General features: G+C 50.4%; 58 protein-coding genes, 1 other RNA gene and 3 pseudogenes (1 of these 62 only partly in view). 22 read left to right on the top strand and 40 right to left on the bottom strand.

Features of this window, described 5'->3' with window-relative positions; genetic code table 11:
• The 5 genes from bapA to ssrA form a co-directional block, all read left to right on the top strand.
• Positions 1-8,108: the 3' portion of a biofilm-associated protein BapA gene (bapA, locus tag ACLJTG_RS09395; RefSeq protein WP_369557193.1), read on the top strand. 3,367 nt of this gene lie to the left of the window's left edge; the window shows 8,108 of its 11,475 coding nt (coding positions 3,368-11,475); the start codon falls outside the window, past its left edge; the stop codon is at positions 8,106-8,108.
• Between the two features lie 64 nt (positions 8,109-8,172).
• A complete protein-coding gene (locus ACLJTG_RS09390; RefSeq protein WP_000533856.1) occupies positions 8,173-9,582 on the top strand; it encodes a TolC family outer membrane protein in 1,410 nt (469 codons plus the stop codon).
• Positions 9,579-11,759: a type I secretion system permease/ATPase gene (locus tag ACLJTG_RS09385; protein WP_021000665.1), complete on the top strand. Its 2,181-nt coding sequence runs from the start codon at positions 9,579-9,581 to the stop codon at positions 11,757-11,759. Before ACLJTG_RS09390 ends, ACLJTG_RS09385 begins: the two co-directional genes overlap by 4 nt.
• Positions 11,760-11,766: 7 nt before the next feature.
• Entirely contained in the window at positions 11,767-12,930 is a 1,164-nt protein-coding gene (locus ACLJTG_RS09380; protein WP_072095627.1) for an HlyD family type I secretion periplasmic adaptor subunit, read from the top strand.
• A 71-nt stretch (positions 12,931-13,001) separates the two neighbouring features.
• Positions 13,002-13,364: a transfer-messenger RNA gene (ssrA, locus tag ACLJTG_RS09375) on the top strand.
• A 117-nt stretch (positions 13,365-13,481) separates the two neighbouring features.
• Here ssrA and ACLJTG_RS09370 read toward each other — a convergent pair.
• The 9 genes and pseudogenes from ACLJTG_RS09370 to fin all read right to left on the bottom strand — a co-directional run.
• The gene (locus ACLJTG_RS09370; protein ID WP_000980500.1) at positions 13,482-13,700 is read right to left on the bottom strand and encodes an ogr/Delta-like zinc finger family protein; all 219 of its coding nucleotides are present in this window, start codon (positions 13,698-13,700) and stop codon (positions 13,482-13,484) included.
• A 68-nt stretch (positions 13,701-13,768) separates the two neighbouring features.
• Positions 13,769-14,869, bottom strand: a complete 1,101-nt coding sequence (locus ACLJTG_RS09365; RefSeq protein ID WP_001102269.1) for a phage late control D family protein — start codon at positions 14,867-14,869, stop codon at positions 13,769-13,771.
• Complete coding sequence (locus ACLJTG_RS09360) at positions 14,866-15,351, bottom strand: phage tail protein (protein WP_060629054.1); 486 nt, start codon at positions 15,349-15,351, stop codon at positions 14,866-14,868. Before ACLJTG_RS09360 ends, ACLJTG_RS09365 begins: the two co-directional genes overlap by 4 nt.
• A complete protein-coding gene (locus tag ACLJTG_RS09355; protein ID WP_369557191.1) occupies positions 15,348-18,155 on the bottom strand; it encodes a phage tail tape measure protein in 2,808 nt (935 codons plus the stop codon). Before ACLJTG_RS09355 ends, ACLJTG_RS09360 begins: the two co-directional genes overlap by 4 nt.
• On the bottom strand, positions 18,148-18,267 hold the full coding sequence (locus ACLJTG_RS09350) for a GpE family phage tail protein (protein ID WP_000763316.1): 120 nt from the start codon (positions 18,265-18,267) through the stop codon (positions 18,148-18,150). The genes ACLJTG_RS09355 and ACLJTG_RS09350 overlap by 8 nt, the downstream gene beginning before the upstream one ends.
• Positions 18,268-18,281: 14 nt before the next feature.
• Positions 18,282-18,584, bottom strand: coding sequence for a phage tail assembly protein (locus ACLJTG_RS09345; RefSeq protein WP_001280963.1), 303 nt, complete (start codon positions 18,582-18,584; stop codon positions 18,282-18,284).
• Positions 18,585-18,638: 54 nt separating this feature from the next.
• Positions 18,639-19,154 (bottom strand): phage major tail tube protein, encoded by a 516-nt coding sequence (locus ACLJTG_RS09340; protein WP_369557190.1) that lies wholly within the window; start codon positions 19,152-19,154, stop codon positions 18,639-18,641.
• 9 nt (positions 19,155-19,163) lie between these two features.
• Positions 19,164-20,336 carry a phage tail sheath protein gene (locus tag ACLJTG_RS09335; RefSeq protein WP_000046108.1) on the bottom strand — a complete coding sequence of 391 codons (1,173 nt, stop codon included), beginning with the start codon at positions 20,334-20,336 and terminating at the stop codon, positions 19,164-19,166.
• Between the two features lie 102 nt (positions 20,337-20,438).
• Positions 20,439-20,627: pseudogene (gene fin, locus ACLJTG_RS09330) on the bottom strand (serine-type DNA invertase Fin); the annotation flags it as partial.
• Between fin and ACLJTG_RS09325 the strand changes: the two are divergent.
• A pseudogene (locus ACLJTG_RS09325) lies at positions 20,619-20,945 on the top strand (tail fiber assembly protein); the annotation flags it as partial. The pseudogenes fin and ACLJTG_RS09325 sit on opposite strands and share 9 nt — an antisense overlap.
• Positions 20,946-20,961: 16 nt before the next feature.
• Here ACLJTG_RS09325 and ACLJTG_RS09320 read toward each other — a convergent pair.
• The 7 genes and pseudogenes from ACLJTG_RS09320 to ACLJTG_RS09290 all read right to left on the bottom strand — a co-directional run.
• Positions 20,962-21,138, bottom strand: a pseudogene (locus tag ACLJTG_RS09320) (hypothetical protein); the annotation flags it as partial.
• Positions 21,139-21,538: 400 nt separating this feature from the next.
• The gene (locus tag ACLJTG_RS09315) at positions 21,539-22,114 is read right to left on the bottom strand and encodes a tail fiber assembly protein (protein WP_000143187.1); all 576 of its coding nucleotides are present in this window, start codon (positions 22,112-22,114) and stop codon (positions 21,539-21,541) included.
• The gene (locus ACLJTG_RS09310) at positions 22,114-23,967 is read right to left on the bottom strand and encodes a phage tail protein (RefSeq protein ID WP_410958948.1); all 1,854 of its coding nucleotides are present in this window, start codon (positions 23,965-23,967) and stop codon (positions 22,114-22,116) included. The genes ACLJTG_RS09315 and ACLJTG_RS09310 overlap by 1 nt, the downstream gene beginning before the upstream one ends.
• Positions 23,964-24,569, bottom strand: a complete 606-nt coding sequence (locus ACLJTG_RS09305; RefSeq protein WP_369557188.1) for a phage tail protein I — start codon at positions 24,567-24,569, stop codon at positions 23,964-23,966. Before ACLJTG_RS09305 ends, ACLJTG_RS09310 begins: the two co-directional genes overlap by 4 nt.
• Positions 24,562-25,470: a baseplate assembly protein gene (locus tag ACLJTG_RS09300; RefSeq protein WP_369557187.1), complete on the bottom strand. Its 909-nt coding sequence runs from the start codon at positions 25,468-25,470 to the stop codon at positions 24,562-24,564. Before ACLJTG_RS09300 ends, ACLJTG_RS09305 begins: the two co-directional genes overlap by 8 nt.
• Positions 25,457-25,816 (bottom strand): GPW/gp25 family protein, encoded by a 360-nt coding sequence (locus tag ACLJTG_RS09295; RefSeq protein ID WP_023225974.1) that lies wholly within the window; start codon positions 25,814-25,816, stop codon positions 25,457-25,459. Before ACLJTG_RS09295 ends, ACLJTG_RS09300 begins: the two co-directional genes overlap by 14 nt.
• Complete coding sequence (locus ACLJTG_RS09290) at positions 25,813-26,391, bottom strand: phage baseplate assembly protein V (RefSeq protein WP_000993749.1); 579 nt, start codon at positions 26,389-26,391, stop codon at positions 25,813-25,815. Before ACLJTG_RS09290 ends, ACLJTG_RS09295 begins: the two co-directional genes overlap by 4 nt.
• Positions 26,392-26,468: 77 nt before the next feature.
• Here ACLJTG_RS09290 and ACLJTG_RS09285 point away from each other — a divergent pair, with 77 nt between their 5' ends.
• On the top strand, positions 26,469-27,320 hold the full coding sequence (locus tag ACLJTG_RS09285; RefSeq protein WP_079952564.1) for a hypothetical protein: 852 nt from the start codon (positions 26,469-26,471) through the stop codon (positions 27,318-27,320).
• A 1-nt stretch (position 27,321) separates the two neighbouring features.
• Here the strand turns inward: ACLJTG_RS09285 and ACLJTG_RS09280 are convergent, their stop codons facing one another.
• The 12 genes from ACLJTG_RS09280 to ACLJTG_RS09225 form a co-directional block, all read right to left on the bottom strand.
• Positions 27,322-27,768, bottom strand: coding sequence for a phage virion morphogenesis protein (locus ACLJTG_RS09280; RefSeq protein ID WP_369557186.1), 447 nt, complete (start codon positions 27,766-27,768; stop codon positions 27,322-27,324).
• The gene (locus ACLJTG_RS09275) at positions 27,761-28,192 is read right to left on the bottom strand and encodes a phage tail protein (protein WP_369557185.1); all 432 of its coding nucleotides are present in this window, start codon (positions 28,190-28,192) and stop codon (positions 27,761-27,763) included. The genes ACLJTG_RS09280 and ACLJTG_RS09275 overlap by 8 nt, the downstream gene beginning before the upstream one ends.
• The gene (gene lysC / locus ACLJTG_RS09270) at positions 28,155-28,403 is read right to left on the bottom strand and encodes an Rz1-like lysis system protein LysC (RefSeq protein WP_223151184.1); all 249 of its coding nucleotides are present in this window, start codon (positions 28,401-28,403) and stop codon (positions 28,155-28,157) included. The genes ACLJTG_RS09275 and lysC overlap by 38 nt, the downstream gene beginning before the upstream one ends.
• Positions 28,288-28,716: an Rz-like lysis system protein LysB gene (lysB, locus tag ACLJTG_RS09265; protein ID WP_024139155.1), complete on the bottom strand. Its 429-nt coding sequence runs from the start codon at positions 28,714-28,716 to the stop codon at positions 28,288-28,290. Before lysB ends, lysC begins: the two co-directional genes overlap by 116 nt.
• Positions 28,713-29,090 carry a DNZ54_00345 family protein gene (locus ACLJTG_RS09260; RefSeq protein WP_369557184.1) on the bottom strand — a complete coding sequence of 126 codons (378 nt, stop codon included), beginning with the start codon at positions 29,088-29,090 and terminating at the stop codon, positions 28,713-28,715. Before ACLJTG_RS09260 ends, lysB begins: the two co-directional genes overlap by 4 nt.
• Positions 29,091-29,094: 4 nt before the next feature.
• On the bottom strand, positions 29,095-29,604 hold the full coding sequence (locus tag ACLJTG_RS09255) for a lysozyme (protein WP_001069919.1): 510 nt from the start codon (positions 29,602-29,604) through the stop codon (positions 29,095-29,097).
• Positions 29,585-29,800: an HP1 family phage holin gene (locus ACLJTG_RS09250; protein WP_000171565.1), complete on the bottom strand. Its 216-nt coding sequence runs from the start codon at positions 29,798-29,800 to the stop codon at positions 29,585-29,587. The genes ACLJTG_RS09255 and ACLJTG_RS09250 overlap by 20 nt, the downstream gene beginning before the upstream one ends.
• A gap of 3 nt (positions 29,801-29,803) precedes the next feature.
• Positions 29,804-30,007: a tail protein X gene (locus tag ACLJTG_RS09245; RefSeq protein ID WP_023232915.1), complete on the bottom strand. Its 204-nt coding sequence runs from the start codon at positions 30,005-30,007 to the stop codon at positions 29,804-29,806.
• The gene (locus ACLJTG_RS09240; protein ID WP_079970107.1) at positions 30,007-30,471 is read right to left on the bottom strand and encodes a head completion/stabilization protein; all 465 of its coding nucleotides are present in this window, start codon (positions 30,469-30,471) and stop codon (positions 30,007-30,009) included. Before ACLJTG_RS09240 ends, ACLJTG_RS09245 begins: the two co-directional genes overlap by 1 nt.
• 93 nt (positions 30,472-30,564) lie before the next feature.
• The gene (locus ACLJTG_RS09235) at positions 30,565-31,218 is read right to left on the bottom strand and encodes a terminase endonuclease subunit (RefSeq protein WP_023184685.1); all 654 of its coding nucleotides are present in this window, start codon (positions 31,216-31,218) and stop codon (positions 30,565-30,567) included.
• A gap of 3 nt (positions 31,219-31,221) precedes the next feature.
• Complete coding sequence (locus tag ACLJTG_RS09230) at positions 31,222-32,304, bottom strand: phage major capsid protein, P2 family (protein WP_000730755.1); 1,083 nt, start codon at positions 32,302-32,304, stop codon at positions 31,222-31,224.
• A 16-nt stretch (positions 32,305-32,320) separates the two neighbouring features.
• The gene (locus ACLJTG_RS09225) at positions 32,321-33,154 is read right to left on the bottom strand and encodes a GPO family capsid scaffolding protein (RefSeq protein WP_023184686.1); all 834 of its coding nucleotides are present in this window, start codon (positions 33,152-33,154) and stop codon (positions 32,321-32,323) included.
• Between the two features lie 142 nt (positions 33,155-33,296).
• Here ACLJTG_RS09225 and ACLJTG_RS09220 point away from each other — a divergent pair, with 142 nt between their 5' ends.
• Both ACLJTG_RS09220 and ACLJTG_RS09215 read left to right on the top strand, forming a co-directional pair.
• Positions 33,297-35,063, top strand: coding sequence for a terminase ATPase subunit family protein (locus ACLJTG_RS09220; protein ID WP_023232914.1), 1,767 nt, complete (start codon positions 33,297-33,299; stop codon positions 35,061-35,063).
• On the top strand, positions 35,063-36,076 hold the full coding sequence (locus ACLJTG_RS09215; protein WP_000517631.1) for a phage portal protein: 1,014 nt from the start codon (positions 35,063-35,065) through the stop codon (positions 36,074-36,076). The genes ACLJTG_RS09220 and ACLJTG_RS09215 overlap by 1 nt, the downstream gene beginning before the upstream one ends.
• A 41-nt stretch (positions 36,077-36,117) precedes the next feature.
• Here the strand turns inward: ACLJTG_RS09215 and ACLJTG_RS09210 are convergent, their stop codons facing one another.
• Together ACLJTG_RS09210 and ACLJTG_RS09205 are read right to left on the bottom strand one after the other, a co-directional pair.
• Entirely contained in the window at positions 36,118-37,899 is a 1,782-nt protein-coding gene (locus ACLJTG_RS09210) for a DUF262 domain-containing protein (protein ID WP_000818975.1), read from the bottom strand.
• A gap of 364 nt (positions 37,900-38,263) precedes the next feature.
• The gene (locus ACLJTG_RS09205) at positions 38,264-38,452 is read right to left on the bottom strand and encodes a hypothetical protein (RefSeq protein ID WP_001749760.1); all 189 of its coding nucleotides are present in this window, start codon (positions 38,450-38,452) and stop codon (positions 38,264-38,266) included.
• A 137-nt stretch (positions 38,453-38,589) separates the two neighbouring features.
• On the opposite strand from ACLJTG_RS09205, the gene ACLJTG_RS09200 reads away from it, so the two are divergent.
• Positions 38,590-38,817 carry a hypothetical protein gene (locus ACLJTG_RS09200; protein ID WP_001749759.1) on the top strand — a complete coding sequence of 76 codons (228 nt, stop codon included), beginning with the start codon at positions 38,590-38,592 and terminating at the stop codon, positions 38,815-38,817.
• Positions 38,818-38,836: 19 nt separating this feature from the next.
• Here ACLJTG_RS09200 and ACLJTG_RS09195 read toward each other — a convergent pair whose 3' ends face one another.
• The 8 genes from ACLJTG_RS09195 to ACLJTG_RS09160 all read right to left on the bottom strand — a co-directional run bounded on the left by ACLJTG_RS09195 (position 38,837) and on the right by ACLJTG_RS09160 (position 43,918).
• A complete protein-coding gene (locus ACLJTG_RS09195; protein WP_410958947.1) occupies positions 38,837-41,245 on the bottom strand; it encodes a replication endonuclease in 2,409 nt (802 codons plus the stop codon).
• Positions 41,236-42,096 (bottom strand): DNA adenine methylase, encoded by an 861-nt coding sequence (locus ACLJTG_RS09190; protein ID WP_000104124.1) that lies wholly within the window; start codon positions 42,094-42,096, stop codon positions 41,236-41,238. Before ACLJTG_RS09190 ends, ACLJTG_RS09195 begins: the two co-directional genes overlap by 10 nt.
• Entirely contained in the window at positions 42,093-42,320 is a 228-nt protein-coding gene (locus ACLJTG_RS09185; RefSeq protein WP_000132370.1) for a TraR/DksA family transcriptional regulator, read from the bottom strand. Before ACLJTG_RS09185 ends, ACLJTG_RS09190 begins: the two co-directional genes overlap by 4 nt.
• On the bottom strand, positions 42,320-42,553 hold the full coding sequence (locus ACLJTG_RS09180; RefSeq protein WP_001244237.1) for a DUF2732 family protein: 234 nt from the start codon (positions 42,551-42,553) through the stop codon (positions 42,320-42,322). Before ACLJTG_RS09180 ends, ACLJTG_RS09185 begins: the two co-directional genes overlap by 1 nt.
• A 67-nt stretch (positions 42,554-42,620) precedes the next feature.
• Positions 42,621-42,962, bottom strand: a complete 342-nt coding sequence (locus ACLJTG_RS09175; protein ID WP_000963477.1) for a DUF5347 domain-containing protein — start codon at positions 42,960-42,962, stop codon at positions 42,621-42,623.
• Positions 42,926-43,126 carry a phage filamentation protein Fil family protein gene (locus ACLJTG_RS09170; RefSeq protein WP_000956170.1) on the bottom strand — a complete coding sequence of 67 codons (201 nt, stop codon included), beginning with the start codon at positions 43,124-43,126 and terminating at the stop codon, positions 42,926-42,928. Before ACLJTG_RS09170 ends, ACLJTG_RS09175 begins: the two co-directional genes overlap by 37 nt.
• Before the next feature lie 7 nt (positions 43,127-43,133).
• Complete coding sequence (locus ACLJTG_RS09165) at positions 43,134-43,643, bottom strand: phage regulatory CII family protein (protein ID WP_053444890.1); 510 nt, start codon at positions 43,641-43,643, stop codon at positions 43,134-43,136.
• 32 nt (positions 43,644-43,675) lie between these two features.
• Positions 43,676-43,918: a Rha family transcriptional regulator gene (locus ACLJTG_RS09160; RefSeq protein WP_000102102.1), complete on the bottom strand. Its 243-nt coding sequence runs from the start codon at positions 43,916-43,918 to the stop codon at positions 43,676-43,678.
• Positions 43,919-44,037: 119 nt separating this feature from the next.
• On the opposite strand from ACLJTG_RS09160, the gene ACLJTG_RS09155 reads away from it, so the two are divergent.
• From ACLJTG_RS09155 to ACLJTG_RS09125, 7 genes are all read left to right on the top strand, one after another.
• Positions 44,038-44,670 (top strand): phage repressor protein CI, encoded by a 633-nt coding sequence (locus ACLJTG_RS09155; RefSeq protein ID WP_000616879.1) that lies wholly within the window; start codon positions 44,038-44,040, stop codon positions 44,668-44,670.
• Positions 44,671-44,673: 3 nt separating this feature from the next.
• The gene (locus ACLJTG_RS09150; protein ID WP_001536726.1) at positions 44,674-45,699 is read left to right on the top strand and encodes a site-specific integrase; all 1,026 of its coding nucleotides are present in this window, start codon (positions 44,674-44,676) and stop codon (positions 45,697-45,699) included.
• 327 nt (positions 45,700-46,026) lie between these two features.
• Positions 46,027-47,256 (top strand): integrase domain-containing protein, encoded by a 1,230-nt coding sequence (locus ACLJTG_RS09145; RefSeq protein ID WP_410958946.1) that lies wholly within the window; start codon positions 46,027-46,029, stop codon positions 47,254-47,256.
• A 206-nt stretch (positions 47,257-47,462) separates the two neighbouring features.
• Positions 47,463-47,726 (top strand): type II toxin-antitoxin system HigB family toxin, encoded by a 264-nt coding sequence (locus ACLJTG_RS09140; RefSeq protein WP_023339286.1) that lies wholly within the window; start codon positions 47,463-47,465, stop codon positions 47,724-47,726.
• Positions 47,723-48,952, top strand: coding sequence for an ImmA/IrrE family metallo-endopeptidase (locus tag ACLJTG_RS09135; protein WP_410958944.1), 1,230 nt, complete (start codon positions 47,723-47,725; stop codon positions 48,950-48,952). Before ACLJTG_RS09140 ends, ACLJTG_RS09135 begins: the two co-directional genes overlap by 4 nt.
• 13 nt (positions 48,953-48,965) lie before the next feature.
• Positions 48,966-50,111, top strand: a complete 1,146-nt coding sequence (locus ACLJTG_RS09130) for a beta family protein (protein ID WP_071054542.1) — start codon at positions 48,966-48,968, stop codon at positions 50,109-50,111.
• A 273-nt stretch (positions 50,112-50,384) separates the two neighbouring features.
• Positions 50,385-50,675: a DUF3223 domain-containing protein gene (locus ACLJTG_RS09125; protein ID WP_023339289.1), complete on the top strand. Its 291-nt coding sequence runs from the start codon at positions 50,385-50,387 to the stop codon at positions 50,673-50,675.
• Positions 50,676-50,723: 48 nt separating this feature from the next.
• On the opposite strand, the gene ACLJTG_RS09120 is transcribed toward ACLJTG_RS09125, so the two are convergent.
• On the bottom strand, positions 50,724-51,488 hold the full coding sequence (locus ACLJTG_RS09120; protein WP_148661782.1) for a hypothetical protein: 765 nt from the start codon (positions 51,486-51,488) through the stop codon (positions 50,724-50,726).
• Positions 51,489-51,698: 210 nt separating this feature from the next.
• On the opposite strand from ACLJTG_RS09120, the gene ACLJTG_RS09115 reads away from it, so the two are divergent.
• From ACLJTG_RS09115 to ACLJTG_RS09105, 3 genes are all read left to right on the top strand, one after another.
• Complete coding sequence (locus tag ACLJTG_RS09115; protein ID WP_023339291.1) at positions 51,699-53,195, top strand: SIR2 family protein; 1,497 nt, start codon at positions 51,699-51,701, stop codon at positions 53,193-53,195.
• 29 nt (positions 53,196-53,224) lie between these two features.
• A complete protein-coding gene (locus ACLJTG_RS09110; RefSeq protein ID WP_126327581.1) occupies positions 53,225-54,451 on the top strand; it encodes a hypothetical protein in 1,227 nt (408 codons plus the stop codon).
• Positions 54,452-54,549: 98 nt separating this feature from the next.
• Positions 54,550-54,723, top strand: coding sequence for a hypothetical protein (locus tag ACLJTG_RS09105; RefSeq protein ID WP_023339293.1), 174 nt, complete (start codon positions 54,550-54,552; stop codon positions 54,721-54,723).
• 74 nt (positions 54,724-54,797) lie between these two features.
• Here ACLJTG_RS09105 and ACLJTG_RS09100 read toward each other — a convergent pair whose 3' ends face one another.
• On the bottom strand, positions 54,798-56,162 hold the full coding sequence (locus tag ACLJTG_RS09100; RefSeq protein WP_410958943.1) for a hypothetical protein: 1,365 nt from the start codon (positions 56,160-56,162) through the stop codon (positions 54,798-54,800).
• Between the two features lie 191 nt (positions 56,163-56,353).
• Between ACLJTG_RS09100 and ACLJTG_RS09095 the strand changes: the two genes are divergently transcribed.
• Together ACLJTG_RS09095 and ACLJTG_RS09090 are read left to right on the top strand one after the other, a co-directional pair.
• Entirely contained in the window at positions 56,354-56,794 is a 441-nt protein-coding gene (locus ACLJTG_RS09095) for a hypothetical protein (RefSeq protein ID WP_077958395.1), read from the top strand.
• On the top strand, positions 56,763-57,671 hold a 909-nt coding region (locus ACLJTG_RS09090), incomplete at its 3' end, for a relaxase/mobilization nuclease domain-containing protein (protein ID WP_410958942.1). The genes ACLJTG_RS09095 and ACLJTG_RS09090, both read left to right, overlap by 32 nt.

Genomic DNA, 57,671 nt, shown 5'->3' with positions numbered 1-57,671 from the left:
CTTTTTCGACCGATTTTACGATTACCATTGATACCCAGGCCCCTGCCGCTCCCGGCGTTATCGGCGTAGCTGACGGCGACGGAAATACGATTGATACCAATCAGATTACCCAGGAATCCCAGCCCCGGTTGAGCGGTAGCGGCACCGCAGGCGATACAATCATCCTTTACGATAACGGCAATGCCATAGGTCAGGCGCTGGTCGGCACGGACGGGCGCTGGCAGTTTACGCCGCCTGCCGCGCTGGGCGACGGCGACCACCTTCTGACCGCTCGCGCCAACGATCCGGCGGGGAACGAAAGTCCCGAATCCATCAGCTTTACCCTACGCATCGATACCCAGGCGCCGGATGCGCCGCAGATCGTGTCAGCCGCCATCACCGGCGGAGAAGGCGAGGTGCTACTGGCAAACGGCAGTATTACCAATCAGCGTATGCCGACCCTCAGCGGCACCGGCGAACCCGGCACCATCATCACCCTGTACAATAACGGCGTAGAACTGGCTACCGTCCAGGTCAATCCACAGGGTAGCTGGACCTATCCGCTAACCCGTAATCTGAGCGAAGGGTTAAACATCCTGACGGCCACCGCCACGGATGCCGCAGGCAATAGTAGCCCGACCTCCGGCGTTTTCTCCGTTACCCTTGATACCCAGCCTCCAGCGCAGCCTGACGCGCCGCTAATCAGCGATAACGTCGCGCCGGTTATTGGCAACATCGGCAATAATGGCGCAACGAACGATACCACGCCGACCTTCAGCGGCACGGGAGAGATCGGCAGCACGATAATTCTCTACAATAATGACAGTGAAATTGGTCGCACAACGGTAGGCGATAACGGTAGCTGGAACTTTACGCCTGCGGCACTGACGCCAGAAACCTATACCATTACCGTCACGGAAACCGATATAGCGGGCAATATCAGTCCACCTTCCGCCTCAGTCACTTTTACGCTAGACACCTCTGCGCCCGCCAATCCGGTTATCACTTTTGCCGAAGATAACGTCGGCGAAGTCCAGGATACTATTGTCAGCGGCGCAACCACTGACGACAATACACCAGTCATTCACGGCACTGGCGACATCGGCAGCATTATTACGCTCTATAACGGCAGCAGCGTTTTAGGCGTAGTCACCGTCGATGAGACCGGCACCTGGACGCTAGCGGTGACCAGCGCGTTGCCGGATGGCGTCTACACCCTGACCGCCATTGCCGCCGATGCAGCCGGAAACAGCAGCGGCGTATCGAACAGCTTTACCTTCACCGTCGACACCGTTCCGTTGCAGCCGCCCGTCGTCAATGAGATCCTTGACGATGTTGCACCAGTGACCGGGCCATTAACCGATGGCGCCTTTACTAACGATCGGACGCTGACTATTAACGGCAGCGGCGAAAACGGCAGCACCGTCACGATTTACGACAATGGCGTGGCAATCGGGACGGCGCTCGTTACCGACGGGGTCTGGACATTCAATACGCCAGAATTGTCAGAAGTCAGCCATGCGCTAACCTTCAGCGCGACTGACGACGCTGGAAATACCACGGCGCAAACCCAACCGATCATCATTACCGTGGATATCACCGCCCCGCCCGCGCCAACAGTCCAGACGGTGGACGACGATGGCACGCGCGTCGCCGGACTTGCCGATCCTTACGCTACCGTTGAAATTCACCATGCCGATGGCACCCTGGTCGGCAGCGCTGTCGCTAATGGCACCGGTGAATTCGTCGTTACGCTCAGTCCGGCGCAAACCGATGGCGGTACGCTGACGGCAATTGCTATCGATCGCGCGGGGAATAACGGCCCGGCTACGAATTTTCCCGCTTCCGACAGCGGTCTGCCCGCCGTCCCGGCCATCACGGCGATTGAAGATGATGTCGGGAGCGTACAGGGGAATATTGCGGCGGGCGGCGCCACGGACGACACCATGCCGACGCTGCGCGGCACCACGGATATCGGCTCTACCGTTGAAGTTTTCATTGATGGCGATTCGGCAGGCTTTGCCACCGTTGACGCCAGAGGGAACTGGATCTTTGAGATCGCGACGCCATTAAGCGAAAGCACACATTACTTCACCGTCCAGGCAACCAATGCGAATGGCCCGGGCGGCCTGTCCGCACCGGTCGGGATCACTGTCGATCTTAGCGCGCCGGCGCAACCGGTTATTACCAGCGCAACGGATGATGTCCCCGGCATGACCGGTACGCTGGATAACGGCGCGCTCACCAATGATTCACGCCCGACGCTCAACGGAACGGGAGAAGCAGGCGCCACCATCCGCATTCTGGATAACGGCGTAGAAATCGGTTCCGCCACGGTAGATCAAAGCGGCAACTGGCGCTTCACCCCGAACGCGCCGCTGGAGAGCAACGCGCACATCTTTACCGCCGTAGCGACCGATCCCGCCGGCAATAGCGGCCAGCCTTCGGACGGCTTTACGCTGAACATTGACGCGCAGGCGCCAGATGTGCCGGTTATCACGTCCGTGATTGACGATAACAATCAACCGACCGTTCCGGTGTTACCGGGGCAATCCACCGACGATCGGCAGCCAATAATGAACGGAACTGGCGAACCTGGCGCGACAATCACCATTTTTGATAACGGTACGCCGCTTGGCACGGCTCAGGTAGGCGAAAACGGTAGCTGGACCTTCCCGGTGCCCCGCAATTTGTCAGAGGGAAGCCATAATCTGACGGTTAGCGCTACCGATCCGGCGGGCAATACCAGCGCGGTCTCCGCGCCGTGGACGATCGTGGTCGATATTACGCCTCCGGCGATCCCGGTTCTCACCTCCGTTGTGGATGACCAGCCCGGTATTACCGGCAACCTGGTTAGCGGGCAGCTAACGAACGATGCGACGCCCACCCTGAACGGGCGCGGAGAGGCAGGCGCGACGATTAATGTCTATCTTGACGGTAATCCCGCGTCCATCGGTACCACGACGGTGAATAGCGACGGCACGTGGAGTTTCACGCCGCAGACGCCGCTTGCAAACGGTAGCCACACGTTCACCCTTAGCGCCACCGATCCGGCGGGTAATAGCAGCGCGGTGTCCAGCGGATTTGTGCTGACGATTGACGCCACACCGCCCGCCGCGCCGGTTATCGCCAGCGTGGCAGATAATACGGCGCCAGTAACGGGCATCGTCCCCAACGGCGGCTCGACGAACGAAACCCGACCAACACTCTCGGGTACCGGTGAGGCGGGTGCAACCATCTCGATTTATAATGGCAGCGCGCTGGTCGGCACGGCGCAAGTTCAGGCCAACGGTAGCTGGAGCTTTACACCGTCTACCTCGCTGGGCGCGGGCATCTGGAACCTGACGGCGACAGCAACCGATGCGGCAGGCAACACCAGCGCCGCGTCCGAAATACGCTCGTTTACTATTGATACCACGGCTCCCGCCGCGCCTGTTATTGATACGGTCTACGACGGTACGGGCCCCATTACCGGCAATCTGAGTTCAGGACAGATCACAGACGAGGCGCGCCCTGTCATTAGCGGCACCCGTGAAGCCAACACAACTATTCGTCTCTACGATAACGGCACGCTGCTGGCTGAAATTCCCGCCGACAATAGCAGTAGCTGGCGCTACACGCCCGATGCCTCTCTGGCGACGGGCAACCATGTAATTACCGTCATTGCCGTTGATGCCGCAGGCAACGCCAGTCCCGTTTCGGACAGCGTTAATTTCGTCGTCGATACCACGCCGCCGCTGACGCCGGTAATCACATCAGTCAGTGACGATCAGGCGCCAGGCCTCGGCACGATCGCGAACGGCCAAAATACCAACGATCCTACGCCAACCTTCAGCGGCACCGCAGAAGCCGGCGCCACGATTACGCTCTATGAAAATGGTACGGTCATTGGCACGACAACGGTTCAGCCTGACGGCGCGTGGAGCGTCGCCACCTCAACGCTGGCAAGCGGAACGCACGTCATCACCGCCGTCGCCACCGATGCCGCAGGAAACAGCAGCCCGAACAGTACAGCTTTCACCCTGACGGTCGATACCACCGCGCCGCAAACGCCAATCCTGACGTCCGTGGTGGATGACGTCGCGGGCGGGGTCACAGGAAATCTCGCTAATGGTCAGATAACCAATGATAACCGCCCCACGCTGAACGGCACTGCCGAAGCGGGCAGCGTGGTCAGTATCTATGATGGCAACACTCTGCTTGGCGTCACCTCGGCTAACGCGGGCGGCGCGTGGAGCTTCACGCCGACGACAGGGTTAAACGACGGCACGCGCATATTAACAGTGACCGCCACCGACCCGGCAGGCAACGTTAGCCCGGCCACCAGCGGTTTTACTATCGTGGTCGATACCCTTGCGCCAACAGTTCCGCTTATAACCAGCATCGTTGATGATGTCCCGAACAACACCGGCGCCATTGGCAATGGACAATCGACCAACGACACACAGCCGACGCTCAACGGTACCGCGGAAGCCAACAGCGCGGTAAGCATCTTCGATAATGGCGCGCTGGTCGCGACCGTGAACGCCAATGCCAGCGGCAACTGGAGCTGGACGCCAACCGCCGCGCTCGGCCAGGGAAGTCACGCCTATAGCGTTAGCGCCGCCGATGCGGCTGGTAACGTTAGCGCCGCTTCGCCATCGATAACGATTATCGTGGATACCATTGCGCCCGGCGCGCCCGGCAACCTGGTCATCAATGCTACCGGTAATCGGGTGACGGGCACCGCGGAAGCAGGCAGTACAGTGACGATTACCTCTGATACTGGTGTGGTACTGGGAACCGCCACCGCCGACGGTACAGGCAGCTTCACCGCCACACTCACGCCCGCGCAGACCAATGGTCAGCCGCTACTGGCATTTGCCCAGGATAAAGCAGGCAACACTGGCATTGCCGCCGGATTTACCGCGCCCGATACGCGCGTGCCGGAAGCGCCGATCATCACCAACGTAGTGGATGATGTGGGTATTTATACCGGCGCTATCGCCAACGGTCAGGTCACTAATGACGCCCAACCCACATTGAATGGTACCGCTCAGGCGGGCGCCACGGTGAGCATTTATAACAACGGGGCGCTGCTCGGCACCACCACGGCGAACGCCAGCGGAAACTGGAGCTTTACCCCGACAGGCAATTTGACCGAAGGCAGCCACGCCTTCACCGCCACCGCGACTAACGCCAACGGAACAGGCAGTGTATCCACCGCCGCGACGGTGATTGTCGATACGCTGGCGCCCGGTACGCCGTCAGGTACGCTCAGCGCCGATGGCGGTTCACTTTCCGGGCAGGCAGAGGCAAACAGCACCGTAACCGTCACGCTGGCGGGCGGTGTGACGCTCACCACCACCGCCGGCAGCAACGGCGCATGGTCTCTCACCTTGCCGACAAAACAAATTGAAGGTCAGCTCATTAACGTGACGGCTACTGACGCTGCGGGTAATGCCTCCGGCGCGTTAGGCATTACCGCGCCGGTTCTGCCGCTGGCGGCAAGGGATAACATCACCAGTCTTGATCTGACCTCGACCGCCGTCACCAGCACGCAAAACTATTCGGATTACGGCCTGCTGCTGGTTGGCGCGCTTGGCGATGTCGCCTCGGTTTTGGGTAACGATACCGCTCAGGTTGAGTTCACCATTGCTGAAGGTGGTACGGGCGACGTCACCATCGATGCCGCCGCAACGGGAATCGTGCTTTCGCTGCTCAGTACTCAGGAGATTGTGGTACAGCGCTACGACACCAGCCTCGGCGCCTGGACGACGATCGTCAACACCGCCGTTGGCGACTTCGCGAATTTGCTTACCCTGACCGGGAGCGGCGTTACCCTGAACCTGAGCGGCCTGGGCGAAGGCCAGTACCGGGTACTCACTTATAACACCAGTCTGCTCGCCACCGGGTCATATACCAGCCTGGATGTCGATGTACACCAGACCAGCGCAGGTATTATTAGCGGGCCAACCATCAGTACCGGCAACGTCATGACTGATGATACCGCGCCGACGGGCACCACGGTCACCGCCATCACCAACGCCAACGGCGTCAGTACGCCGGTCGGCGCGGGTGGCGTGGATATCCAGGGACAATACGGCACGCTGCACATTAATCAGGATGGCAGTTACACCTACACGCTGACTAAGCCCACGGCGGGATACGGACATAAAGAGAGCTTCACCTACACCATCACCCAGAATGGCGTCGGTAGCAGCGCCGCGCAACTGGTTATTAATTTGGGTCCCGCGCCTGTACCGGGCAGTGTGATAGCGACAGACAATAACGCCTCTCTGGTCTTTGATACTCACGTTAGCTACGTCAACAACGGTCCCTCGACACAAAGCGGCGTCACGGTATTAAGCGTCGGACTTGGTAATGTACTGAACGCGAATCTGCTTGATGATATGACTAATCCGATCATCTTTAACGTTGAAGAAGGCGCTACGCGAACCATGACGTTACAGGGAACCGTCGGCGGCGTCTCACTGGTTTCCACGTTCGATCTGTACGTTTATCGCTTCAACGATGCCATTCAGCAATATGAGCAGTTCCGGGTGGAAAAGGGCTGGATTAACACCCTGCTGTTAGCCGGACAGTCCCAGCCGCTGACCCTGACGTTGCCTGGCGGCGAATACTTGTTCGTGCTGAATACCGCCAGCGGCATTAGCGTCCTCACAGGCTATACGTTGGCGATTTCCCAGGACCACACCTATGCCGTTGACAGTATCACCGCCAACACCACCGGCAACGTACTGACCAATGATGTCGCCCCTACGGACGCCCTCCTCACTGAAGTAAACGGCGTGGCGATTGCGGCGACCGGCACGACGGAGGTAAACGGGCTGTATGGCACGCTCACCATTGACGCAAGAGGCAACTATACCTACACGCTGAAGAACGGCGTCGGCGCCGACAGCATTAAAACGCCGGACAGCTTTATCTATACGGTCAAAGCGCCAAACGGCGATACCGATACGGCCTCGCTCAATATCACGCCAACCGCCAGGGCGCTGGATGCGATTAATGATGTCAGCGATACCCTTAGCGTCGCCACGCTTCAGGATACCGCTGCCTGGCTGGACTCCAGCGTCGGCAGCGCCAGTTGGGGGCTACTCGGCAAATCGGGCAGCGGGAGCGGCACCTTTGACGTTGCAACGGGCACCATACTTAAAGGCGCGTCACTGGTCTTTGATGTCTCCACGCTCATTACGCTGGGTAATCTGAATATTAGCTGGGCCATTCAGGAGAACGGGACCGTCATACGCAACGGAACCGTTCCGGTGGCGAATATCACGCTGGGCAGCGCGACGGTGACCGTCAACCTGAGCGGCCTGGAGCTGGATGCCGGAACGTACACGCTTAACTTTACCGGCACCAATACCCTGACCGGGGCGGCGACGATCACGCCACGCGTCATCGGCACCACCGTCGATCTGGATAATTTTGAAACGTCCGGAACGCATACCGTTCTCGGCAATATTTTTGACGGCAGCGACGCGGCGGGGGCGATGGATCAGCTTAATACGGTGAATACCCGCCTGAGCATTAGCGGGTATAACGGCAGCGCCGCCACGCTGGACGCCGCGGCGAATACCACCAGCGCCACGATTCAGGGACATTACGGCACATTGCAAATTAACCTTGATGGCGCCTACACCTACACCCTGAATAATGGCGTCGCGATGTCGTCCATCACCAGTAAAGAGGTCTTTACCTATCAACTGGATGACAAGATGGGTCATACGGATAGCGCCACATTGACCATTGATATGGCGCCGCAAATCGTCAGTACCAACCAAAACGATGTTCTCATCGGCTCCGCCTATGGCGATACGCTGATTTACCACCTGTTAAACGGCGCGGACGCGACCGGCGGCAACGGCGTCGATCGCTGGCAAAACTTCTCTACCGCGCAGGGCGACAAGATCGATATCCACGAACTGCTGACGGGATGGGATCACCAGGCGGCGACGCTGGGTAACTTTGTTCAGGTTCATACCAGCGGCGCCAATACGGTGATATCCGTCGATCGCGACGGCGCCGGCAGCGCGTTTAAATCAACCGACCTTGTCACTCTGGAGAATGTGCAGCTCACGCTAAATGATCTGTTGCAGAACAACCACCTGATAACCGGCGGTTGATAAAAAAGCCCCGAACGCCACGACGTTCGGGGCAACAAGCGGTGATATTTAAAAGGGATAAACTATGGGAAGAGTCGCGCCTGTCGCCATCGTACTGGCATTTGCTTTGTTTCATCACCAGCCCCGGGGCGCAGAAGCGCCGCCAATGATTACATCCGAAGGATTAGCAACGGACCAGATGCTTCCTTCGCTGGATGGCTCCGCCGCTGAGTTGCCGCTCAGCGCCGCCGCGCCGGGCAACCTGACGCTCAATGACGCGGTCAATCGCGCCGTTAACTGGCATCCTTCTATTCGCGAAGCCATCGGCAAACTGCTCGCACAGAATGAACAAATAGAGGTCGCCAAATCGAAATATTATCCGCAAGTCAGCGCTGGCGTGAACAATGGGTACAGCAATACCTACACCGATCACGGGTATAGCCCCTCGCTGGTGCTGTCGGTATCGCAAATGCTTTATGACTTCGGCAAAGTGGCAAGCCAGGTTCGCGCCGAAACCGCAGGCGCAGCGCAGCAACAGGCCAATGTGTTGCTCAGTATTGATACCGTCGCGCACGAAACCGCCAACGCCATTGTACAAACGCAGAGCTGGCAGCAAATGGTAGAAGCGGCGGAAGAACAGCTCGTCGCGCTGGACGGCATCGGTAAACTTATCCGGCAGCGCAGCGATGAAGGCGCTACGTCGCTATCTGACGTGGTGCAAACCGAAGCCAGAATCGAATCCGCCCGCTCGCAACTGGCGCAGTATCAGGCCAATCTCGATAGTGCGAAAGCCTCACTGATGAGCTGGCTGGGCTGGAATTCGCTTAACGGCATCAATAATGACTTCCCGGCGAAACTTGCTCGCAGCTGTGAGACGGCGACTCCCGACGATCGACTGGTGCCCGCGGTACTGGCCGCCTGGGCGCAGGCCAACGTTGCGCGGGCGAATCTGGACTATGCCAGCGCGCAAATGACGCCGACGATTTCGCTCGAACCTTCTGTACAACATTATCTTAATGATAAATATCCCAGTCATGAAGTGCTGGATAAAACCCAGTATTCCACTTGGGTAAAAGTTGAGATGCCGCTTTATCAGGGCGGAGGGCTGACTGCCCGACGCAACGCCGCCAGCCATGCGGTAGACGCGGCTCAGTCGACCATTCAGCGCACCCGGCTTGATGTCCGCCAGAAACTGATGGAGGCGCGCAGCCAGGCAATGAGTCTTGCCAGCGCGTTACAAATCCTTCGTCGGCAACAGCAGCTTAGCGAACGTACGCGCGAACTGTATCAGCAGCAATACCTTGACCTCGGTTCCCGACCGCTGCTCGACGTACTTAATGCGGAGCAGGAAGTTTACCAGGCGCGTTTTGCCGAACTGCAAACGGAAAGCCAGTTGCATCAGTTGCAACTGAACTGTCTGTATAACACCGGCGCGCTTCGTCAGGCGTTCGCGTTAAATCATCGCAGCATTCAATCCGTGGAGATCCAGCCATGACCCGCGCCGCCCCCGATGTAGAAAAGGTACTCAGTGAGCGCGCGCTAAGCCAATGGGCGCAGGCCATCAGCCATGTCGCCGGTCATTATCGCGTTGCCTGTTCTCCCGGTTCAATTCAGGCCAACGCCCCGTGGTTTAGGGGTAAAAGCAGAACGACCGCCTTAACGCAGCTCGCGCGGCAGGCGGGTTTATCCTTTCATGCGCCGGACATAGACAAAACGGCATTTAGTCAGTGGCGATTGCCGTTGGTTGTCGAGCTCCGGGACGGGCAGTTATTGGTCATCGAACATGTTAATGACGAAGATGCGGTAGATGTTTTTGTGATTGAAGAAGAGAGTCAGCGTAACCGCCTGACGCTCAGCGAGTTATTGCCGGAGATCCTCTATGTTGCCGCGCTACGCCCGCTATCGGCGCTCAAGGATAGCCGCGTCGACCGCTATATCTCCCGCTTTAAACCCGACTGGATGCGCGAGCTGGTTCTGCAGGATATTCGCCCTTATTTACCGGTAATGGTCGCCGCCTTTCTGATTAACGTGCTGTCGCTGGCCGGGATTGTGTTCTCTATGCAGGTTTACGATCGGGTGATCCCCGCTCAGTCATATCCTACCCTGTACGTGCTCTCCTTCGGCGTGCTGGTAGCGGTGCTGTTCGGTTTTCTGCTGCGTGAAGCGCGTACGCACATTATGGACGTGCTCGGTAAACGCGCCGATATGCGCATTTCCGATCGGGTATTCGGTCATGCGTTAAGGCTGCGCAACAGCGCTATCCCCCGTTCCACCGGCAGTTTTATCTCGCAGTTACGCGAACTGGAGCAGATCCGCGAGATGATTACCTCTTCAACGCTGGCGACCATTGTCGATCTGCCTTTCTTTTTCCTGTTTATGATAGTCCTGGCGATTATTGCCCCACCGCTGGCATGGATAGCGCCCGTGGCGGCTCTGCTGATGATCCTGCCGGGCGTCGCACTGCAAAAAAAACTGGCTGTCCTCGCCAACCAGGCCGCCCACGAAGCGACGCTACGCAATGCAGTCTTAGTCGAAAGCGTTCAGGGGCTGGAGGATATTAAACTGATGCAGGCGGAGAACCGCTTTCTTCAGCAGTGGAATAGCTATATCCGTATTACCGGCGAGTCGGGTCTACGCACCCGCAAACTCACGCAAGGGCTTATCAGTTGGGGGATGTCGGTACAAAGTCTGGTGTATGCCGCAGTGATTATGTTCGGCGCGCCGATGGTCATTGAAGGCAGTATGACTACCGGCGCTGTGGTCGCCGCGTCGATGCTCGGCTCGCGGATGATCGCGCCAATGGCTAACCTGTGCGGCGTGCTGGCGCGCTGGCAGCAGGTGAAAGCGGCGAAGATGGGTCTCGACAACATTATGCAACTGCCCACCGAGACACAGCATGACGATAGCCTGATACACCGCGACATCCTCCACGGGCATTACCTCTTTGAAAACGCTCAGTTTCGTTACCATAACGACGATCAACGCATACCGTTGCGCCTCGTGCGTCTGGAGATCATGCCAGGCGAGCGGATTGCGATACTGGGGCGTAACGGCGCGGGTAAATCCACACTTTTACAGGCGATGGCGGGTGGCCTGGAGATGATTCAGGGAGATGCCCGGCTTGATAATCTCAGCTTGTCGCACATCGATATGGCGGATTTACGCCGCAACATCGGCTTTCTTAGCCAGAACGCGCGGCTTTTCTTCGGCACCCTACGAGAGAACCTGACGCTCGGCGCGCCGCACGCCAACGATGAACAGATTTTTGACGCGCTCGAAGTCAGCGGCGGCGCCGTCTTCGTCAGGCGGCTGGCAAAAGGGTTGGATCATCCCATTATGGAGGGTGGTAACGGCCTGTCCGGCGGGCAGCGTCAGTCCCTGTTGCTGGCGAGAATGCTGCTGCGCTCCCCCAATATTGTGCTACTTGACGAACCCAGCGCCTCGCTGGACGAGCATACGGAACGAGAGTTTATTCAGCGGTTACATCAGTGGCTTGGCAATCGAACCCTGGTCGTCGCGACGCACCGGGTACCAATACTGGAGCTGGTTGAGCGTGTCGTTGTCCTGAAAGAAGGACAACTGGTGATGGATGCGCCAAAAGCGCAGGCGCTTAACGCGGATCGGATGCAAAGTCACCGTCGGGAGTGGAAAAATGAAAATCAATCAGCATGATGCCGCGATGGACGATCCCGATATTCAGCGTGAACGGGCGTTTTCCGGCGCGGGTCGTATTGTTCTGATCTGCTCACTGTTATTTCTCATTTTCGGCATCTGGGCGTGGTTTGGCCGACTGGATGAGGTTTCCACCGGCAACGGGAAAGTGATCCCCAGTTCACGCGAACAGGTTCTGCAGTCGCTGGATGGCGGCATTCTGGCGCAGTTGACGGTGCGGGAAGGCGACAGAGTTCAGGCTAACCAGATTGTCGCCCGGCTTGATCCGACGCGTCTGGCGTCCAATGTGGGTGAAAGTGCGGCAAAATATCGCGCTTCACTCGCCTCCAGCGCACGGTTAACCGCGGAAGTCAACGACTTACCTCTCGCCTTCCCCGCTGAGCTGAACGGCTGGCCGGACCTGATTGCCGCAGAGACGCGTCTCTATAAAAGCCGCCGCGCGCAACTGGCCGATACCGAAGCCGAGCTACGGGATGCGCTGGCGTCGGTTAATAAAGAGCTGACCATTACCCAGCGGCTGGAGAAAAGCGGCGCGGCCAGTCATGTTGAAGTGCTGCGCCTGCAACGACAAAAAAGCGATTTAGGCTTAAAAATTACCGATCTGCGCTCACAATATTATGTGCAGGCACGCGAAGCGTTATCAAAAGCGAACGCTGAGGTCGATATGCTCTCCGCCATTTTAAAAGGACGCGAGGATTCCGTCACCCGCCTCACCGTGCGTTCGCCGGTACGCGGCATTGTTAAAAATATCCAGGTCACGACGATTGGCGGCGTGATCCCGCCTAACGGCGAGATGATGGAGATAGTGCCGGTAGACGATCGTCTGCTGATTGAAACCCGCCTTTCGCCGCGTGATATCGCCTTTATTCATCCCGGCCAACGCGCATTGGTTAAAATTACTGCTTACGATTACGCCATTTACGGCGGGCTTGACGGCGTGGTGGAGACCATTTCACCGGACACCATTCAGGATAAAGTGAAACCGGAAATTTTCTACTATCGCGTGTTTATCCGCACCCACCAGGACTATCTACAAAATAAATCAGGACGCCGTTTTTCGATTGTTCCAGGCATGATCGCCACGGTGGATATCAAAACCGGTGAAAAAACCATTGTCGACTATTTAATCAAACCGTTTAATCGCGCGAAAGAAGCGCTGCGCGAGCGGTAAATCGTTGAAGATAAGAAGATACGGGGGCTGGTCACGCGTGTCACAAGTCTGTTATACTTACCTTACACATTGGGGCTGATTCTGGATTCGACGGGATTTGCGAAACCCAAGGTGCATGCCGAGGGGCGGTTGGCCTCGTAAAAAGCCGCAAAAAAATAGTCGCAAACGACGAAACCTACGCTTTAGCAGCTTAATAACCTGCTTAGAGCCCTCTCTCCCTAGCCTCCGCTCTTAGGACGGGGATCAAGAGAGGTCAAACCCAAAAGAGATCGCGCGGATGCCCTGCCTGGGGTTGAAGCGTTAAAACGAATCAGGCTAGTCTGGTAGTGGCGTGTCCGTCCGCAGGTGCCAGGCGAATGTAAAGACTGACTAAGCATGTAGTACCGAGGATGTAGGAATTTCGGACGCGGGTTCAACTCCCGCCAGCTCCACCAAATAAAACAAGGGGTTACGTGAAAACGTAGCCCCTTTTTCTTTGGTAGTGGCGGCAAAATGGCGACAGCGTGTCGGACTGGCGGCAACAAAAAACCCGCCATTAAAGCGGGTTCTGTTCAGAAACTCATGTGGCCTTGACCACCTTTTCCCGGATGTGGTGGCGCAGAAGAAATTAGATTCGGTTTTATAATGTGCCGTACAAACGTTTCATGAGTAACGAACGTACAGCCACAATTTATATTTTGGCACTGGTTGTAACGTTCTTTTGTCGTAGCTGATACCTGAAAGCTGCTTCTGGTATGTGCTGAATGACCGCACTCTGGACAGTTCATCATTGCTGTTATCCCACCACTTTTGCCGTAATCGCAATAATGATACATCATCATTCAATATTGAGAACTAATTATTCAATTTCAAGATCATCAATCTTTACTTCAAGCTCCATGCTGGTCGTAAATCCATTATCTGGGCTGACCGAATGCATCAAGGTGGTAATGGTCCATTCGGCATCGTCTATGGGCTGCTTAAACCCCGTCACCTTCACCGGCATTTCGGTATAGAGATCGGCCCGCCCTTCAGCGAGCTGCAGGGAAAATGAAGCTACCCCGCGCTGCAGACGTTCCCACTGCATTTTTGCTGCGCGCTCTGCATTGCTGCGGTTAGCGTAGGTACGATTAAGAACCAGCACATTTTCATCCGTTCCCACCAGATAATCCCCCTGTTTTGCTTCCGGCTCTTTAGGTTTGGTGGTTTTCTTTCGGCGACGCTTAACTTTGGTTGTCTCTTTTTTCCTGGGTTCACGGGTATGCAGCCAGCTGGCGATAACGCCGGTATAGGCGCCACGATCAGCCAGGGTAAAACGATGACCGTCACCGGCTTTACGCTCAATAGTGATAACCGGCAACGGCTTACCGCTCGCCGTTCTTCCCTGCCCCTGGCGGATAAACAGCAGGTTTCCATCCTTAACGGAAGCAATCGCCCCATACTGTCTCGCCAGTTTCATCAGAAAACTTGCATCACTTTCATTGGTCTGGTCCATATGATCCAGCGCCTTATCCGTCAGGTCTTTACCCAGCGCCACTTTGAGGTTATGCCGGGCGGCGATGTCCTTGACCACATCCCCCACCGTTGTCTGATGCCATGATTTTTCGCGCCGTGTATTGAGGGTTTCACGGAAATCTGCGCTACGCGCCCTGATGGTCAGCCGGTCAGGGGCACCGCTGTGTTCAATTTCATCTACGGTAAAAGCCCCTTTAGGGAAAAGCGGCTGGCCTTTCCAGCCCAGCGCCAGCTGAATCACAGCCCCACGTCGCGGCAGGGCGATCAGCCCGTCGGCGTCGTCCAGCTCCAGATCAAGCTGGTCCGCTTCAAAGCCCCGGTTATCCGTCAGTGTCAGACTCATCAGGCGGGTATCCAGCACGGTCGTCACGTCCTTACCTTCAATGACGATACTGAAAGCCGGGCTTTTGCTGTTCAGATTCAGGAGATCAGAATTAACGTTCACTGCAGCAATCCTCCAACCGTGTTTTTAATCTCCCCAATAGCAGAAGCTGCAGAGTCCTGCAGGTTGCTGAGCTGGTCACTCAGGCTCCCGAACATGTCAGAGAGCGACTCATCAACCCGTTTGAGGGTGATCGTAAACTCAATGCGCCTGGGCATTCCGCTGGCAAAAAACTCCGTCTTTGTCTGGCTCAGACTCTCAATAACAAACATGCCGTAAATGGTTCCACTGCCTTCAATCAAAGGCCATGCCTTGCCCAGTTCAGCCATTTGTTCAAGCGCCAGTAATGACAGTCTGCCGCCGGTCACTTCCGGCAGCAGAACCCCGGATAGTGTCAGTGAGTCGTTATCCGGGCCAAGAAACTGCGTTGACGGACGGCGGTTCACCCGGCTGTTGGCGGCGTGTCGCCAGCTGCGCTGATACTGCAGTTCCTGATAAGGGACAGTGCGCAGCATAAATACATATAAACCCAGTACCATCATCATGATTCATACCCCCCCTGATCGCTGAAATTGCTGCGCGCTTTTGCCCTGGCCCGGCGCTCCCGTTCGTCAAGCTGGCGTGCCACTTCACGGGCAATATCCTGCGCGTTCTGCCCAGGCTGAGCGACAATATGAATGGGCGCATTTATCTCATAACGAATAACCGGCGGCGGGCTATCTGCCTTAGCAAGCGGGGGCTGGTATGCCCTCGCAGGCAAACTGAACGGATGAAGCGGAGCCGCTTCTGCAGGTGTCGCAGCTACCCCCATCACGCCAGCAACGACAGAGGCCAGCGCAGCAGTACGCCGCCTGCTGGTAACATTTGCCGGTCCGTTCACAATTTCAGGACCATTTTCTCCGACAATGCCAAACTGCCCGCGTGGAATGATCCCGCCCGTGTCGTACATCCCCGCGTAAGCCGGGAACCCGCCTGGCGGAAGCACCACTTTGCCGTCACTGTTCACTGTGGCGGACTGCTGCTGCGTAACCTGCGCAGGTAGTTTCGCCTTTGCCGCCTCCTTACTAACAATACCGAGCTTTTCCAGCAGCCATGACACACCGGATTTAAGTGACTCAAGTGGGTGCATCACCATATTCAGACCTTCCGCCAGCGCCTCACCAAACCGACGCCCCATTGCAGCTGCGCTGTTCAGTTCTTCGGCAGTGGATTTAACCGGGGTAAGTAAATCATTGAACCAGCCCCACAAGGCCTGCACCCTGTCACCAATCCACTGAAACACGGGTCTGAGCGGCTCAAAAGCGGCGCTGATGGGCGCAGCAGCGGCTCTGAACCCTTCCACCACGCCCCCCAGAAATGCACTGATGGGCTGCCAGTATTTCCAGATAACCAGCGCCACGCCTGCCAGTGCAGCCACAACCAGCCCTACAGGACTGAGCAGCGCACCCAGCAGGCTACCAACAGCAAATAATGCCACGCGCAGCAAAGCCAGCGGACCAGAGATCAACAAACGCAGCACGCTACCTGTACGTGTGGCAGCGGCGGCTGCAGAAGGTAACGCTTTAACTGACAGCATGGACAGGCCAAACCGGATAACCGCCAGCGGTCCCAGCACAGCAGCCACCGCCACTGCCAGCGCCCCCAACCCAACAGTAATGGCTGCCGTAGCTGCCGCCACTTTCATCAGCGTGCCAGCCAGCACGGGATTCTGCTCAACCCAGCGACGCAACGCCCCGGTCACGCGCTTAACCATGCCCATAATATCCATCAGCGGCTGGCGCAGCGTTTCCCCCAGGCTGCTGAAAGCGTTTTGCGCGCCCGTCTTAACCAGCAACCACTGCGCAGACAATGAATCCTTGTTAATGTCGGATTCTTTCTGCATGGAGCCATTAGCACCACTGCCTGATGTGAGTTTCAGCTGGCGCTGCAGCTCCGGCAGGTTGTTAGCCAGCTTTGCCGCATCATCGCCAAACTCTTTGCCAAAAATCATTGTCATGGCTGACAGGCGTTTATCCTGCGGCAGATTGTTGACCTTCTCCAGAACCCGCTGAATTGTGCCCATGGCATCGGTGGTCATCTGCTTTTCAATCTCCGCCGGATTGAGTTGCAACAGATTCATGCCTTCAAAAAATCGTTTACTTTGCATGGTAGCAATGGACAGTTCACGCACCATGGCATTAGAGGCGCTGGCGGCGATTTCCGGGGCAGCCCCAAGAGAAAGGAATGTTGAACCCAGCGCCGCGGCCTTTCGGAAGTCAAGGCGGTCAGCCACGCCCCCCATACGCTGCAGGACGTTGATAATGTCCCCACCCTTTGACATGGCGTTATCGTCCAGGTAGTTCAGCGCATCGCCCAGTTGTTCAATATTGCGCGTCGGAACTTTATAGAGCTGCGCGATTTTCCCCAGTCCTTCTGCCAGTTCACCTGCGGGCAGCTCAAAGGCCGTTGCCGCTTTTGCCGCCGTGGATGCAAAAGCCAGCAGGTCACGTTTCTGCTCTTCGTAAGGATCGTCCTGATTGGTCACCCCCATGCGAGCACCACCTTCAACCAGCGCGGCATAGTCTATAGCGCCGTTCTCCATCGGCAGCTGTTCGCTGGCGGCCTTGATGGCATCCTGCATGTCATAAAACTGTTTTGTGCGGTTGCCATTATCGTCCCGCAGCCCGTTTACCTGCTTTGCCACGCCTTTCATGGCATCTTCCATGCTGGCGTAACTCTTAACTGCCGCCACAACAGGTGCGCCCATTGCCACCCCCGCAGCCGTAGTGGTAGCCCCTGCCCCGGCGATGCGATCCCGCACCTCAAGACGGCGTGAATACTGATCGCGGACGGCGTTCATTCGCGCCTGCTGTTCGCCCAGGCGTTTAAGGGATTTCTGCTGCCGGTCCAGGGCCTGCCGGGTTTCGTCGGCATTCTGCCGCAGTTCCCGCTGCACACTACTGAGTTTTTTCGTGTCCAGTCCGGCTTCATTGAGCGCAAGACGCTGGCGCTGCACCGACTGACGTAGACCGTTATATTTGCTCTGTAACTCCGTAACGCGGTTTTTTGCCTGCTCAAGCAGCCGTGCCTGCGCCGCCGTCGGGCGATTGGTAGCAGAGAATTGCGTGGCAAGTTTCGCAGCTTCTTCGCGTGCGGCTTTCAGGCTGTTACCGGTGACTGCCAGCTGCGCGCTGGCCTTGCGGAAACCGTCAATACGGCCCGCCTGAGCATCTAATTCTTTTAAACGGGCGCGGCTTTGCTGAATGGCTGCAGCCAGCTCTTTTGAGCTGGCCTGCGCGGATCGAAATGGGCGGGTGAGCTTGTCAACCGCATTAAGAATCACCTGCAGACGCAGGTTGTTGTCACTCATCGCTGGCCCCGCTTCGCTGAATTGCCTTATGCCGCCACGCCAGCACCTCAGTCAGCGGCATAACGTCAGTGATGGATGGCGACCAGTGAAAGATGGTGGCGATGTCCGCCACAAGATCATCAATCGTCAGGCTGTCGGTAAACCGGCAAGCACCGACCTCGGCAACAAAAAAGTCACCACCTCTACCGACAGCGCGGTGAGATCGGCGGGGTCCAGCTCTGCCATTTCCTGCGCGGTCAGCGTCGGGGTGGAGATTCGTGGAATCACAGTCATCATTGCGCCCACGTCCATATCCATAATGGCCTGCAGACGGGTGCCACGCAGTGCGCCGGACTGAGGCTTGCGCAGCACAATTTCGGTAATTTCAGCTTTACCGCGCATGATGGGAGTATCCAGTTTTACGGTCTTTTCAGTCAGCTTGTCGCTCATGTTCGTATCCTGTTAATGAAATACTGGCGCGGCTGCCCGCGCCGTTAAGGTTAATCAGAGGCCGAGGGCATTACGGTGTTCTTCCATCAGGTCCACGCCGCCAACGATTTCTACCATGTTGACCAGATCGACCTCATAGAGCACCTCACCATTAATGGTCAGCTTCGCGTAGCTGTTGGTACTGCTGACTTTGGTGCTGCTGCTCTCGCCGGTTTTCCACTCGCCGGAATCCACTTCTTTATGGCGCCCGCGCACAACCAGCTCAACGGCCTGCACTTCGCCGGTATCGTCACGCTGAATGGAACCGGTGAAACGCAGCTGGATGCCGTCAACGGTTGCCTTGCCCATCTGCTTGAATAACAGCAGCTCGGTACCGCCGATTGAAAATTCCGTGTCCAGTGCATCGTCATCCAGCCCCATGTCCACATCCACTGCGCCCGGCATACCGCCGCCGCGATACTTCTCAAACTTGCGGGTAAATTTCGGCAGGGTCAGAGACTCAACGATCCCCTGCCAGTTGTTCCCGTCGTTGAACAGGTTCAGGTGTTTTAACTTGCGTGGTAAAGCCATGATTCCCCCTTATGCAGCGACACGGCTGGCAAAATCGACCAGGTAACGATCGGTGATGCGCTGGCGCAGCATCAGGTTTTCAAGCGGAGGCACCGGCGTGTAGTCATAATCGATGGTCAGTTTCCCGGCTTTAAGGGCGTCTTTATCGTTAACAGACTCATCCAGCCAGCAGTCACCACCAATCAGGTATCCCTGGTTGACCAGACTGCGCATCTTGGCGCGTAGTCCTTCAATAATGTCGCGGGCCAGCGACGGATTAAGCACGCCATCCACCGCCCACATGTGCGCCTCCGCCATAGTGTCAGCCAGCACCTGCGCCGTGCGGGTGTAGTTCTCAAAAGCAAACAGCGGATCGTCACTGAGACAACGGGAACCCCAGAAGCGGAAGCCGTCTTTGCGGATCAATGTGGTGACGTCATTTTTGTTCAGCAGTCCCGCATCGGTTGCCGGGTCCTGCAGATCCCAGAACACATCAGCGGAAATGCCGGTGACACCGTTCACACCCACATTGGACAGGGTTTTATGCCAGCCGATCTGCTCGTCGATTTTGGCACGCAGGCCGAGCGCACGGGCGGAGGCGTAAGCCGTCGCGTCTGCTTTCAGCACGGTGTCAAAGTTGATGAAGTCAGGCCAGATCAGCATTCCCTCGCGCTGACTGAAATTCTCGCGATAGGCAATAGCTTCCTCCACCGTTTTGCAGCCATTAGCAGCAAGGTAGGCAAACCCGCGCAAGCTTTGCGCCACGCCCAGCAGTTCAGTAGCAACGGCCTGAGTGTCATGTCCCGGCACCCCAAGAATGCACGGCTTGACACCGAGCTGCGACTGCGCCGACAGTAGCGCTTTCATGCCCGTTTTCTTACCGTCGGAAGTTACGCCGCCGATAATATTGGAGGTGGTTTCCGCTTCGGTTTCGCCCTGCGCCACACGCACAACGACAGTCACGGGTTTTGCCTGATCTGCAATCGCGTCCAGCGAGCGGGCCAGCGTGCCGGACTCCCCCGCTTTACCGCTGGCGGTGAGCACATCAGTCAGCAGGACCGGCTTATTGAGGGGGAACACGGACGCATCAGCATCATCGCCGGTGCAGACCATGCCCACGATGGCAGTGCTCACCGTGGTAATAGGTCGGGTGCCCTCGTTGATTTCAACAACGCGCACCCCGTGGTGGTAATCCTGAGCCATAAGGCAGTCTCTCCGGTTGACAGGGATACCTTATGTTCTTGTTGCCAGGCGTGCGGCGCACGCATTTCACGATGTGTCAGTGCTGGTACAATATCGCCACTTTCAACGCGACTGATTTACAGGGAATTTCTTGTAAAGAGTGGAAATGCTAACATCAAAAAGTAATCCAACACGATGACGAGTTTCACCGGCGGCAAGCAACCGTCCGGCCTGCTCCCATTGCTCCGGAGTGAGCTTTGGACGCCTGCCACCGACTCGCCCTTGCGCCCTCGCAGCGGCAAGTCCGGCGCGGAAGTGGACGCTGCAGACTGCCCTGATGATTGCCATGGTGATGGCTCCTGGTGATACAGGGATGGTAAGATTTTACCCGTTTCGGTGGATTGTCAGGCTAAGGCCGAAACCACCCGACAGAAATTACTTAACGATGCAGGTAATGCTATTAAGGACTGGCGCACAGAATTAACGTTGGGAATTATCAGTGATGAAAATAAAGCAGCTTTAATTCTGTGGATGAATTATATCAACGTTCTTAAATCGCTGGACTTAACTGGCGTTTCAGACGAGGCCACTTTCACAGCAATCAGGTGGCCTTCATTACCACGGGAGTGATTTACTGGCTATCAATATTCCTGCTCATCAGTTTCTTAGGCCATCTACACATTTATTTTGGTACGAGTTAAAATATTGCAAAAAAAATATCAAAGCTTATTATTTTTTCTTTAGGTAAATTTTCGCTCAATAAACTTAATTGTTTATTCAATGATGATACAGCGTGAACTATGCTGGAAATGAAGGAAGTCAACAGTATGGATAATCTGAATATTCACGGGTGACATTATGAGACATCGTATATTTTTCCCATTGCTTCTGGTGTTGTCGGCTACAGCCTTTTCGACATCGGCGATGGCTGCCAGTGATTCAAAACCTCCACCAGATAATACAAAACACTCTTCCAGTGGCTGGCCGCCAATGCCTGCCCCATATATTCGCCCACCATGGTGTGACAAATGGCCACAAGATATAGAGAAACCACTGGAGTGGTGTCAGATTTGTGGTTGTTAATTTTTTACAGAAAACTATAACAACCATATCAGGACTGATGGTATATCTGGTCATTAAGTTTCATCAGTTCTTACTGAACTGAATATTACTTCAGGCTGGCATGTTTTATTAACGTCAGCCTGATTTTTCACAACGTCATATTACTGGCTTACAGGTACATCAGGCCAGTCAGGATTTGTGGTATCTACCCGGTTTACCAACACCCTGTATTTTTTCCACTCGTCGAGCTGCACTTTCTCATCATCTGTTGCGATTTCAAGATCAACAGCATCCTGTAATGGCGCGATTTTCTCCGCTGCTGTTTGCAAAAGACGGCTTTTGGTTCCTTCAGCTTCACGAAGTCTGGCCGCTGTTTCAGCCACTTCGTCTTTTACCCACGCCTTACCATTCCATTTCTGATATTCACCATCAGGTGAAACTGATGTGACGTTTTCAGGTAGCGGACCGGGAGAGGAGATATAAACCTGATTGCCGGTTGTTGTGTCGTAAACCGTCTCGCCACGGTGGTCCTCATGCAGACTCCACATTTCGGTTTCAGCGTCAAATACAGCAATATGACTGGCGGGAATATCAGGGGGTGCAATATCCGTACAGTTTGCCGGTAATCCCGTGTGTGGCGGTATATACGCATCACCTGCCCCAATAAATTCATTCGTATCTGAACGCAGGTTATAAATCGTAATTGTCCGCGCTTTGCTGCTCATTTTAAAAGTCATTATGCAAGCCTCACTATGTAATTAAATGCAATGTTTTTAACCGTTGTTTCCTCATTACCGTCTGCGTCCACAATAACGACGTGGCCGTGTGGGCCGATATATACAGTGTGGTCATGCGGACCAATCCATGTGGTATGTGCGTGATCGCCATTCCAGCTTGTTAACTGGTCATTGCCATCATGCTGGACGCGAATTTTTCCACCGATTGAATCACCACCGTATGTGCCGCCCGCCGAATGGTTATGACCGCCTGTTGTATTAGAGCTCTTCGTTCCGTAATCAAATGACGACGTACCTTTCGTTCCCAGATCGGTATCCTGCGCTCTGGCGCTGTGACTGTGCGATTTGTTGCCATCCAGCTCCTGAGATAGCACAGCGCGCCCGCTCGCGGGCTTGCCTTTGATTGTCCAGCCGCGCATGTCCGGAATAGTGCCGGATGGATATGCTATTGCCAGTAAGGGATAAACGTTCTTATCAAATGCTTGCCCCTGCATCAGGGCGTAACCAGCAGGGATGGTGTCAGACGGCCACGGAAGGGGAACGCCGGGCGGACACGACATCAGGGGACGCCAGGTAAACCCGGAATCATTGGTTGCGTCCCAGCGCGCGCCAATCCAGGTGTTACCAACTGAGTCTGTTATCAGAACGGCGCAGCCGTCTACGCAATCGCGTTTGGCAATCACTTCTAGGAAAACATAATCGTTTACCGGCAATATTGTTGCCGGAGCTTTATTGCTGGCAAACCGGCGAGCACCAGACGGCAGAATGCTCAAATCATCGGCGGTACTTACCCACATAACGGGCTGAGCACCAAGACCGGTCTGGGTGTCGTCTATAGCTCTTTTGGCGGTGGAAATACGGATGTCGTCACCAGCGGCTACAGTGTCTGGTGTGGTGCCGACGTTGAGTGTAGCGCTGTTGCCAAGCTGGAGGGACTGACGGGCCAGCGCTTTATCTGGCACATCATTCAAGTTCTGGTCTTTTTGCATGGCGCCAGTGGCCAGATTTATCGTTTCGCCTAAACCGAGGTATGTGAGAAGGCCGGCGATATCTTTTCCGCTTAAATTCGTCAGTGTATTGTCCAGCGGTTGCTTTCCAGCCAGAGCGTTTATCATCGTCGTGGCAAAGTTCGGGTCATTCCCCAGAGCCGCTGCCAGCTCGTTCAGCGTATCCAGTGCTGCAGGCGCAGAATCCACCATTGCCGCGATAGACGATGCCACAAATTCCGTGTTTGCAATCTGTTTAGTGCTGTTACCCGCCGCTGGCGTCGGTACCTTTGGAATCCCTGTGAGTGTAGGGCTGTCCTTCTGCGCATACTGTGAATGCGGGTCCGGCGCAGCAAGATGCTTTGCCATCAGGTCGTCTACATATACCTTCAGCTCCAGCGCCTTATCATCCACATATTTACGGGTTGCCAGCACTACTGCAGGGTCAATTTTCAGGGTGATGTTATCGGTGCTGCTGGTAATCAGTACCATGCGCACGGTCTGCGTACGTCCGCTCCCTTCTGTCAGCTGCGGCTTGTAGCTCTCAGGGCAGTTACCCACAGCGATCAGCGCACCGGTTTCATCAAACAGGCCGACCTCACGAATCCACCACCCGCCCTCAGTTTCCGGGATTACCTGCTCAGCAATAATCTGGCTGTTGTTCTGCGGGTCGATATACAACATATTCAGCGCTGCGCGGTGCCTCTCAGCAACTAACGCGGTCTGTTGTGCGCTGGGTGTGGGCAGCACACCGCCACCGTCTCCCACCGCCATATGGGTAATTTTCAGCGGGATACCGAGCGCGGTGGCGCTTGCCAGTTTCGCCGCGCCGATGTCCGTCAGCAGGGTATAAAATTTTGCGCTCATGGGCTCACTCTCATTGTGTCAATAACATGGACTGCTCCGCCTTCATATGTGGTGCCGCCGGAAATGATGGTTTCGTTGATATACGGATACACCGTGATTTCTTCGCCAAGGTAGCTGGCTGCGCCAACCCAGTAAGGGCCGCTGGTCTGCATATTAATGGACATACCTGTCATGTGGCGGCTGCATGGTTTGGCATCGCTTATCAGGCGCTCAAGCTCCAGATAGGTGTCTTCGGTGATACCATGATCCTGTACACCAATATCCAGACGGAACGTCCCCGGCGTTTCGCCGGTCTGCCACCACTCAATGATGCGGATCAGGAAGCCGAACGGCTCAACCACACGCCGCACGGCGCTGGTTGTTCCTTTATGCTGATGGATATAGAAAGCATCCTGCACCACACGGCGTTTGACATTTTCTGTCCAGCTTTCATCCCAGCGGTCAACGGAAAACGCCCAGGCCAGATAAGGCAGGAATCTGATCGGGCAGGTTGCCGGGCTCCACAAATCACGCAGCGATATCTGCAGATCGGAAATCCCGCTGCAGGTCTGCGCCAGTCGGCGCTCAAGCGGCGACGAACCCGGCGGCAACAGACTATTCATCCGTGCCCCCGTTGGTAACGCTCCATTCGGTACAGGATGCCGCCTGTGTCTTATCCAGCACCACATCCTCCAGAGGGGACGTCAGCTCCACACGCTGGACGCCCTCCACGTGCAACGCGGCATAAATGGCGCTGCGGCGGATATCACGTCCCAGCCGCATCTGACTGGCGATGTACCTCTGCAGGCTGGCTTTTGCCGCCACCATAACAGGCTCCGCTTCCGGCCCCGGATAAAGAAAAATGGTAGCCTCCACCCGGTACGGTATGATCTCCGCACTACGAACCCTCAGACGGTCAGCCACCGGGCGTACACTCTCACTGTTCAGGGCTTTTTCAACCACATCCAGCAGGTCTTTTACTGCTGTACCGTCACCCTCCCGGCTCAGCACGGTAAGTACCACCTCTGCAGGGGCCGGACTGGTTGCGCTGGCATCTGCCACACGTCCGTCCGCACTTCTGGCGTGAAATTCATAGGCTCCCGTAGGGCCAGCAACGGACAGTCCCTCAAATGCTGCAGGGATGCGCTGGCGCAGCGCCTCATCATCTTCCATCACTGCGGCGACCGGCGGTACTGCATCATTATCAGCAGGCACTACCGTCAGACGTTTCACGTTGCAGTTGGCTGCCAGCTGCTCAAGATCATTTCCCATCGAATAGGCCACCATCACCGCCTGCGCAGCCTCGTTAATACGCTGGCGCAGCAGGATTTCGCGGTATGTGCTTTCCTGCAGCAGCTTGGTGACGGGTTCAGATTCCAGCGCCAGCGTGCGCCGCACCGCGTCCTGTTCATCCACAGGATAAAGAGCCACAAAAGCGGCCTTGCGCTCAGCCAGCAGCGTCTCAAAATCCGGCACGTCCACTATCTGCGGCGGCGGTAACCGGGAAAGGTCAATGACTGCCATTGTCTGCTCCTGTTGATATGGAAAGGGAAACCGGTGCTCCGTTATTACTATGTCCCATAAGCTCAACCACCATAGAGCCGTCAAAATTGCCGTTGATGGTGATGGAGTCCAGCGTAAGGCGCGGCTCCCAGCGGTTCAGCGCCACATAGACTGCAGACATAATCTGCAGGCGCAGTGCCGGGTTCTGCGGCTGGTCAATCAGCGCGGACAGCAGCGAACCGTATTCCCGTCGGGCAATGCGGCTACCCTGCGGTGTCAGCAGAATATCCCGCACCGACTGGCGCAGATGGTCTGTATCCGCAAGGGCCTGCCCGTCATTCCGGCTCATACCGATATACAACGTCATACCGGACCTCCCGATGTATCCCCGCCTGACTTAACGCCAGTGTGACCGTGTTTATCCATCACGACCCCGTTAGAACTCATTGCGCCGCCGCCCTGGGTGACGCCGCCGTTGATCACCACCTCGCTGTTAATGCGTGTTGTGTCAGCCTCCACCACAAACTCACCGGTTTTTAGGGTGATATTGTCCGCCGCCTCGATCACCATGGATTTGATACCCCGGACATGCCACCGCCCGGTGGCGGGTTCGTACTCAAACCAGCCCCCGTCCGGGTACTCCGTCACGCAGCCGTCCACAGAATCCGACGGTGGCGCAAACTGATTGGAGTAGATGGCGGGCAGCACAAAAGCGGTTTCCAGATTGCCGCCCATGCTCAGCACCACCACCTGCTCATCCGGCGACGGGCACCACCATGTACGGGCACCACCGGCACGCAGCGTCAGCCAGTTAATCCAGTTAGTTTCAAGCTCGCCCACTTTCACCCGGCACAGCCAGTTTTCCCGGTCCACTTCGGTCACGGTGCCGGTGCGGATCAGGTTGGTGATAAGGCGCATGATTTCTGTGAGTTGTGCGTTCATTTCATAAGATTCTCACATTAGAATGAGTTACAAACTTGTGGTCCTTTGTATGGTCTACAGCACAAAAAGGAAGCCTTATGCTTACTGTTGGAATATATGGATTCAATATCACCAAAGTGACTCATTTCTCTTTTGGCACTATGTTTCCGACGTGTAAATCCATCTCAGAAATAATAAAAAAAATGAAATCCCGCGATGAATTACACCTTACAGCATTTCTCGAACTAGATATAAATGACGCCAACGAATGCCGAGATATACTATTTCATCTAACAGCAATATTATCCTTCATTGAACAGCGCCCCGTATCATTTGGCTACTCATTAAGAAAGCATGAAAGCATGGGCAATCTTGATGACGACTACCCTAAACTCATTAACATAGCGTATAGCATTAAGAGCACGGGAATAATAATCAAAGAAGATTATTATTCAAAAAACTCCAGAAGATATTTTATAGAGGCTGCATTAAATAAAATAATCATTGAAAAAGATCGTCACTACTCCACCTTACTTCATAAGAACGTACAGGTCTTTTCCAACCCTCAAAGATACATTGATGTATCATACTACCTTTTATTTTCAGGCTTAGAGTCCATAGCTCGCCAGCGAGAGAATGACCTTAGTAATAACGCACCGTCAGTATTGTACAAATATCTTTCGAAATTTAAATTTGATATAAAACAGCAAGACAACAAAAGACCACCGCGTTCATTGGACATTTATAGTGGTTTAAGGAATGCACTATTCCACAATGGGGAATATCAAACTGCCCCCATGAAAAGAAATGGTACTGAATGCACATTCCTTCTTAAGGATTACTACTCCTATTTCAGGCGTCTAAACAGCCTTGTAATTTTAAAAGAGGCTAATTTTGAAGACGGTAAAATTAATTGGGATTTTGTGAACTACAGACACTATTTTAAATAAGCTAGGCTATCAACCACCGTAACAGCGTGTCGCATGTCAACGCTGCCACCTCATCGTTGATGCCCAGCAGGTGGCGCTCTGCGTAACGGACCTCCGGGCCTTTACGGCTGACGCGATCGCGCAGGCCGTAATGGTGAACACGGGCAATACGCTGCACCTTGCCATCAAACTGCACGCTGGCGGAGTCCGCACTGGCGGCGGTTTTCAGGTATTTTGTGGTGCGAAGCTTTGCAAACATCTGGCGTTTGATACGTCCCTTCTTGCTGCGAGCTGTCACCCTGCGCGGCTCATAGCCGCTGCCGTCAGGATTACGCTGCAGCCTGATGTTCTGCTGCTGCGTCCGGCGCAGCTGTTGCGCCAGTTGCCGCATCATACGGTTGCGTGCGGCAGGCTCCAGATTCGCCAGCAGCGCCGTCAGCCAGTCATCCACCTTCTGCAGCTCATCCACGTTTCACCGTCCACATTTCTTCGGGTTCGTCCGGCTCCGGCACCGCTTCAACGCTCGATACGCTGCCGTCAGTGCTGACCAGCACACGCTCAGTCAGTTGCAGGTTCATGCTGATATCGCACACATCGTTTCGCAGAATATCCACTTCAAAGGTGAACAGTTTTTCGCGCAGATCCGGGTTGTTGATGGCGTCCGGCTGACTGGTACTGAGCCACAGCAGGACTGGAGCCATCAGCAGATTCTGGTCGCCGCTGAAATTCTCGATCACCACGTTCAGGGTGTAGCGGTATTCCCATGACATGGAACTGGCTCCTGTTGCCACCAGTGAGCCGTTATCAACGAAAAGGTGCAGCTTGTCCGGGTTGTCCCGGACATAGGCAACCGCTTTATTCAGGGCGCTGCGTAAGGACTGCGGTTTGTTCACTGTCTCGCTCCTGACACGCAATAATTGTGTCCACTTTGTCAGCACAGACCGCCCAGGCGGCCTCGGTTTCATCCAGCACCGCATTCAGATCGCCGTTACTGCGCGGCGCTGACCTTTCCAGGCGGCACTGCGTCACTCTGGGACAGCCACTCACGGTAAGCTGCACCTCCGGCGAGGGCCGGACGCTCCCGCAGCCGGATAATGTCAGCAGGCAAAGGAGTGTCAGCCCAGCGGCGCAAATCCTCGTTTTCACGTTTCAGTTCCTCGATCCGGCGCTGACGGCTTCGCAGCAGTGCGGTGGTCTGTTCCGCTGCCGCATAAAGCCGCGTCTGCTCCCGGCTGTTGGTTTCGGTCAGAATGGACAGGCCGATCAGCTGGCTGTTTTTCTTCGTCAGCTCCTGCGTTTTGCTTTTCAGCGCCGCGCCCTGCGTTTCGATGGTGTGGCTGGCATTGTTTAACCGCCACGACTGCCAGCCCAGCGCCGCAAGTGCCAGCGCCAGCACTACCGCCAGCGCACGCATCAGGCCGCCATCGGCTCATGAAGCTGCGAGCGGACAATCTGATACAAAACCAGCGTCAGCAGGTAAAACACCAGGGTGATCACCCATCCAGAAAACGCCAGGCACAGAACAATAAGCAGCCTGATAGCCCATGTACGCACGGGTTTTACGGGGTGCGCCCTGAATTTGATTAATGCCGCCCTGACCTCCTCGCGCGCCCGATCTCCGGCGAACCACCCGACAGCGCACAGCGCAGCAAGCAGCCAGGCGAGGAAGCATGACACCCAGACAGACGCACCAACCAGAACCGGCGCACCGCTGCGCGGATACAGCAGGCTGATAACCAACAGCGCAGCCCATGCCAGCTGGAAAAAAACGCTCATGACTTTCTTTTTCATTCCGTTATGCTCCTTTTAAGCACCAGGCCATTTCCCGCGCGCGGCGGTTGTCCAGCCCCTGATTAAACACACCTTTGACATATACCCAGCGCGGCAGCTGATGGCAGGCATCCGCCCAGCGCCGCTGGTTCAGCAACTTAACCAGCGTGGAGCTGCAGGCGTTGCCGGTGCCCACGTTGAAAGCAAACGACACCACCGCGTCATAGACCTTTTGCGGCATCGGCTGCACCACACATTTATCCAGTGCCCGCTCCACGCGCAGCACGTTGGTGATAAGTCCCTGCGCCGCCTGCCGTTCCGTGATGGTTTTTCCAGGCACCACACCGGACGTATTGCCGATCCCGTCAGTCCAGACGCCCGCGCTACACTGATAAGGCTGCAGGCGGCATCCCTCGTAATCGGCGATCAGTTTCAGCCCCTCAACGGAGGTATGAAGCGACTGAAATCCGGGCAGCGTGGCTGCGATAGCCAGCACCGCCCCGACAAGGCAGCGCTTAACGATTGAAGGATTCATATTCCCCCCGCGAAATCTTGCCGCCACGTAACAATTTGAAAGACTGGTGTTTGTAGTACCAGTTGATAGCCAGCATCAGCACACCAATCAGTACGCCGCCAACCGTTGACGCATCCTTGAGCGACAGATCGCCCAGCCATGCCAGCAGCACGGCAATGCAGTAAGTGATAAAGGCGCTGATTCGTTCAAGCGTCATAATTCAGTCCCATAGCTGGACGGTCTGCGCCGTGGTTGACGCCGTAATGTCCGGCAGCTCCACCTGCAGCCCGTGCGGTAAAAATGGGCCGTACTCAGCCAGCCCCGGATTTGCCTGCAGAACCTGCTCAGTGACACCCTGCGTGCGCCTGTAATGACGCCAGCAAAGCGCGTCCACCGTGTCATACTGATGCGCACGCACTTTCATCAGATAAGCTCCACCGTACAGTGCGGCGCATCCTGTACCCGGCTGATGGCCCAGCGGGCGTCACGCCACAAATCACCGCTTGCTTCTGCCAGTTCCTCGCCCCGCTTCACACCGGATGCCGTGGCGTCATAGTCCTGGTATCGTTCGTTGAGCATGGCGCGTGCCCAGCAGTAAACCGCGTTGAAATAGTGCTGAATGCGCTCACTTTTTCCGTCCAGCTGTTCTGCAGGAACCTCTGCCAGCGAGGCATATCCCAGCATCTGCTGGCGTCTGCGAAACTCATACAGCTCTGCGTTGACCTCCGAGATCGCCGTCAGCACGACCTGCTTTAAACGCGGCTGCGTCACCGTACCGTCAGTGCGCATCACACTGCGAAATTCCGACAGATCCACATCAGGCCAGAACGGCGTATTTTTGATGACCTCCGCCTGTTCCGGTGCCTGTTCGGGCGCAACAAACTTCATGCGGCTTTCTCCTGAATAAGTGGGCGGTGGACGGAATTTTGATGTGGCAGTGCCTTTCGCCATCCCGTGCCGCCCGTGCGCGGGGCACGTTCGTTAGCGGCTGTCATTGCGCAGCCTGCGCTCCAGCTGCTGCTTTTCTTTTTTCACACCGCAGCGGGGATCAAGCTGCAGCGCATGGGTAAGGTGATTCAGGGCAGACGCCGGGTTGCTTTCGCTCAGTACAGCGCCGATGGCTTTATGCAGACGCGCCCGCGACTGGTCCGGCATATCCAGATCGGTTGTCAGGTCCAGCGTCTGCAGAAGCAGATCGGCATCAAAACCGACAGCGGCCAGCAGAGCGCTTTGCGCCGCGTCTGCCATTTCTTCTGCCAGCACGGTCTGCACGTTACGGTTGCCCAGCGGCATCACCCAGCCATGGCGCAGCGCATGGCGCCCGATTTCCAGCGCACCGGCATAATCACCGGCATCGATACGCCACAGCATCACGTACATCAGCACGTCATCCTGCTGCGCACCTCCGGCAGCCAGCACGCCCTCCGCCCAGGCGGAATATTTCGGCAGCAGCTCTACCTTGATTTCCGCCTTTTTCACCGTGGACTGGATGCCTTTAAGGCGACGGCGATCTTCTGCCAGTTGCAGCAGCATCAGGTCATAGCCAGACGCATGGCGGCGAACACTGCCGCCCTCACGGGCGGCCTGTTCGGCCTGAATGCGCAGGCGGTGCTGCCGTGCGGGACTCAGGCTCATGCGTTACTCTCCATTTCCTGACTCTGCGGCTACAACAGGTGCGGCAGGCGGAGTGAAATCACTCATTTCGATGTTTTCCACCAGTGCCGCGCAGCGGTAGTCCTCGACCACATACGCCTCGTTAACGGATTCAAAGTTTTCAATCCGGTCACGTTTCGGGTTGTCGATAACAGAACGGCGGCGGGTGTCTTCCTGCCAGTAGATGGACAGGTTATCCAGTCTGGTGATTAACAATGCATTTGCCGGGAAGAAAGGCGCACGCACAGCCTGCAGGCCGCCCATACGTTTCTGGCTGATGATCATATCGGCGGCAATTTTTTCGCTGTTGTCCTGCTCTTTGTTGACCAGCGGGAAATACTTGTCAGACAGCAGTTCACGACCACAGACAACAACCAGCTCGTCATCATCCTGATACTCCACATCGATCAGCTCGTTGACTGCATCCATCACCACCGCGTCAAGGTTTACATACTTACCACCCGGACCTACTTTTACCGGCTCCGCAGTAGTGGTGCCGTCTTCTGCGGTTTTACTGCCCATAACATGATCCGGCGCGTCTTCGCGGATTTTCTGTAACCAGCCTTTATTGACGTCCTGCAGCAGCGGGTTTTCAGCACGATTTGAGGTTTTGGCGCGCTTCACGCCGTTAAAGCCGATCATGATGCGGTCCAGCGCCTGACGCTTGACGATGGCGTTGCGGATACGCACCTGGAAGTCCTGGAACTTGGCCCACAGGTCCAGTTTTGCGTAGGTCAGCACCGTATCAAAGTTGGTCTGTTCGCATTTGTATTCCACGTCTTCCATCAGCGTCGGATCGGTAGGCTCGCGCTCTTTGGTGGTGGTATCGGTGGTTCCGGCAATGGTGCTGCCCACGCCCAGCCCCAGCAACTGTCCTGACTGTTCAGTGACCGGCGTGATGTTAATCAGCGTCAGGAAAGCGGCGGACTGCTGGATCTGGTCTTCCAGCGTCTGCTGCACGGACGGCTCCACGGTAAACTTGCTAGAGAGTTCTTCAACCTCCACACTGTTCAGGCGCGCCAACTGCTGCAGGTAAGCGTTAAAGGCAAAGCGGGTTTTCTTTTTCATCGGGTTTTATGCTCCATCAGCAATTGGTCAGGGTGCCTGCCGGTGCGTCACCGCCCGGCGCGCGCTGGCGGTAGTCTTTACGGCTGTCTTCGCTGCTAAGCTTCTGCTCAAGCTCGGCAAAGGCGGCCAGCTGTTCCTGCAGGGAGGACTCCAGCTCAGAAAGGCGCTTGTCCTGTTCGGACAGGGATTTATCAGTGCGCTCGCTCAGGTTCTGCTGCTCGGAGGCGACCAGTTCCACGGCTTTATGCACATCGGAGAAACGCGCCTCATCGGTCTGCTCTTTTTTGGTGAACAGCGCGGTGACGCGGGCAAAGAGGGACGGCTTTTCGTCCTGGACCTCTTCCAGTTCGATCAGCGTTTCGACAGCTTCCGAAAACAGGTTTTCAGGGTTCTGCTTACGGTTTGCCAGCGGGTTATGTGCGGCGCTGGCGCTGAAAGCCAGCATTTCGGTGCCAAGGCTCGCAGGATCGTCCGTCGCACCCAGCCCCACAAGGTAGGCTTTGCCGGTGTCGGCAAACTTCGTGCTGACCTCCATGGAGGTGAAAAGCTTCTGGCCTTTTTTCACCAGTTCCACCAGGGCGTCAGTGGGTTCGATATCGGCATAAAGTGCCATCTTGCCCGCCAGCGGGCCGTCCTGGATTTCTTCTGCAACCAGCCCCGTCACCCTGCCATAGCGGTTAAAAGTGCTCTCCGGCAGATAAGACTTGATGTGCTCAAGGTTAATCAGCGCGGTATAGACCTTCGGGTTGTAGCTGGCAGCCATCTGTACCAGCCATTCACGCTGGATCTCGCGCCCGTCAGTGGTGGCACCTTCCACCCCGATGCGGAAACGCTTTGCTTTCACTGTCATGAGCCGTGCTCCGTTAGAAATAACTTACTGGAGCCTTATGTTTGCGGTGATAGGGGGAGTGAGACAACGCGCTGTATTTGTACGGTAAACCACACAAAACGCAGCCGGGGAAAGCCGCCATCCAAGGCCGTATGTTTGGGCCATGAACACGACACTGACCCCCGCAGACCTCGATCCCCGTAGGCAGGCCATGCTGCTGTACTTTCAGGGATACCGCGTAGCCCGCATTGCTGAAATGCTGGGCGAAAAAGTTGCAACCGTTCACAGCTGGAAAAAACGCGACAAGTGGGGCGACTATGGGCCGCTGGATCAGATGCAGCTCACCACCGCCGCACGTTACTGCCAGCTCATCATGAAGGAGCAGAAAGAAGGGAAAGACTTCAAGGAAATTGACCTGCTGGCGCGCCAGTCAGAGCGTCACGCCCGGATCGGAAAATTTAACGACGGCGGGAACGAGGCAGATTTAAACCCGAAAGTAGCCAACCGTAACAAAGGTCCGCGCAGGCAGCCGGAAAAGAATGTTTTCACTGATGAACAGATCGAAAAGCTGGAAGAAGTCTTCCACGCCTCTATGTTCGACTATCAGCGTCACTGGTTTGAAGCCGGGAAAACAAACCGCATTCGCAACCTGCTTAAGTCACGCCAGATTGGGGCAACATACTTTTTTGCCCGCGAAGCGCTGATTGATGCCATCACCACCGGGCGCAACCAGATTTTCCTTTCAGCCAGTAAGGCACAGGCGCACGTCTTTAAGCAGTACATCATCGACTTTGCAAAAGAGGTGGATGTTGAGCTGAAAGGCGACCCGATGACGCTCAGCAACGGCGCGTGCCTGTACTTTCTCGGCACCAACGCCCGCACGGCGCAGAGCTACCACGGCAACCTGTATCTTGATGAATATTTCTGGATACCGAAATTCCAGGAGCTACGCAAAGTTGCCTCCGGTATGGCCATTCACAAGAAATGGCGACAAACCTACTTTTCCACGCCGTCCAGCCTGACCCACAGTGCCTATCCGTTCTGGTCCGGCGCGCTGTTTAATCGGGGCCGAGCCAAAGCGGACAAGGTGGATATTGACCTGACCCACAGTAACCTTGCGCGCGGCCTGCTCTGCCCTGACGGACAGTACCGCCAGATCGTCACCGTGGAGGATGCGGTGCGCGGCGGCTGTAACCTGTTCGACCTCGACCAGCTGCGCATGGAGTACAGCCCGGACGAATACCAGAACCTGCTGATGTGCGAATTTATTGACGATCTGGCGTCAGTATTCCCGCTCAGCGAACTGCAGGCGTGCATGGTGGACAGTTGGGAAGTCTGGACCGATTTTCAGGCTCTGGCGCTGCGCCCGTTTGGCTGGCGAGAAGTCTGGATCGGTTACGACCCGGCGAAAGGTACGCAGAACGGTGACAGCGCAGGCTGCGTGGTTATGGCACCGCCAACTGTACCGGGCGGGAAGTTCCGCATTCTTGAACGTCACCAGTGGCGCGGGATGGACTTCCGCGCCCAGGCGGACGCCATCAAGAAACTGACGCAGCAGTACAACGTGACCTATATCGGCATCGACTCGACCGGTGTCGGGCACGGCGTTTACGAGAACGTGAAAGCGTTCTTTCCCGCGGTCCGGGAGTTTGTCTACAACCCCAACGTCAAAAACGCCCTGGTGCTCAAGGCCTACGACATTATCAGCCACCGCCGTCTGGAGTTTGACGCCGGACACACCGACATTGCGCAGTCTTTCATGGCAATCCGCCGCGCCACCACCGCCAGCGGCAACCGCCCCACCTACGAAGCCAGCCGCAGCGAAGAAGCCAGCCACGCAGATTTGGCCTGGGCAACGATGCACGCACTGTTTAACGAACCGCTGCAGGGCGAATCCGCCAATACCAGCAATATTGTGGAGATTTTTTGATGGGTAAGAATAAGAAAAACCGCACTCCAGTTAAGAACAACAGCGGCACCTCTGCAGAAGCATTCAGCTTTGGCGACCCGATCCCGGTTCTGGACCGCCGCGAACTATTGGACTATGTGGAATGTGTGCAGATGGACAGATGGTATGAACCGCCGGTCAGCTTTGACGGGCTGGCTCGCACCTACCGTGCCGCCGTGCACCACAGCTCACCGATTGCCGTTAAACGCAATATTTTGACCAGCACCTTTATCCCGCATCCACTCCTGAGCCAGCAGGCTTTCAGCCGCTTTGTGCAGGATTATCTGGTGTTTGGCAATGCTTATCTGGAAAAGCGCACCAACCGCCTTGGCGGCATTCTGTCTCTGGAGCCGTCGCTGGCGAAATACACCCGCCGGGGCGTGGATCTCGATACCTACTGGTTTGTGCAGTATGGCATGACCACGCAGCCCTACGAGTTCACCAAAGGCAGCATCTTTCATCTGATGGAACCGGACATTAACCAGGAGATCTATGGACTACCGGGTTACCTTTCTGCCATTCCATCAGCCCTGCTAAACGAGTCTGCCACGCTGTTCCGCCGGAAGTACTACATCAACGGCAGCCATGCGGGATTTATCATGTACATGACCGACGCAGCGCAGAACCAGGAGGACGTGAACAACATCCGCCAGGCTATGAAAAGCGCCAAAGGACCGGGCAACTTCCGCAACCTGTTTATGTACTCGCCCAACGGCAAAAAGGACGGGATTCAGATAATCCCTCTGTCAGAGGTGGCGGCAAAGGATGAGTTTCTGAACATCAAGAACGTGAGCCGCGATGACATGATGGCAGCGCATCGCGTGCCGCCGCAGATGATGGGGATTATGCCTAGCAATGTTGGTGGGTTTGGGGATGTGGAGAAGGCGGCAAATGTGTTTGTGCGGAATGAACTTTTACCTTTGCAAAAAAGGATGCAAGAGTTTAATTGTTGGATAGGAGAAAACATAATCACATTTGATAATTATATTTTATAGATTCCAGTTTATAACTAACGCCTGCCTAGGCAGGCGCCTTTTTATTTAAAACGCGTTGCAATATCTGCTGCTTCGATGACTGTTGCTTTTTTTGTATTATCGCCAGAACGATAATAAATATCTCCATTATAACTAGAATAAGATGCTAGAAGTGGGATTGTGATAACTATAACTCCATAACCATAAAAGTCGTTATAGTCAATCAAACTTACAACTTGTGATTTAAGAGGCTCGCTCAAATCAGATTTTTTTAACTCATCACAAAAGCGCCTATAATACTCCTCCATTGATATACCGAGTTTAACAGCCTCTCTTTTAACGCCAACCACGCTTCTCTCACCAACAATATGTGCATCTATATCATCAAGCTCTTTTACTCTACTTGTATCACTTGGTTTATCTGTTACACCAATCAATAACTTACCAACCACACCGTTTTTGTTACCTTTCCCGATGTTAGCAATAGCGCAAATTGTGGAGAATATTTTCTCATGAATGCCATTATCAACAGTTCGCTCCCCCCCCAACATCAACAAACCCTGTTTCAGTTCATAGTTTGCAAGTTCTATTTCAGATCTTCGCAAAATATCCTCGATATCAACCGTATTGTGAGAATTATATATATGACTACTATCGGCGCTATCAATAAAATTATCTTTAATCAAACCAATGATAGAATTAATATTCTTTCTTCTTTCTTCCCCGCCTGTAGCTGATCTTTTAGTATCCAGTCGAGTAACTATATTATTAAGATTATCTTTTATACCTTTATAATTATTAATCTTCTTGTTTTCTTTAATAAGTAATTCGTGAAATGCAATAAATAACACAGCAAATATCGCTGGAAATGCATTTGTAGTACGTTTAGTAAAGATTAAATCCCTGAGTTTAATATCTCCATCACTATTACATACCTTTGTTATCTCCTGGATACAGAACTTAAACTCTTCTGAAAATTTCCCTTCACCATAAACATTAATAGCAGAGCTAATACGGCTATACTCATCATCTTCATTATTATAAATCTGATCAAGCGCATCTTTGGAACGATCTATTAACTTACCACCAACAATACAAGCTGCTATATCTGCAATGCATTGCTCATCCATACTGTCACGAAGATCTGTTGAACGTAAAATCCCATGTTTTACCCAAAATACTTCTTCCGATTGAATTTGATACCCATGTTTAGTTAGCGGCAAATCAATACTAATAGATGGCATTTGCTCTAAAAGCAATATGTCGTCAGATACATCCCCCCTAATGGAACAGGCAATATCTCTAACCATATTTGAAAATTTATTTTGTATACCAGCCTGACGCCTTTCTTGATCACTAAGTCTATGTCCGTATGTATTAATTCTATCAAAAACATCATTTATTTCGTTCTCAGTTGCATTACGCATAATGGACATGGCAAGAGAATAATCCAATAACTGAGTAACCTCGCGCTGACTTAAAAGATCATCAGCTTTGACCGCAGTAAACTTACCTTCATCTGCTCGATTTTTCGCGGTTGGAAAAGCATCCAGATTAAAACGCTTTCCATCAAGTGATTCATATCCTGTTTCGATGAAAGACATTATTGCATGTAATCTTTGCAGACCATCTATTATTTCATATGTACCAGGATCATTTTCCCTTTCCGCAAGAAGAACTGCAGGAATTGGATATTTTTTTTGTATAGACTCAATTAATTTTTGTTTCTCTATTGCAGTCCAAACTAATTTTCTTTGATAACGTCTATTAACAAATATCTTACCTTCAGTAAACCATGAATAAATGGTTTGTATAGAAGTTGTTTGTGGTAATAGTTCAGCCATGAAACAAAATCCTTCTTTTTGGGTAGTATTTAATAATATAAAAACTTAAAAAGTTTAAGTTACCATCAAAAATGATGGTAACAACAAAAAGATACCACTTTTGTAAAATTTTGTTCAGATTTTCATATCAGCGCGCGCTCGTATCCCCGCCACGCCTGCCCACTTTATGTAGTGGTTTTCATGCACCTGCATGACATAAGCAAAAGCCCGCCAGTTCTGGCGGGCCTTATCAAAAACGATCCTCAAACGATCATGCGATCTCATGCGGCATAGACATGCACTACATAGCTAACGCCTCGCAAAGCTCGTTGTTCAACCTTGCTGACGCCAGAAGCAAGTTCAGACGCCAGCAACGTTCCTATTCCTAACTGGGGAGATCCATTGAGCGGTTGTACTCATGAGTACGGATTTTCGCCATCAACTCATCAGTCAGCTCCGAAACCCACTGGATAGCAAGCCGCTTCTCTTCATCATCGCACTCACTAGCCGCTACAAGCTTCACAAAAAAATCAATGCGCTGGAGCTTCAACGACTCCAAAAAATAGTCCTGCATTTTCCCCTCCAATCAAAAACAACTGTATATAAACACAGTATATAATTACCCATCAAATGTAAATTGTTTTTTTATGTTTCAAACAGATGGCTCAAGTGCGATGCTTTACAAGAGACAACGGAATGAGGAATAAATCGATGCGTAAAGCATGTATTGAACTTATGGCAGGAACTAACGCAGCCTGCCTGGTTGCAGGTGAACTAGGCACTGGCCGCTGTCTTTACTTGGTTGTAGTAATGGAAGACATATTTGGTAAACCTACAACAGAACAATGGCTAAAATCCTTAAGGCTCTGCGAGGCCAAGGCGGCTGAACTGAAGTATGAAGTTGCCCGCATTCGCGGCAAGAGTCTGGCTGGCTTGTAACCCTTCAATCTAAGGCGCCTTAGTACCACTGCCGCCATTTATCATCTTCTTGCAAACGTTGATCCCGATAAAACAGGCGCAACCCTGCTCCAGATGGGATGCTACCACCACGCAAAAGCAGATCCACTTCCGCATTGCTTGCATCAAAGCCTCTGGAACTCAGTTCTGCCTTAAGCTGCAGGCGCCGCTGCTCCGAAATATTCTGTTTGTATACTGTTTTCCGCTTCGGTTTTACCAGTCTCAACCTGGCGGTAAGCTCCCACCGTTCCTTCTGGCCCATGTTGTGGAGATATTCCTGCAGCTCCTTCTCATCCATGGTTTTAATATCGGGTAAATCACCTCCTGATTTGTTCAGATTTTCAACAGGGGGACAGTTATTGCCACGAGTCCAAGGGGCGCAAGCGCCCTGGTCGGCTGCCGCCTCCTGAACGTCAACGGCCTTACGAACCTTTTTCCACTTCATCGCGTGCGTGCAAATCTTGCCCTCTGCAATCGGGGACCAGATGCCATAGATACGGATACCGTGATCGCCGTAGGCGTTCGGTTCGTCGTTAAGCTCATAAGCTGTGCGGACAAGGTGATGTTTGCGGGGAACCAGTACACCGCCCTGTTTCATGATGTAGGTGGCAAAGCAACCTGCATCCGCAGCTGCCAGTACCGCATCCAGACGCGGATTATCCAGTACCGGCGCACCCGCTTTGCGTTCGCCTTGTACTCTCGCCGCCTGACCTGCCAGCAAGCGCAGCTCGCGGTATGCTTGACGCCCCGGAATACCAAAGAAACGAAATTGCTGGACACGGTGCAGCGACGCCCAGGCGCTGACATGCTCGGCGCTGTCACGCAGTGGTCTGCCGGTTTCTTTGCTGATTTCTTTAGCCAGCCCGCGCCCGTCGATGTTCTTACTGATGTATTTGGCGATGTAGCTTGTCGGCGTGCCCTTGCGCGGGTTGATTAGCTCGGACTTGAAGCGCGGCCCGGTATTGGCGCCCAACTCCTCGCGGTCTTCACGGATGGCAAACTTACGCAGCAGCGCGGTGATGGAACGACGGTCTTTTTTGCGCATAAAGCACAGAAGATGCCAGTGCACGGTGCCGTCATGGTGCGGCTCTGCAACGCGGACGCCGTACCAGCGCAGCCCGGTCTTGTGCATGGCCTTGCGGAAAGCGGCGAATGTATCAACCAGATAGTCACTGCTCTGCCGGACCGTGGCACTGGTCCACTTCGGATTAGGCCTGCCGTTGTTGAGAGTTGCGTGGAAGCGTGACGGGCAGGTGATGGTATAAAACACCGCGCAGTCTCCACGCATTTCCGCGATCAGCTCCAGCCCCTTAACACAGGCCATCATTTCATTACGGCGGTGCGCCGGGTTGCTGTTGCTGGCGTTCACCACGTCTTCCATGTCCAGCGTGTCGCCGTCTTCGTTGATCAGCTCATGCGAGCGGAAGAACTCCAGCGATTTGCGGCGCTGCTCGCGTTTGTGGATCACGGCTTCGTAGCTGACATACGGTGAGGCTTTCTTGTTGACCAGGCAGACGGCGCGCAACTGCTCCTCCCGCCACTCGCAGCGCATCTGCCACAATTTGCGACACCACCAGTCCGCGCACAGCATACGGGCCAGCGACGGTGGGATCAGTTCATAAGGCACCGGCTTACGGCGGCGCTTTTTGCGGCGCAACTGCTCAAAGGCTGGCGGGATGACCTCAAGGCGCATGGCTTCTGCAGCAACCCTTTCCCATGCCTGGCGGATTTCTTCTGGTTTAACATCGTCACTGACAAACAGATCACCGCAGGCCGCATCAAGACACATGCTCATATGTGCCGCAACCAGCGTGGATAGGCGTTTGACCTGATCCTGATTCATTTCAGGGAGTACCAGCAGCCCCTCCAGCCCGTCGTGGCTCGCCATGAACCGGAAAGACGCAGACACCTGGCTGTCACGCACGCGCTCCAGCCGCTCAAGACACGGCCTGATTGTTTCGCGCAGGTAGCGGGAATAAGCTTTTGCTCTGCCCAGGCTATGGAAATATTTAATCCGTTCAAGTAGCGGCTTGCTGATATGCGCCGGTTGGGCGCCCACGTCGGCAATAATGACCAGATCGGGATTAAAACGCTGCTGCTCACGCGCCGTTTTGGCATGGCTAATCAGCCGATCCTGCTCTATTTCACGCTGGACAGGATCACGGGATTCATTGAAGAAATAGCGTTCCCAGACCTCATCGCTCAGCGTCTCACGGCGCAACTGCTCCTGCTCGTTATCCGCAGCGTAAAGAGCGATCAGGTTTGAAAGCGCAGACTCCGGCGCAACTTCCGCCGGGTCCAGATACGGGTTAACCGCTTTTTTTGGGGTATTCCATGGAAAGACCACGGCGGCCTCATTCGAACCGCCGGTGGTTGGTGCATTATGTAATGTGAATTTACTCACTGCCACGCCCGCACCTCAGTTTCCACCGAGATATCAGGACCAGACGCCAAATCAACACCAAACCAGCATGCTGATTTTGTGGCGATGATTTCTACTGCAGTTTTACTATCACCGGCAGCCACGCCCATGCTGCGCTTAGCGGTTATACGATGGCGAGTAAAATCACGATAAAGCGAACGGGTCAGAGACGTATCGCTGTTGGACACGATAACCGGATGACCTTCCGATGACCGGCGCTCAAGAATAGACGCCAGACGATACTGATCATCCTCAGTAAAACCGGCAGTGTGATAACCGCTAAATGTACCGTCGTATGGAGGATCGCAGTAAACAACATCACCAGTCTGCAGCATCGCCAATGTTTCGTCATAGCTGGCACAGATAAACGTTGCTCGCTGGGCTTTTTCTGCGAATGCACGTATTTCGTTTTCAGGGAAATACGGTTTTTTATAATTACCGTAAGGGGTATTGAAATGACCGCCTAAGTTATAGCGGCATAATCCACGATAACAATGGCGATTAAGATAAAGAAACATAGCTGCGCGCCATTCTGCGGGCCAGTGGCGATCACAGTTAAATTCCTTACGTATACCGTAATAATCTTCTGCAGTGTTATTCTTATCAAAGAACCCTTTCGCAATAGTAATTAGTAATTCAGACCCGTTTTTAATGACGCTGTAAAGGCTAATCAGGTCAGGATTAATATCCGCGACAAGATAATGAGGATAGTCTGTCGCCATCATCACAGCACAGGAACCCGCGAAAGGTTCAACCAATCGCGGGCCTGCTGGAAGGTGTTTTTTCAGTTCTGCCATGATAGCGGTTTTATTACCCGCCCATTTCAGGATAGTGCTCATACAGCACCCCCTACGTAATGTTTGCCTTTCAGCTCTGCGATTTCCTGACAGGTGACGCAACACTGCACGCCCGGAATAGCGCGGCGGCGAGCTGGCGGGATCGGTGCATCGCAATCAATGCAAAGCACACGGGAAACGCCCGGCGTTCTGTTGCGGGCGGTGTGGATGTGGCGCTGGAGTTCTTCTTCAACGCGCTGTTGTACAAGGTCCATTGAATCAGTCATCAGTGGATCTCCTGCGCTTCTTTCTGAATGTTTTCAGCCGCAATACGCAGCAGCTCCGCCGCTTCAACGTGGTTAAGCTGGCGTGACGTGATATGGCAAGCCAGGCTATCAAGACGAGCTGCCATTGCCGCGGCACGTGCCCGGCGTTCTTCCATGCGTGCATCAGTCAGCATCTGGTTAAGGCCAGCATCATCTGGTCCTGTTTTGGTGATTCGGGTTTCAATATTTCGCATTGTTGTTTCTCCTGAATTTGGGCAATAAGAAGCCCGGCGGGTTTACGCCATTAATTTCTGTTGTGGATTAATTCGGCATGGTTAGCCGTTTCGGAAATAAGCTCACCACTGCACGAAAATGATTCATTGCTTTAACCAATTCCCGCTTTTCGTCAGTAGTCAGATCACTAATATTGACGCCGTGACGTTCTGCCGGAATTTTTGCCATATAAAAAATGGCTGCCAGTGCCCGCTCATTCTGTTTATTATTTACGTCGCGTGGATCGCGCATATCTTTAATAAACCTTTCAAGCTCCGGCTCAATATTCAGACCAAACACTTTAGCCCTCAATTCCGCAATATGGTTTAGTCCGTCCAGGCGTTCACCGGGGCTTAATGGAACAGTCGCCGTAGCGCCTTCAATAGCCATGATTTCCCCTGTTTGGTTGTGGACAGGTCAGCCAGCAGTTCATCCTGAGAGCGACACGGGTGCCAGCGTTTGCCATCCTTGCCCATAATCCAGCCATGACCGCAGTGCATTGCAGGACTTTGCTTAACGAGAAGTGATGCAAAAGATGGTTCTTTAGTCAGCATAACCACCTCAGATCAGACCGAACGAAGCGCCGAGGCCCGTCACGGTATCTACTGCGCTTGCCATCGCCGGATTCGCCTGCAAACGCGCATGTAATGAAACTGCGGTGAGTGCCATCAGGCGCGTGACAGAGTTGATGCTGTTGATAACATCGCGGCGGCCCGCACTGGTTTTTACATCACCGGATACTGCGCCTGCAGCTACTCGCCCAATTTCCGCAGTTGCACTCATGACGTAATGCGGCAGGTTCTCTTTTGCCACTTCATTCAATGGCACGCACGGCAGGCAATGGATTTGAGCCAGAAAACCGTCAACCAGCGTTGAGTCTTCTGTGATATCAGTCAGCAGCCAGATCTCCGGCGGCGTAAGTTGATGCGGTTGCTCCGGGTTCAGCTTATTGCGCAGCGTCTGGACATTCATTCCTGCGCGTTCTGCCAGCTTCGCCATATTGTGACGCAGCGCGAAAACCCGGCAGGCTTCGTCAAAGTGTGGATGTTTGGAAATCTTATAATCAAACATGCAAGCCCCTTAGAAAGTTCTCATAATCGAACTTACTGACCAACAATGACGCGGAAGTTGGAATGACCAAGAGACTCACGAACCTGGTCGGTTTTGTACATCAGGTACCGCAGGCTTACACGTCCTTTATTTTTTTCTTTCTTCACCATGTACTTAGCAAGCTTACCATGGTGAATTTTTTGATACACGGAACCACGGGAGATACCTTCCCACTCCGCGAACTCAGCAGGCGTTGCCATCTCTTTTGGTACACGAATTGAAATATCAGTGCTCATAGTGCAATATCTCTCGGTTAAGGTTTGGTTTACGTCGTTTTATCTTGTTTTATTTGATTCAATAATTGATACATCGAGATACTACGATCCAATTTTTGATACGTCAATAGGATTGAAAAATGATACAGGTGAAAGCTGGCGAGAATACCGGGGGAAGAGAGGCTATACATAGGTTAATGGCTGCCTACGATTTTAAGTCCAGACAACAACTGTGTGATCACCTGGGTGCATCCAAAAGCACCATGGCAAACAGATACTTAAGAGATAGTTTTCCGGCGGAATGGGTGATTCAGTGTGCTTTAGAAACGGGAGTTTCGTTACTGTGGCTCACTACCGGACAGGGAGAGCCTGGTTCAAATATTGACTATAAAAAAGATATCAATTTCGTGAACTCCGCCAAAGTTAAACCTCTTTCAGAACTTGTTTCCCCTGAAATTGACAAGGCAACTCTCAACGGTGGTTTATTGGTTGAGGCAGGAAAAGCAATCATTGATACCAGCCTGCTTCCCTCAGACTCAGGCGACCTATTGTTAGTTAATACTGCTGGAGATTCTTATTTAGTAGACCGCAGCCAGACTCCACCAGTTAATGGCATATGGTTGGTAGATATCGACGGAATAAAAAGCATCGTTAAGTTAACACGTCTACCAGGAAACAGATTAGTGGTGCATCAAGACGAATCATCCTTTGAGTGCAGCCTAGACGACATTGAGGTAGTGGGCCGCGCTTTAAAAATAATCAAGAGCCTCTAACTTATGAGCATCAGAAAACAGCCTAACGGAAAATGGTTGTGTGAATGCTACCCGAACGGACGGGATGGCAAGCGTGTACGCAAGCAATTTGCGACTAAAGGCGAGGCCATAGCATTCGAAAACCACACCATGGATGAGGTGAACAAAAAACCGTGGCTGGGGGAGAAGGAAGATCGGCGGCATTTGTCAGAAGTGATTGATCAGTGGCATTCACTTTATGGGCAGACGCTGGCAGACCCCAAACGCCTGATGGCAAAACTCAGCATTATTTGTAATGGCTTGGGCGATCCCATTGCCTCAGAGTTAACCGCAGGCGATTTTACGAAATACAGGGAAGCACGGTTAAAAGGTGAAGTAAAAAATGAAGATGGCGTGCTTATGTCGCCAGTTAAGCCCCGTACGGTAAACCTTGAACAACGTAACCTATCATCTGTTTTTGGCACACTGAAAAAGCTGGGCCACTGGTCAGCACCCAACCCGCTCGCTGGGCTGCCAACATTCAAAATCGCAGAGGGCGAACTGGCGTTCCTGGCACCGGAAGAAATTAAACGTCTACTGGATGCCTGTGCTGATTCTCAGAGTCCCAGTTTGCTGATGATTGCAAAAGTATGCCTGGCAACTGGCGCCCGATGGAGTGAAGCTGAAAACCTGCAGGGCCATCAGCTATCAAAATACCGCATCACTTATACCAAGACGAAGGGCAAGAAAAACCGTACCGTGCCAATATCTCAGGATCTGTATGACGAACTCCCCAAAAACAGAGGGAAGCTATTCACGCCATGCAGAAAAGCTTTTGAGCGTGCAGTAAAAAGAGCTGGTATTGAGCTACCAGAAGGCCAATGCACCCACGTGCTGCGCCATACCTTCGCCAGCCACTTTATGATGAACGGCGGAAACATACTGGTACTGCGCGATATTCTGGGCCACGCAGATATAAAAATGACGATGGTTTACGCTCACTTTGCCCCTGACCACCTCGAAGACGCAGTGACAAAAAACCCGCTTCACAACCTCAATTGGAAACGCTAATTTATGGCGGCATTTTGGCGGCAGGGCATTAAAAACGCGTAAAACTGACGAATACTGAATAACACTAACCAACTGTTTTTAAACGCAATTCACTGTTTTTACTATACTAAAAATGGTATGTAGGAATTTCGGACGCGGGTTCAACTCCCGCCAGCTCCACCAAATAATGATGTACTGAAGTTCAGTAAAGTCTACTAAGCCCGCATGGAACCAGCCTTGCGGGCTTTTTTACGTCTATTGTAGTCTAGTGAGAATTGCTGAGAACTATCACTTATGGCACCCTGAATGGGACCCTCAACGAAGGGTCCAAAAATCGAGGGTCCCAAAATGGCAAAAATCGCTAAGAAGCTCACTGACACTGAAATCAAAAGCACGAAGCCAGCCGATAAAGAAATCAACTTGTTTGACGGTGATGGTTTGATCCTGCGAATCGCTCCTCTCACAAAAGGAGGGAAGAAGAATTGGTATTTCAGATATGCGGTCCCAGTGAGTAAGAAAAGAACCAAAATGAGCCTTGGGACCTATCCTCACCTTACACTGGCAAGAGCCAGAGCCTTACGAGATGAATACCTTTCCTTGCTTGCCAATGGCATTGATCCTCAAATCCATAACAACGATAAAGCTAATGCCTTAAAGAATGCTACTGAACACACTCTCCAAGCCGTGGCAAGGAAATGGTTAGATGAGAAGGTAAAGACATCAGGTATCTCACAAGACCATGCAGAAGATATCTGGCGAAGCCTGGAGAGAAATATCTTTCCCGGCTTGGGTAATGTTCCTATCAATGAGATCCGACCTAAACTCTTAAAGCAACATCTTGACCCTATTGAGCAACGAGGAGTCCTCGAAACTTTACGGCGAATCATTTCCCGATTAAATGAAATTTTCCGTTATGCAGCAACTGAGGAACTTATCGAATTCAATCCGGCTGACAACCTTGGGCAACGGTTCAGTAAGCCTAAAAAGCAGAATATGCCTGCATTACCCCCTTCCGAGTTACCCCGCTTCCTATTGGTGTTAAACAATGCCTCTGTTCGTTTGGAGACACGATTGCTGATTGAATGGCAGTTACTGACCTGGGTTCGTCCTGGTGAAGCTGTTCGCACAAGATGGGCTGATATAGATATCGATAACTCAATGTGGAACATCCCGGCTGAGTTTATGAAAATGAAGAAGCCTCACAAAGTTCCACTAAGCAAAGAAGCTTTGAGAGTCCTGGAGTCAATGAAAGCGATAAGTGGGCATCGTGAATGGGTGTTTCCAAGCATAAAGGCTCCTCTTAACCATATGCATGAACAAACAGCTAATGCGGCCATAATCCGTATGGGCTTCGGAGGTGAGCTTGTAGCCCACGGTATGCGATCCGTCGCTAGAACGGCTGCTGAGGAGTCTGGACAGTTTAGGACTGATGTCTTAGAAGCCGCCCTTGCCCACTCGAAGAAAGATGAAATAATTGCCGCATATAATCGCGCAGATTATCTCGCAGAACGAGTGGTTCTCATGCAGTGGTGGAGTGACTATGTTCAGGCTCAAAAGCTAAAAGTGATTGCGGCCTAAGCCGCCCCACTATAAGCATCCCGTCATGCCGATATACATTTGATCTAAATCATATTTTTATTCTTATTAAAGAGCTTTCCATTGATTCTTAGAGTTATGTAGCCATAAAGAGATGAGAACTGGAGGCGACAAGTTCCACTTATGGGAACATTGTATTGACATTCAGAATCACCACACTTATTCTGGTTCCCAAATGGAGAACATCAATGCGACTAATCGGCAAGCAAAGGCTTCAAGTGCTATGTGGTACTAACCCTGAAACGGATGTTTGGCTTTCCGCTTGGGTTGCAGAGCTCACTAACGCTTACTGGAAAGATGCTAAGGGAGTTTTAGATGCTTTCCCCAGAGCACAGCAGATTGATAATTTGTGCTATGTGTTCTTTGTTCGAGGCATTAAATCGCAGGGCATAAAAGTAACATTTCAGTTTGAAAGGAGCATTGCGGTGATTAACCAGGTGGTATCTAAATGAGTAAACTTACTGAAGTTCGGGTTATTCGAACTGAAGAACAATATCATGCGGCCCTTACAGAAGTTGAGAGATTACTCAGATTGGATCTTCCTGCAGGATCTGAAGAATCAGAACGTCTTGATTTACTTACGGTTGTTATTGAAAATTATGAAAATGCTAACTATCCAGTAACACCGGTAGATCCAATCGAGGCAATCAAATTCCGAATGGACGAACAGGGCTTACGCCAAGCGGATCTGACCCCATATTTTGGAACAAAAAGTCGTGTATCAGAGGTGTTATCGGGAAAACGTCCTTTAACCGTTGCTATGATCAAAGCCCTATCAATAGGTTTGGGTATGTCTCCTCAAACGTTATTGGGCTTAGAAACAGAAACTGGATATGCAAATCGTTCTCCAGTTGAGGAGGTTAATTGGTCAAAATTTCCTATAAAAGAAATGCTTTCTAAAGGTTGGATTGAAAACATTGTCTCGCAAACAAAAACGACAACAGAAGAAAAAGTCAAAAATTTCATTGAGGGTTTGGGGGCGAATTTTTCTACAGCAGCCTTCAAGCGAACACTTAACGGAGAGTCTTACTCACCTACAACTGTTTATAAATTACATGCATGGATTGCAAGAGTAGTCCAGAAAGCCAGGGAAAAAAAACTCGCAACTAAATTTAAGCAAGATTGCATAACTAAAGATTTTTTAAAAGAGGTCGCACATTTAAGTTGGTCCGAATATGGGCCTCTATTAGCGGTGGAGTTCTTAGAAAAAAATGGGATTTGTGTGATCATTGAACCTTGTCTTACTGGGACTGCTGTTGATGGGGCTGCTCTGAGGGATATTGACGGTAGACCAATTATTGCACTCACTTTAAGACAAGATCGTTTGGATAATTTCTGGTTTACACTTTTACATGAGTTAGTCCATATCTGGAAACATGCAGATTCTACTAACACATTTATAGATGACATTGAAACACTCAAGAATAGTACAGACAAAATGGAAGCAGAGGCTAATCGAATAGCCAGAGATACTCTCATTCCTCGCGTCATTTGGAAACGGAGTTCAGCTTACTTAAATCCCAGCACAATCACGATAGATGAGCTTTCAAGAGAATTAAGAATTCATCCTGCAATAATAGCAGGAAGAATTAGAAGAGAAACCGGAAAATACAATCAATTTTCTGATTTAGTTGGTCAAGGTGAAGTAAGAAAGCATTTCCCTAATCATATTTGGTAGATGAGGTGTCTATATGTACCCTAAATATATGCCGATTTTAAAAGCTAAGAAAGGTGAGTTAGATGCCATTAAGTCTATGCTTCCTTATCCCCACGTTATGAGGGACATGCTTCCGATTTTTGAAATCCCATATCTGTCGAAAAAGCAGAGGACAAATAAAAAATACTCTAACATAGGTAATCCAGTTGAGTTTTTTCTAAACAATACAATTAAAACATTGTCCGAAAGGATGCAAAATCTCCCCATGGGGATTGATATAAGCAGATGGCCTCCAAACTCTTCTCTTGAAACAGGAGAGCATATTTTGAGTCATCTCACCAGTGCCTTAAGAAATGCTGGGTGCAATATCATTCCTGTCGTCGGTTATGATCGATGGGAAGATGATGAGTATGCAACTACTTTGCAACAATTAGGTACAAGCTATACTGACTTTGTAATTCGGTTAAACTCTTTTGCATTTGAAGATATGATCGAAGAGGAACCGTTTATTGAAACAATAGAAGGCATTTTAACCTCGTTGGGTGCAATGCCAGAAAATTGCTCGGTAATGATAGATTTAGAAGATATAACCAAAACATCCATAGTTGACCTAAATGAAACAGTACAGAGAGCACTGGATTCATTATACAAGTATAATTTTAAATTTATTTCAATTGCAGGAAGCTCAATAACAAGTGATATTAATGGAATGGTTCCTACCCACAATTCAGAAGGTATAGTTATCCGTAAAGAAGCTAAGGTATGGAAAGCATTCAAAAAATTCCAACCCGATTTAAATTTAGTATTTGGAGATTATGGTATCGTTAATCCCTCTATCGGAGATGACATCATTGCACCTGATGCTAATGGTAAGATTAGATATACTATAGATGATAGCCTTTTCGTTGTAAGAGGCTATTCTCGTGCTACCGGTAAAAAGGGAGCACAAATGCAAGATTTGTGTAAGATACTGGTTTCATCCTCCCATTATAAAGGTGAGAAATTTAGCTGGGGTGATAAAAAGATTTATGAATGTGCCAATGAAGAATTTGTTGGTAATACTACGAATTGGGTATCAATAGATACTACACATCATGTAACTCATATAGTTGCAGAAGTTAGAGAATTCGAATTGATTCTTCAACATCAAAGAGACTATCAAAAGCAAAAACAGAAATAACCACAAAGCAAATTTCCATTCATAATTAATTCACTGAAGTAATTTTAGCAGTCAAAACTTCAGTGAATTAATTTATGATTATAGAATTTTTTAGCAATTCCATACTGTTCTGTTAAGGATAAGTTTTTATTATTTACAATAATAGAACTGAAGAACATTTTCAACCTTCAAAAATCTGAGTTCAGAAAGCATTATCAATTAAATATGTTATAATTTAATATCTCATGCCTAATTAGGTAAGAGAATTGGTGTTATATAACAATAGGAAAAAATATGCCATATACTATCAATAATACTATTTATGCTACTAAGAAAGATATAATCAGTCAGGCACAAAGCATTTTAAACAAAACCAAAGACCATCAAGAAGTGAGCATTAGTGATTATAATTTTTTGATCGAATTATTTAAAAACCACGATGAGTGGGAAGAAAAAAGTAAGAATGAATGTATAGGAATCACAGCAGGTAGATCACTACACGGCACCAGATGTTTTTATTTGAAAACAAAAACTGGATTAGAGGACATTTCTTTTCATTACGCTATTAAATGCCTCAAAAAATAACCAATGTGTACTTGTTTGTCAAGTCACTCGACGTCCATCAAAAGCTAATCATTTTATATATTTCTTTGCATTATTAGCAATGCGAATGTCTTTCGTTGAGTTCCTAAGATGAATTTCCACCTCTTCTTTTGAAGAAAGATGTTCTGGCATAATCATTATGTCATTAAACTGCAAATTTAGTTGTGGCATACAAAAGAAGAAATGAAATAAAAACTCAGGAATTAAAAAAATATAATGGTAACAATTATCAGAATCAATTTTGAATGGAGTTGTGGCAATGGCAAAAAAATCACTGTCGTTAACATGAATGATTAATGGCACAGAATAATCAGATTCGCGTAGAAGATATTTTCTAATCTTAATTAACTCTTTTCTTACTATGCGAGGCACTCTCTCGCACACTATATTTCTAAATAAATTCAACATAGCAAAATATTTAATTGCAGAGACTTTTTCATCTGTAAAATAAAGAATGTCTTGATCATTTAATTTGCTACAGAGTTCTTTTTGGTATGCTAATATTTTTTTCTGCCTCACATCTGTTCTTTGCAGTTCACGAATAATTTTCGCCATCGCAGTTTCTTTTTCAGAAAATAACTCTTCACATGCAGAACAAAGGAGAATTTGTTTTTCTTGACGTGTTGATTTCTGTAGAAGACCTAAACGGCTATCAACAATCATTGGAGAACAATCGTTTATTTTCTCATATGGCTGACATTCGCGAATAATTTTATAAACAAACTTAGAAATCAAATGGCTCTGGACAAGTTCTTTATTTTTACGGCAAAGTGGACATTTGTTAATTTTCAGCATTAATTACACCAAACGTATAATGAAAAATCTAATACATGTTAGTATGCACATGTACTACGGACAAAGCGCGAACAGACAACTTTCTGGCTTAAAGAGTTATCACTATATGCTAGACAACTGGCATAAAGAATAATAATGTATGTTAGATATACTTTAATACGTCAACAGTAACACATTAAAGCACATAAAATCAACAAGTTATGGTGAGATATGGAAATTAATGAATTCATAGCAAAGTATCGAAATCATCCAGTGCTCTTCATCGGAACTGGGTTTAGCTTGCGATATCTCTCTAATTCCTATGATTGGAATGGCTTACTCTCACATATTTGTTTCGAACTCACTGGTGATAAAGAAACATATCTTGATATTAAATCAAAATGTCAAATCAATGGTGAATATAAATATGATAAAATCGCCAGTGATATAGAAAGAAAATTCAATGAAACTTTGTCTAACGATAGAAATGGAAAATTTAAAGAAATAAATGATATTTTCTATAAAGAGATGGATAAAGGAATTAATTTAAGTAGATTTAAAATATATATTACTCAGCTATTATCAACTGTAGAATTAAAAGAAGAAAAAAGCGAAGAGATAGCTGAACTCATCAAGATGAGAAAAAATATCGGATCAATCATCACAACGAACTATGATTTATTGATTGAGCAACTCTTTGAATTTGAACCACTAATAGGCAATAGCATACTTTTAAGTAATCCTTATGGTTCTGTCTATAAAATACATGGTTGTGTGTCAGCCCCTTACGAACTAACGATTACAGAACAAGATTATGACTATTTCGATAACAAATATGAACTAATTAGAGCACAATTACTCTCACTATTTATTCATAATCCTGTTATCTTTATTGGATACAGCATTAGTGACAGAAATATACAGCAAATTCTAAAGACTATTTTTTCCTATGTACCTACTAACTCAGATATAGCCAATAAAATTAGAAGTAATTTTTTACTTGTGGAATATGAAAAAGATTCACGATCTACTGCCATATCTGAACACGATATATACATAGGGAATGCTACCACTATAAGAATAAATAAAATCAAGACCGACGATTACGCCTCTATATATAAAAGTTTATCAGACTTAATATTACCAGTTTCAGCAATGGATATTAGAAAAGTTCAAAAGGTCTGGAATGAAATAAAAAGCGGTGGTGAAATTGAAGTAAAAATCACAGAAGATTTAGACCAGTTAAAAAATGGACAAATGGTATTAGCCGTAGGTTCTCATAAACGAGTCAAGTATGAGTTCCAAACCAAGCCTGAAATGATGCAAGATTATTTCAAGATCGTAGAAGAAGCAAATAAACAATTAATTATATTGCTAAATAAACAGAAAATACAAAGTTCCCAATTCTTTCCTATCTTCGCATTCAGTGAAATTTGCCCTGAATTAGACAATATTGAATTATACAAAGATCAACAAAGAAGAAAGCTTGCAGATCATTTTGAAAGAACCTCTGCTAATAATTGCAACAATACTCACAGTACCATTTCAGAAATAATTGAAGACAAGACATTATCTTTTTCAAAAAAAGATGATTGCATATTCAATAGTTATTATCAAAACAAAATAAAAACTGAAGATGTAAAGGCTTTCTTAGTGAATTTTGAGGATAAAAATAGCACTTCATACCGAAGACTATTATGCTTATATGATTTCAAACACTCTCTATAAAAAACTCACTATAGATATAAGAGGTTATCGTGGAATTAGCAAAGAAGAAATCCTTTTTCCAAAAAATCAGAAGCAGATCTTACAGATACCAATTAATAAGATCTCTACCATCAATTTTAAAGCCAATATATATTACAACATTCTTTATGATTAAAATAATTTCAAACCCAACAAGCTCTTTTTTAATTATATTCTTACAGTTAATTGCAGGTGCTTTGCTTGGAGCTGATATCAGTATTGCATTGTCAGGTAAGATAAACACTTTAGCACATTTTGATTTTAACACTTTGACAAAAGTATGGTCGATGTTATCTTTAACGACAAAAAATATTGTTTTAATAACAATCGGCATTTCATTTATGAAATCCATTGCAGACTTCATAGCACAAAGCATTGAAAAAAAGAATCAAGAAAAAATCAATGAGGATAATAAAAGAAAACCAGATACGTTTATAATAAGTTACTACCAATCGAAATTTTTATCAAAGATAGATATCTTAAACAGCAATTTAAACGGTGACATTGATAAAGAAAAAATATCTGACACGCTTAAAGAGGTAATTTTCCTTATTAGAAACTTTGCAGCAGTATGGGACGTAAAGCCTATAGAAAGCTATAACTGCAATATAATGTTTTATCTTTCCAAATCTGAAAGGACTGATACTATCATTATTAATGAATGGGAGCGTAACAAACATTTTTTCAATGCAACAAACGCTAAAAGTGCCTCAGAAGAAGTATCCGGTATCTTGCTCGTAGCCGCCTCATCAGATAAACATGACGGTAAATTACTCTATAACATAGATGACCAATATACAGGTTTTCTTCTGCCAGTTTCATTAGATGAGTCTTTGAACCCACAAGTCATACCTGGGGCACCTCAAGCATTTAAGGATGGGCAGTTTCAATATAGTAGCAATGTTCTCAATGAATTCTCAGATTGGATATATCAAAATCAGCATCGATATATAAAACCTGCACAAGCAGAAGGAATCTTTGATTATTATTTAAAAGACAAGACTGGTCGTAGTCTACTTAGCTTACCGTGTGGAGAGAAAATAAGCATAGTTGAAGATGGAAACGAAACAGTATCTGGTTATAAAGTTGTAGCCGTTTTAAATATATATAGTTCAGATTATAATATGCTCAGAAATAACCCTCATTTATTTTATGAATTCTGTAGACCACTTTTGAGTATCGTTGCAAGTTGCTATTGGCTGTTGTTAAAAATAGAGGAACTTGAATCAAAAATTTAAGACAGCATTATGCGAGCAATAATCGCTGGTTGGTTATTGACTCCCAAGCAATTTAGGTGTATTATTTATGTGCAAATAGTTCTAATGGGAGGTGTAGGGTGAAAGATGACTTTGCGATTGAAAAAAAAATAGAAGTATTTAAAGATAAAGACGGTCGTTTGAAGTTTGTTGTTCGTTCAAATCAAGTAGCAACTCTGGACAAAGAGCAGCGAATATCTCATCCGACAGTAAATACAGATGCATTAGCTAATCTATTGTTAAGCAAGGGCTAACCTATAGAAGCTCCGCTTCCATAGGTAGCCTTGCTTTTCACCCTTTGGTTTGAAAAGGAAAGGTCATTCGACGATCATTGTTCAAATTTATAATCGTTAAGCTTCCACATTTTTATGATCTGCCCGACACCACATAGAATATTATCCTTCCCCTTGAGATATACGTTTGAATGACAATTATCGTTTACTACCTCTGGTGAGTACTTTTCGCAAGTACCAATGAGATTACATCGAAAATTACCTTTTACAGTAAAGTCAACAAACTCACTTAGCATGGGTATAAATAGATAATAACGGTCATGGTTATTATCAGATATAGCATGGCCGATATAACCTGAATTATTAAAAATTGGTGGGATACCAATGAGTCTCATTTTTTCAATAATATTTGTCACTGCCTCTTCTGGCGTTAGATAGAGAAGCTTCGAAATCATAAATAAGTCTTTTCCTCTATGCTCTTTAACCACATTATTTAAATGTGAAATAATATCAGAAACCCCTTTATAATCATTAAGGTTTGAGAATAACACTTTATATTCTTCTAATGTTTCATCAGCATACTTGTTTAATAATTCGATTGGACTATAACTTACATCGCCACCTTCTTCCTTGACAATATAATCTGCCTTAAAACACTGCGTCATTATATCGGGATTCAAAAGATTGTAATCAATCTTTTGTTTTTTAAGCCCTATCAGTAAATTATAGTATGTTTCACCTGGGCTTCGACTTTGTAGAGCAAATTCACATAATGAAGCGATGATTCTATCATCAACATCACACTCTAAAATGAATCTGGCAACATCTCTTGCGACGTAATATGGTATCTGTGGTAGATCAACATTTTTTTCTGCAACATGTTTTTCTATCGCATATGCCATAAATTCATAAATGCAAACCGCACCAAGCATAACATCAATTTTATTAGGATTGTCTTTCCTCTGACCAGTTGGGTCAAAAAGATATGTAACTCTAATGTTTTTTGATAATGTTGCCCCCGCAGGTAGCTCCATTATATCTTCATCAAAATCAGGGTGCTTGCTAAAGCATTCAGCTTTCACGTCTTGTACAACATAAAATCCGGGGGATTGATTTATTTTTTTAATGTGATTCTCTTCACCGTTACTTCCTTCGAGCATAGTATTAAGAGACATAGCACTTTCAATTAACTCCCCATCTTTCCCGGAAGGATTAAAAAAAGGAAATCGCCTAACAACCCCATCATCTTTTTGATATATGCCATTAACTAAATGTTGTGTAATAATCGCCAGATTACTAATACGATACCAACCATATACAGTCGAAATACTTTGCAAGAAATGTGTATACTCATGGACAAGAGTTTGATTCTCCTCCGGAGTAAATGTTTTTATAGAGTTATCTGTATTGATTGTTAGATGGAATCCATCCATTTTATAACTACCAAAATCCTTAAACATAGAACTACTCATTACTCCTCCCAGAAACAAATCAAATATATTTGCATTGTGATTTTTCCCTAAGCCAGAAAAAAAAGAACTTACCGAATAAAAATGATTTCAAAAATATAGAATTCTTCATCTCAAACTATTGACAATTACTATCCATCTTATATAAAAGCATATACCTATCAATATGAAAAGGACTTTATATGGATAAACAAACAACAATGTCTTGCATTGCTAATAACATCACACCTTTATCAAATGAATCTTCAAATTTTACCAGCCTAATTCCACAAACACTTAGAACTCATTGTGTAAGTGTTCGGCTTAATGACACAGAACTTCAACTGCTCAACGCTAAACGCGGTCCTACGTCTAAAGGCCAATGGTTAAGAATAGCTTCACTTCAGAAACTCCCCACTATCGTGCCTACTGTAAACATCGATACATGGAAGACTCTGGGTGAGATCAATCAGAAGCTAAACCGTATTGCTCTCCATATCGACAGTAAGAGTAAAGATAGCCAGCTTACTCATACAGAACTTTTCGCTGTGAAGCGACAACTGCAAGAGCTTCGCCAGCACCTGCTAAATGCTGACATATGGAGCAAACCCTATGAAGAGTATGCAGAAGATAAAAAGGGGTAAGAGCTTCGCTGGTGTTGTTCGTTATGCATTGCAACCGGGAGCACATCATAAAAGCGATCCAGTCGTAATCGGGGGCAATATGCTGGGTGGCTCCGCTCTTGAACTCATTGCTGAATTCGATAGCAGTAAGAATCTTCGGCCAGATGTCCAGAAACCGGTATGGCACAACTCGCTTCGCTTACCTGATAGTGAATCATTATCGGTTGACCAATGGGTAACCATAGCTGACGACTATATGAATAGGATGGGGTTCAGTGATACTCATCTCCGTTGCTATGTGCTTCATGACGATCCGGCTGGTCAGCACATACACATTATCGCAAGTCGCATAGACCTCAATGGAGGTAAGCTCTACTTGGGTAGGAATGAAAACCTTATCAGCACACGGATCATTAGTGAACTCGAAATCGCTCACGGTCTGACAGTGACCAAGCCAGCCCCTTCCATTACACCAAAGCAACAGAAGCGAAGAAAAGTTTCCCGTAATGAACAGATGCTTTCAGAACGAACCGGGGAGCCTTCACCAAAAGAAGCTTTACAGCAGATTATTGATAAAAGTTTATCTGATAAGCCGGACCTTTTGACTTTCACAAAACGTCTGGAAGAAGCTGAAGTATCCTGGAAGGCCAATATTGCCTCTACCGGTAAAATGAACGGCTTCTCTTTCGAATACACAGGCATAGCTTTCAAAGCTTCGCAATTGGGCAAGAGCTACTCCTGGGCAAATCTCAGTAATCGGCTTAACTACAACCCCGACCACTTAGAAGCTTTACGAACCAACACACCGGCAAAAGACCACCCTGCTCCTGCTCCTGCTCCTGCTCCTGCTCCTGCTCCTGCTCCTGCTCCTGCTCCTGCTCCTGCTCCTGCTCCTGCT

Origin of the sequence: Salmonella sp. SAL00672 (assembly GCF_046552175.1) — a bacterium.
GTDB lineage: Bacteria > Pseudomonadota > Gammaproteobacteria > Enterobacterales > Enterobacteriaceae > Salmonella > Salmonella enterica.
Note: the sequence above shows the minus strand (reverse complement) of the source record. Positions and strands in the feature narration are given on the sequence as shown.

Coding starts and splice junctions, on each gene's coding strand:
- ACLJTG_RS09250 (WP_000171565.1), bottom strand. CDS start 29,800: ATGACGCTTGAACGAATCAGCGCCTTTATCACTTACTGCATTGCCGTG.
- ACLJTG_RS09380 (WP_072095627.1), top strand. CDS start 11,767: ATGGACGATCCCGATATTCAGCGTGAACGGGCGTTTTCCGGCGCGGGT.
- ACLJTG_RS09120 (WP_148661782.1), bottom strand. CDS start 51,488: ATGCTGAAAATTAACAAATGTCCACTTTGCCGTAAAAATAAAGAACTT.
- ACLJTG_RS09095 (WP_077958395.1), top strand. CDS start 56,354: ATGGATAAACAAACAACAATGTCTTGCATTGCTAATAACATCACACCT.
- ACLJTG_RS09140 (WP_023339286.1), top strand. CDS start 47,463: ATGCGACTAATCGGCAAGCAAAGGCTTCAAGTGCTATGTGGTACTAAC.
- ACLJTG_RS09175 (WP_000963477.1), bottom strand. CDS start 42,962: ATGGCTATTGAAGGCGCTACGGCGACTGTTCCATTAAGCCCCGGTGAA.
- ACLJTG_RS09345 (WP_001280963.1), bottom strand. CDS start 18,584: ATGAGCGACAAGCTGACTGAAAAGACCGTAAAACTGGATACTCCCATC.
- ACLJTG_RS09340 (WP_369557190.1), bottom strand. CDS start 19,154: ATGGCTTTACCACGCAAGTTAAAACACCTGAACCTGTTCAACGACGGG.
- ACLJTG_RS09235 (WP_023184685.1), bottom strand. CDS start 31,218: ATGAGCCTGAGTCCCGCACGGCAGCACCGCCTGCGCATTCAGGCCGAA.
- ACLJTG_RS09205 (WP_001749760.1), bottom strand. CDS start 38,452: ATGCAGGACTATTTTTTGGAGTCGTTGAAGCTCCAGCGCATTGATTTT.
- ACLJTG_RS09135 (WP_410958944.1), top strand. CDS start 47,723: ATGAGTAAACTTACTGAAGTTCGGGTTATTCGAACTGAAGAACAATAT.
- ACLJTG_RS09170 (WP_000956170.1), bottom strand. CDS start 43,126: ATGCTGACTAAAGAACCATCTTTTGCATCACTTCTCGTTAAGCAAAGT.
- ACLJTG_RS09310 (WP_410958948.1), bottom strand. CDS start 23,967: ATGAGCGCAAAATTTTATACCCTGCTGACGGACATCGGCGCGGCGAAA.
- ACLJTG_RS09385 (WP_021000665.1), top strand. CDS start 9,579: ATGACCCGCGCCGCCCCCGATGTAGAAAAGGTACTCAGTGAGCGCGCG.
- ACLJTG_RS09285 (WP_079952564.1), top strand. CDS start 26,469: ATGCTTACTGTTGGAATATATGGATTCAATATCACCAAAGTGACTCAT.
- ACLJTG_RS09315 (WP_000143187.1), bottom strand. CDS start 22,114: ATGACTTTTAAAATGAGCAGCAAAGCGCGGACAATTACGATTTATAAC.
- ACLJTG_RS09130 (WP_071054542.1), top strand. CDS start 48,966: ATGTACCCTAAATATATGCCGATTTTAAAAGCTAAGAAAGGTGAGTTA.
- ACLJTG_RS09290 (WP_000993749.1), bottom strand. CDS start 26,391: ATGAACGCACAACTCACAGAAATCATGCGCCTTATCACCAACCTGATC.
- ACLJTG_RS09260 (WP_369557184.1), bottom strand. CDS start 29,090: ATGAAAAAGAAAGTCATGAGCGTTTTTTTCCAGCTGGCATGGGCTGCG.
- ACLJTG_RS09150 (WP_001536726.1), top strand. CDS start 44,674: ATGAGCATCAGAAAACAGCCTAACGGAAAATGGTTGTGTGAATGCTAC.
- ACLJTG_RS09300 (WP_369557187.1), bottom strand. CDS start 25,470: ATGGCAGTCATTGACCTTTCCCGGTTACCGCCGCCGCAGATAGTGGAC.
- ACLJTG_RS09190 (WP_000104124.1), bottom strand. CDS start 42,096: ATGAGCACTATCCTGAAATGGGCGGGTAATAAAACCGCTATCATGGCA.
- ACLJTG_RS09125 (WP_023339289.1), top strand. CDS start 50,385: ATGCCATATACTATCAATAATACTATTTATGCTACTAAGAAAGATATA.
- ACLJTG_RS09165 (WP_053444890.1), bottom strand. CDS start 43,643: ATGTTTGATTATAAGATTTCCAAACATCCACACTTTGACGAAGCCTGC.
- ACLJTG_RS09390 (WP_000533856.1), top strand. CDS start 8,173: ATGGGAAGAGTCGCGCCTGTCGCCATCGTACTGGCATTTGCTTTGTTT.
- ACLJTG_RS09180 (WP_001244237.1), bottom strand. CDS start 42,553: ATGCGAAATATTGAAACCCGAATCACCAAAACAGGACCAGATGATGCT.
- ACLJTG_RS09210 (WP_000818975.1), bottom strand. CDS start 37,899: ATGGCTGAACTATTACCACAAACAACTTCTATACAAACCATTTATTCA.
- ACLJTG_RS09240 (WP_079970107.1), bottom strand. CDS start 30,471: ATGAAGTTTGTTGCGCCCGAACAGGCACCGGAACAGGCGGAGGTCATC.
- ACLJTG_RS09230 (WP_000730755.1), bottom strand. CDS start 32,304: ATGAAAAAGAAAACCCGCTTTGCCTTTAACGCTTACCTGCAGCAGTTG.
- ACLJTG_RS09305 (WP_369557188.1), bottom strand. CDS start 24,569: ATGAATAGTCTGTTGCCGCCGGGTTCGTCGCCGCTTGAGCGCCGACTG.
- ACLJTG_RS09335 (WP_000046108.1), bottom strand. CDS start 20,336: ATGGCTCAGGATTACCACCACGGGGTGCGCGTTGTTGAAATCAACGAG.
- ACLJTG_RS09100 (WP_410958943.1), bottom strand. CDS start 56,162: ATGTTTAAGGATTTTGGTAGTTATAAAATGGATGGATTCCATCTAACA.
- ACLJTG_RS09160 (WP_000102102.1), bottom strand. CDS start 43,918: ATGAGCACTGATATTTCAATTCGTGTACCAAAAGAGATGGCAACGCCT.
- ACLJTG_RS09115 (WP_023339291.1), top strand. CDS start 51,699: ATGGAAATTAATGAATTCATAGCAAAGTATCGAAATCATCCAGTGCTC.
- ACLJTG_RS09255 (WP_001069919.1), bottom strand. CDS start 29,604: ATGAATCCTTCAATCGTTAAGCGCTGCCTTGTCGGGGCGGTGCTGGCT.
- ACLJTG_RS09220 (WP_023232914.1), top strand. CDS start 33,297: ATGAACACGACACTGACCCCCGCAGACCTCGATCCCCGTAGGCAGGCC.
- ACLJTG_RS09245 (WP_023232915.1), bottom strand. CDS start 30,007: ATGAAAGTGCGTGCGCATCAGTATGACACGGTGGACGCGCTTTGCTGG.
- ACLJTG_RS09215 (WP_000517631.1), top strand. CDS start 35,063: ATGGGTAAGAATAAGAAAAACCGCACTCCAGTTAAGAACAACAGCGGC.
- ACLJTG_RS09200 (WP_001749759.1), top strand. CDS start 38,590: ATGCGTAAAGCATGTATTGAACTTATGGCAGGAACTAACGCAGCCTGC.
- ACLJTG_RS09225 (WP_023184686.1), bottom strand. CDS start 33,154: ATGACAGTGAAAGCAAAGCGTTTCCGCATCGGGGTGGAAGGTGCCACC.
- ACLJTG_RS09355 (WP_369557191.1), bottom strand. CDS start 18,155: ATGAGTGACAACAACCTGCGTCTGCAGGTGATTCTTAATGCGGTTGAC.
- ACLJTG_RS09370 (WP_000980500.1), bottom strand. CDS start 13,700: ATGATGAACTGTCCAGAGTGCGGTCATTCAGCACATACCAGAAGCAGC.
- ACLJTG_RS09185 (WP_000132370.1), bottom strand. CDS start 42,320: ATGACTGATTCAATGGACCTTGTACAACAGCGCGTTGAAGAAGAACTC.
- ACLJTG_RS09295 (WP_023225974.1), bottom strand. CDS start 25,816: ATGACGTTGTATATCGGTATGAGCCGGAATGACGGGCAGGCCCTTGCG.
- ACLJTG_RS09145 (WP_410958946.1), top strand. CDS start 46,027: ATGGCAAAAATCGCTAAGAAGCTCACTGACACTGAAATCAAAAGCACG.
- ACLJTG_RS09360 (WP_060629054.1), bottom strand. CDS start 15,351: ATGATGATGGTACTGGGTTTATATGTATTTATGCTGCGCACTGTCCCT.
- ACLJTG_RS09155 (WP_000616879.1), top strand. CDS start 44,038: ATGATACAGGTGAAAGCTGGCGAGAATACCGGGGGAAGAGAGGCTATA.